At 61.5% G+C, this 57,671-nt stretch carries 42 protein-coding genes and 1 pseudogene (1 of these 43 running past the window's edge); 18 read left to right on the top strand and 25 right to left on the bottom strand.

Annotation, left to right across the window (positions count from 1 at the left end; translation table 11 throughout):
* Positions 1–102: 102 nt before the first annotated feature.
* Positions 103–546: pseudogene (locus DBR46_RS28585) on the bottom strand (GNAT family N-acetyltransferase); the annotation flags it as partial.
* A 94-nt stretch (positions 547–640) separates the two neighbouring features.
* On the opposite strand from DBR46_RS28585, the gene DBR46_RS28590 reads away from it, so the two are divergent.
* On the top strand, positions 641–2,227 hold the full coding sequence (locus DBR46_RS28590; RefSeq protein WP_124529538.1) for a RimK family protein: 1,587 nt from the start codon (positions 641–643) through the stop codon (positions 2,225–2,227).
* Between the two features lie 165 nt (positions 2,228–2,392).
* Here DBR46_RS28590 and map read toward each other — a convergent pair whose 3' ends face one another.
* Together map and DBR46_RS28605 are read right to left on the bottom strand one after the other, a co-directional pair.
* Entirely contained in the window at positions 2,393–3,148 is a 756-nt protein-coding gene (gene map, locus DBR46_RS28600) for a type I methionyl aminopeptidase (RefSeq protein ID WP_124529540.1), read from the bottom strand.
* On the bottom strand, positions 3,148–3,348 hold the full coding sequence (locus tag DBR46_RS28605) for a ParD-like family protein (protein ID WP_025855286.1): 201 nt from the start codon (positions 3,346–3,348) through the stop codon (positions 3,148–3,150). Before DBR46_RS28605 ends, map begins: the two co-directional genes overlap by 1 nt.
* A gap of 255 nt (positions 3,349–3,603) precedes the next feature.
* Between DBR46_RS28605 and ilvA the strand changes: the two genes are divergently transcribed.
* Together ilvA and DBR46_RS28615 are read left to right on the top strand one after the other, a co-directional pair.
* Positions 3,604–4,626, top strand: a complete 1,023-nt coding sequence (gene ilvA, locus DBR46_RS28610; RefSeq protein ID WP_124529542.1) for a threonine ammonia-lyase, biosynthetic — start codon at positions 3,604–3,606, stop codon at positions 4,624–4,626.
* A gap of 233 nt (positions 4,627–4,859) precedes the next feature.
* The gene (locus DBR46_RS28615) at positions 4,860–5,126 is read left to right on the top strand and encodes a DUF1652 domain-containing protein (RefSeq protein ID WP_124529544.1); all 267 of its coding nucleotides are present in this window, start codon (positions 4,860–4,862) and stop codon (positions 5,124–5,126) included.
* Here the strand turns inward: DBR46_RS28615 and DBR46_RS28620 are convergent, their stop codons facing one another.
* From DBR46_RS28620 to DBR46_RS28670, 11 genes are all read right to left on the bottom strand, one after another.
* Positions 5,127–5,525 carry a hypothetical protein gene (locus DBR46_RS28620; RefSeq protein WP_124529546.1) on the bottom strand — a complete coding sequence of 133 codons (399 nt, stop codon included), beginning with the start codon at positions 5,523–5,525 and terminating at the stop codon, positions 5,127–5,129. It abuts the gene before it with no gap.
* Between the two features lie 81 nt (positions 5,526–5,606).
* Positions 5,607–5,861, bottom strand: coding sequence for a DUF2790 domain-containing protein (locus DBR46_RS28625; protein WP_124529548.1), 255 nt, complete (start codon positions 5,859–5,861; stop codon positions 5,607–5,609).
* 170 nt (positions 5,862–6,031) lie between these two features.
* The gene (locus DBR46_RS28630) at positions 6,032–6,970 is read right to left on the bottom strand and encodes a carbohydrate kinase (RefSeq protein ID WP_124529550.1); all 939 of its coding nucleotides are present in this window, start codon (positions 6,968–6,970) and stop codon (positions 6,032–6,034) included.
* 12 nt (positions 6,971–6,982) lie between these two features.
* Complete coding sequence (gene xylB, locus DBR46_RS28635) at positions 6,983–8,464, bottom strand: xylulokinase (protein ID WP_124529552.1); 1,482 nt, start codon at positions 8,462–8,464, stop codon at positions 6,983–6,985.
* A 143-nt stretch (positions 8,465–8,607) separates the two neighbouring features.
* A complete protein-coding gene (locus tag DBR46_RS28640; RefSeq protein ID WP_124529554.1) occupies positions 8,608–10,083 on the bottom strand; it encodes a mannitol dehydrogenase family protein in 1,476 nt (491 codons plus the stop codon).
* Between the two features lie 16 nt (positions 10,084–10,099).
* Entirely contained in the window at positions 10,100–11,203 is a 1,104-nt protein-coding gene (locus DBR46_RS28645) for an ABC transporter ATP-binding protein (protein WP_124529556.1), read from the bottom strand.
* A 22-nt stretch (positions 11,204–11,225) separates the two neighbouring features.
* Positions 11,226–12,056, bottom strand: coding sequence for a carbohydrate ABC transporter permease (locus DBR46_RS28650; protein ID WP_017734518.1), 831 nt, complete (start codon positions 12,054–12,056; stop codon positions 11,226–11,228).
* 10 nt (positions 12,057–12,066) lie between these two features.
* Positions 12,067–12,957, bottom strand: a complete 891-nt coding sequence (locus tag DBR46_RS28655; RefSeq protein ID WP_017734519.1) for a carbohydrate ABC transporter permease — start codon at positions 12,955–12,957, stop codon at positions 12,067–12,069.
* Positions 12,958–13,109: 152 nt separating this feature from the next.
* On the bottom strand, positions 13,110–14,420 hold the full coding sequence (locus DBR46_RS28660) for a sugar ABC transporter substrate-binding protein (RefSeq protein WP_124529558.1): 1,311 nt from the start codon (positions 14,418–14,420) through the stop codon (positions 13,110–13,112).
* A 160-nt stretch (positions 14,421–14,580) separates the two neighbouring features.
* A complete protein-coding gene (locus DBR46_RS28665) occupies positions 14,581–15,486 on the bottom strand; it encodes an AraC family transcriptional regulator (RefSeq protein WP_124529560.1) in 906 nt (301 codons plus the stop codon).
* A 72-nt stretch (positions 15,487–15,558) separates the two neighbouring features.
* Positions 15,559–16,848, bottom strand: coding sequence for a glycosyltransferase (locus DBR46_RS28670; protein WP_124529562.1), 1,290 nt, complete (start codon positions 16,846–16,848; stop codon positions 15,559–15,561).
* Positions 16,849–17,006: 158 nt separating this feature from the next.
* Here DBR46_RS28670 and tpx point away from each other — a divergent pair, with 158 nt between their 5' ends.
* From tpx to DBR46_RS28705, 7 genes are all read left to right on the top strand, one after another.
* The gene (gene tpx / locus DBR46_RS28675; protein WP_124529564.1) at positions 17,007–17,507 is read left to right on the top strand and encodes a thiol peroxidase; all 501 of its coding nucleotides are present in this window, start codon (positions 17,007–17,009) and stop codon (positions 17,505–17,507) included.
* A gap of 232 nt (positions 17,508–17,739) precedes the next feature.
* Complete coding sequence (locus DBR46_RS28680; protein WP_124529566.1) at positions 17,740–19,044, top strand: MdtA/MuxA family multidrug efflux RND transporter periplasmic adaptor subunit; 1,305 nt, start codon at positions 17,740–17,742, stop codon at positions 19,042–19,044.
* Positions 19,041–22,142, top strand: a complete 3,102-nt coding sequence (locus DBR46_RS28685) for an MdtB/MuxB family multidrug efflux RND transporter permease subunit (protein ID WP_124529568.1) — start codon at positions 19,041–19,043, stop codon at positions 22,140–22,142. Before DBR46_RS28680 ends, DBR46_RS28685 begins: the two co-directional genes overlap by 4 nt.
* On the top strand, positions 22,139–25,246 hold the full coding sequence (locus DBR46_RS28690; protein WP_124529570.1) for an efflux RND transporter permease subunit: 3,108 nt from the start codon (positions 22,139–22,141) through the stop codon (positions 25,244–25,246). The genes DBR46_RS28685 and DBR46_RS28690 overlap by 4 nt, the downstream gene beginning before the upstream one ends.
* Entirely contained in the window at positions 25,243–26,694 is a 1,452-nt protein-coding gene (locus DBR46_RS28695; RefSeq protein WP_124529572.1) for an efflux transporter outer membrane subunit, read from the top strand. The genes DBR46_RS28690 and DBR46_RS28695 overlap by 4 nt, the downstream gene beginning before the upstream one ends.
* Before the next feature lie 313 nt (positions 26,695–27,007).
* Complete coding sequence (locus tag DBR46_RS28700) at positions 27,008–29,104, top strand: bifunctional diguanylate cyclase/phosphodiesterase (protein ID WP_124529574.1); 2,097 nt, start codon at positions 27,008–27,010, stop codon at positions 29,102–29,104.
* 54 nt (positions 29,105–29,158) lie between these two features.
* Complete coding sequence (locus DBR46_RS28705; protein WP_124529576.1) at positions 29,159–29,905, top strand: SDR family oxidoreductase; 747 nt, start codon at positions 29,159–29,161, stop codon at positions 29,903–29,905.
* A gap of 122 nt (positions 29,906–30,027) precedes the next feature.
* On the opposite strand, the gene mapR is transcribed toward DBR46_RS28705, so the two are convergent.
* From mapR to DBR46_RS28720, 3 genes are all read right to left on the bottom strand, one after another.
* A complete protein-coding gene (gene mapR, locus DBR46_RS28710) occupies positions 30,028–31,437 on the bottom strand; it encodes a GntR family transcriptional regulator MpaR (RefSeq protein WP_124529578.1) in 1,410 nt (469 codons plus the stop codon).
* A gap of 175 nt (positions 31,438–31,612) precedes the next feature.
* A complete protein-coding gene (ccoG, locus tag DBR46_RS28715; RefSeq protein ID WP_124529580.1) occupies positions 31,613–33,028 on the bottom strand; it encodes a cytochrome c oxidase accessory protein CcoG in 1,416 nt (471 codons plus the stop codon).
* Positions 33,029–33,212: 184 nt separating this feature from the next.
* Positions 33,213–33,452: a DUF3203 family protein gene (locus DBR46_RS28720; RefSeq protein WP_124529582.1), complete on the bottom strand. Its 240-nt coding sequence runs from the start codon at positions 33,450–33,452 to the stop codon at positions 33,213–33,215.
* Between the two features lie 121 nt (positions 33,453–33,573).
* On the opposite strand from DBR46_RS28720, the gene DBR46_RS28725 reads away from it, so the two are divergent.
* Positions 33,574–34,065 carry an MgtC/SapB family protein gene (locus DBR46_RS28725; RefSeq protein ID WP_124529584.1) on the top strand — a complete coding sequence of 164 codons (492 nt, stop codon included), beginning with the start codon at positions 33,574–33,576 and terminating at the stop codon, positions 34,063–34,065.
* Here DBR46_RS28725 and DBR46_RS30395 read toward each other — a convergent pair.
* Positions 34,043–34,219 (bottom strand): hypothetical protein, encoded by a 177-nt coding sequence (locus DBR46_RS30395; protein WP_177414138.1) that lies wholly within the window; start codon positions 34,217–34,219, stop codon positions 34,043–34,045. The genes DBR46_RS28725 and DBR46_RS30395 overlap by 23 nt on opposite strands.
* Positions 34,220–34,423: 204 nt before the next feature.
* Here DBR46_RS30395 and DBR46_RS28730 point away from each other — a divergent pair, with 204 nt between their 5' ends.
* The 5 genes from DBR46_RS28730 (at position 34,424) to DBR46_RS28750 (ending at position 47,840) form a co-directional block, all read left to right on the top strand.
* A complete protein-coding gene (locus tag DBR46_RS28730) occupies positions 34,424–36,412 on the top strand; it encodes an alpha-1,4-glucan--maltose-1-phosphate maltosyltransferase (protein ID WP_124529586.1) in 1,989 nt (662 codons plus the stop codon).
* Positions 36,413–36,585: 173 nt separating this feature from the next.
* Positions 36,586–39,933 (top strand): maltose alpha-D-glucosyltransferase, encoded by a 3,348-nt coding sequence (gene treS, locus DBR46_RS28735; protein WP_124529588.1) that lies wholly within the window; start codon positions 36,586–36,588, stop codon positions 39,931–39,933.
* Positions 39,930–42,161 carry a 1,4-alpha-glucan branching protein GlgB gene (gene glgB, locus DBR46_RS28740; protein WP_124529591.1) on the top strand — a complete coding sequence of 744 codons (2,232 nt, stop codon included), beginning with the start codon at positions 39,930–39,932 and terminating at the stop codon, positions 42,159–42,161. Before treS ends, glgB begins: the two co-directional genes overlap by 4 nt.
* A 217-nt stretch (positions 42,162–42,378) precedes the next feature.
* The gene (locus DBR46_RS28745) at positions 42,379–46,554 is read left to right on the top strand and encodes a hypothetical protein (protein ID WP_124529593.1); all 4,176 of its coding nucleotides are present in this window, start codon (positions 42,379–42,381) and stop codon (positions 46,552–46,554) included.
* Positions 46,555–46,673: 119 nt separating this feature from the next.
* Entirely contained in the window at positions 46,674–47,840 is a 1,167-nt protein-coding gene (locus DBR46_RS28750; protein WP_124529595.1) for a diguanylate cyclase, read from the top strand.
* Between the two features lie 4 nt (positions 47,841–47,844).
* On the opposite strand, the gene DBR46_RS28755 is transcribed toward DBR46_RS28750, so the two are convergent.
* The 6 genes from DBR46_RS28755 to DBR46_RS28780 form a co-directional block, all read right to left on the bottom strand.
* Positions 47,845–50,031 (bottom strand): GAF domain-containing protein, encoded by a 2,187-nt coding sequence (locus DBR46_RS28755; RefSeq protein WP_124529597.1) that lies wholly within the window; start codon positions 50,029–50,031, stop codon positions 47,845–47,847.
* A 139-nt stretch (positions 50,032–50,170) separates the two neighbouring features.
* Entirely contained in the window at positions 50,171–51,022 is an 852-nt protein-coding gene (locus DBR46_RS28760; RefSeq protein WP_124529599.1) for a CAP domain-containing protein, read from the bottom strand.
* A gap of 82 nt (positions 51,023–51,104) precedes the next feature.
* Positions 51,105–52,430 carry an MFS transporter gene (locus DBR46_RS28765; protein WP_017734577.1) on the bottom strand — a complete coding sequence of 442 codons (1,326 nt, stop codon included), beginning with the start codon at positions 52,428–52,430 and terminating at the stop codon, positions 51,105–51,107.
* 58 nt (positions 52,431–52,488) lie between these two features.
* The gene (gene lhgO, locus DBR46_RS28770; RefSeq protein WP_124529600.1) at positions 52,489–53,682 is read right to left on the bottom strand and encodes an L-2-hydroxyglutarate oxidase; all 1,194 of its coding nucleotides are present in this window, start codon (positions 53,680–53,682) and stop codon (positions 52,489–52,491) included.
* Between the two features lie 103 nt (positions 53,683–53,785).
* Entirely contained in the window at positions 53,786–54,496 is a 711-nt protein-coding gene (locus tag DBR46_RS28775; RefSeq protein ID WP_124529602.1) for a FadR/GntR family transcriptional regulator, read from the bottom strand.
* A 54-nt stretch (positions 54,497–54,550) separates the two neighbouring features.
* On the bottom strand, positions 54,551–55,723 hold the full coding sequence (locus DBR46_RS28780; RefSeq protein ID WP_124529604.1) for an MFS transporter: 1,173 nt from the start codon (positions 55,721–55,723) through the stop codon (positions 54,551–54,553).
* A 113-nt stretch (positions 55,724–55,836) separates the two neighbouring features.
* On the opposite strand from DBR46_RS28780, the gene DBR46_RS28785 reads away from it, so the two are divergent.
* Together DBR46_RS28785 and DBR46_RS28790 are read left to right on the top strand one after the other, a co-directional pair.
* Entirely contained in the window at positions 55,837–56,745 is a 909-nt protein-coding gene (locus tag DBR46_RS28785; protein WP_124529606.1) for a LysR family transcriptional regulator, read from the top strand.
* A gap of 21 nt (positions 56,746–56,766) precedes the next feature.
* Positions 56,767–57,444: an N-acetyltransferase gene (locus DBR46_RS28790; protein ID WP_124529608.1), complete on the top strand. Its 678-nt coding sequence runs from the start codon at positions 56,767–56,769 to the stop codon at positions 57,442–57,444.
* A 122-nt stretch (positions 57,445–57,566) separates the two neighbouring features.
* On the opposite strand, the gene DBR46_RS28795 is transcribed toward DBR46_RS28790, so the two are convergent.
* Positions 57,567–57,671, bottom strand: the 3' end of a protein-coding gene (locus DBR46_RS28795; RefSeq protein ID WP_124529610.1) for a TetR/AcrR family transcriptional regulator. 492 nt of this gene lie beyond the right edge of the window; the window shows 105 of its 597 coding nt (coding positions 493–597); its start codon lies beyond the right edge, outside the window — the gene reads right to left on this strand; it ends in the stop codon at positions 57,567–57,569.

Here is a 57,671-nt window from a genome sequence, read left to right on the forward strand (position 1 = left end):
TAGCGGCCCCAACATCTTGGGAGCGCTGCGCACTCCAGCGGGAGCAAGCTCCCTCGCCACAACAAGCTCCCCTGTCACAGGTTACTGGCGGCTCTTTTCATTGAGGGTTTTTTCCAGGCGCAGGGCGCTGGTGTGGTCTGCGTAGTAGTCGTCGACCTGGGCAAAGCGCCGGTAGCCGTTGCGCTCGTACAAGCCAAGGGCACCGGGGTTGTCGGTGCGCACTTCCAGGCGCAGGTGGGTGCAGCGCTGCGCCACGGCGCAGGCTTCGATGCGGGCCAGCAGTTGCTGGCCCAGGCCCATGCCGCGCGCCTGCCCGGCGACGGCGATGGAGTACAACCGCGCCCGCGTACTCCTGCGGCGTAACAGCAGCAGGGCATAGCCGAGCAGTTGCCCGTCACGCGCCACCACCAGCAATTGGCCGTGGGCGCGGCTGACCATCCAGCGCACACTGCGCGGCGAGAGCCGATCACTGATAAAGCATTGCTGCTCTAGAGCGATTAACGCGGGTATATCCGTGGTGCATGCAACGCGAAAGGAAAGTGCCATATAGCCGCCGTAAAAGTTGCGTAACGAAACGGGACTTCTCTAAAAGATCGTGCTTAATAGAAAAGGTCGAGTTCTCTAAAGCGGATCAAATACTATGTCAGCGGTACAAGGTCATTGGCGTGAAGTATCCGAGCAAAGTGTGGTGGCGACAATAACTTCCAACGGTTATTTTTCCACGACTTCCAAACCGTCCAGTCAAGTAGTGATCATCGTCGAGCGTAAGGAAGATTGGGCCTCCTATTTTCCCAGTGAAGACATCGTCACCGCCCAGGAATACCTGGAGCAAACCCGCGACAGCGACGCCGGCAAGCGCGTGCAGGTGATCAATCTGTGCCGCAGCTACAAGTACCTGGGCCACGGCTACTACTGTTCGCTGCTGGCCGAGGCGCGTGGGCACAAGGTGATTCCCTCGGTGCGCACCATCAGTGAACTGACAAAAAAGTCGTTATATGGGCTGGCCCTGGATAACTTGGACAAGACCCTGGATAAAGCCCTCAGTCATCACCTATACAGCAATACTGAAGGTTTTACCCTGACCCTTTATTTTGGCCGGACCACCATAGAACCATTGCAGGATCTGGCCCGTGAGTTGTTTGAAACCTTTGCCTGCCCGATTCTATTAGTTGAATTCAAGAAACATAACGGCTGGCATATCGAAGGCGTCAAGTGCGGCGCGTTGCATAAGTTGCGCGATGACCAGGAAGACCAATTCGCCCACGCCCTCGACAACTTCAGCCGCAAGATCTGGCGCCAGCCGCGCTCACGCCGGGTGGCGCGTTATGACCTGGCGATCCTCCACGATCCCCTGGAGCAATTGCCGCCGTCCAACCCCAAGGCCCTGGAGCATTTCATTCGCGTGGGCAAGGGCCTGGGCATTGATGTGCAGTTGATCGAGCGCAAGGACTACGCGCGCCTGGCCGAATACGACGCCTTGCTGATCCGCGAGACCACCAGCGTAGACAACCACACCTACCGCTTCGCCAAGAAAGCCGAAAGCGAAGGCCTGGTGGTGATGGACGACCCGGCGTCGATCCTGCGGTGTACCAACAAGGTCTACCTCGCCGACCTGCTCAACAGCCATCAACTCGGCATGCCCGCCACCGAGATCCTCTACAAGGAACGACCGGAAGACTTCGAACGGGTCGGCGAGCGCCTCGGGTTTCCGTTGGTGCTGAAGATCCCTGACGGCTGTTTTTCCAAGGGGGTGATCAAGGTGGAAAGCCAGGAGGCCTTGCTCAAGGCCACCGCCGAGTTGTTCGAGCATTCGGTGCTGTTGCTGGCCCAGGAGTTCTTCTACACCGAGTACGACTGGCGCATCGGCGTGCTTAACCGCAAGCCGATCTTTGCCTGCCAGTACTTCATGTCCAAGGGCCATTGGCAGATCTACAACCACAAGGCCATCGGCCAGGCCATCAACGGTGAGTGCCGCACCCTGGCGGTCCATGAAGCGCCGAAGGCCGTGGTGGAGCTGGCGGTGAAGACCGCCAACCTGATCGGTGACGGCCTCTATGGCGTCGACCTCAAGCAGTCCGGCGACAAGGTGGTGCTGATCGAGGTGAACGACAACCCGAATATGGACGCGGGTATCGAGGATGCGTATTTGCAGGACGACCTGTATGGCCTGGTGTTGGAGGAGTTTGTGCGGCGTTTGGAACTCAAGCGCCAGGGCCAGGGTTGGTAAGACTCTGGAAGTACAACTGTCGGAATGGGCTTGTGTGGGAGCGGGCTTGCTCGCGAATGCGGTGGATCAGCCAATGAGTCTGTTGACTGACACACCGCATTCGCGAGCAAGCCCGCTCCCACACAAGCCTTCTCCCACACAAAAATCCAGTTCCAACAGGGGGATTCAGGGTATGGCTTGCAGCGTCAGCACCTCAAACCCATCCGCCGTCACCGCCACCGTATGCTCCCACTGCGCCGACAAACTGTTGTCCTTGGTCACCACCGTCCAGCCATCCTTGAGGCTGCGCACTTTGGCGCCGCCCTGGTTAAGCATCGGCTCGACGGTAAACACCATTCCTTCACGCAGTTCCAGCCCGGTGCCGGGGCGGCCGAAGTGCAGAATCTGCGGTTCTTCATGCATCTGCCGGCCAATGCCATGGCCGCAGTACTCGCGCACCACGCTGTAGCCGTTGGCCTGGGCGTGGCTCTGGATGGCATGGCCGATGTCGCCCAGGCGGGCGCCGGGCTTGACCTGGCGGATGCCGGCCCACATCGCTTCGAACGTCTGCTCCACCAGGCGCCGGGCCTTGGGCGCCACGCTGCCAATCATGTACATCTTGCTGGAGTCGGCGATGTAGCCGCCTTTTTCCAGGGTGATGTCGATGTTGATGATGTCACCGTCCTGCAATACGTCCTTGGCATTGGGCATGCCATGGCACACCACTTCGTTGATCGAGGTGTTGATCGAGAAGGGGTAGTCGTATTGGCCAAGGCTGGCGGGGCGGGCCTGCAAGTCGTTGCGGATAAACGCTTCGACGGCGCTGTCCAGTTCCAGGGTGGAGCGGCCGGCGGCGACAAAACCGTCGAGCATGGTGAACACCTGGGCCAGCAGGCGCCCGGATTCGCGCATCACGGCCAGTTGGGCGGCGGTCTTGATCATCAGCTGCGCCCCCGGATCAAGTCGGGTTTGTCCAGCAACAGTTTGTTGATCAGCTCGTTGTAGGGCAGGTTCGGATTGAGTTCGGCGAGCAGGCCGATCTTGATCCAGAACTCGGCCTGGGCGTTGATGGAACGGTCCATCGCGGCGCTGGCCAGGCGCAGTTGTTCGTGCAGTTGGTCGGTGATCTTGACGATGCCCATGGGGTTCACTGTGCTGAATGGATATACAAAGCGTATATGCTTCGTATATCGCACGTAAACCTTTTGTTGACTCATCCCGCCGTGCGCGGTTAATTTCAGGGCATGACCTATCCAACGTTCCGTACCCAGCCAAGCATGATTATTACCGCCATTCCTCATTTGGCGGGATAGCGCACGGCTGTACCCAAACCCGCCCTAGAGGCGGGTTTTGTTTTTCCGTCTCCAGTGCCCTTGATACCACGCCAGGAGACACCCATGAGCACCTGCACCGCGCCCCACACCGCCGACCCGGGGCTGCTTGAGCATTACGTGAAAAAAATCCTCGCCGCCCCGGTGTACGACCTGGCGGTGCGCACGCCCTTGCAAGCGGCGCCGGCGTTGTCGGCCTTGCTGGGCAATACCCTGCTGCTTAAGCGTGAAGACCTGCAACCAACGTTTTCCTTCAAGATCCGCGGCGCCTACAACAAGCTGGTGCAACTCAGTGATGCGCAAAAGGCCCGGGGCGTGGTGACGGCCTCGGCGGGCAACCATGCGCAAGGCGTGGCGCTGGCCGCCCTGGAATTGGGGATCAAGGCGCGTATCGTCATGCCCGCCACCACCCCGGAACTGAAGGTGCTGGGCGTGCGCTCGCGGGGTGCCGAAGCGGTGCTGCACGGGGCGAGCTTTCCGTTTGCCCTGGCCCATGCATTGCAACTGGCCGAGGCCTCGGGTTGCACCTTTGTCTCGCCCTTCGATGACCCGGAGGTGATCGCCGGCCAAGGCACCGTGGCCATGGAAATCCTGCGTCAGCAACAAGGCCCGCTGGACGCGATCTTCGTACCGGTGGGCGGCGGCGGGTTGATCGCCGGGATTGCCGCGTACGTCAAATACCTGCGGCCCGAGGTGCGCATCGTCGGCGTCGAGCCCGAAGGTTCCAGTTGCCTGTTGGCGGCCCTGCGTGCCGGTGAACGGGTGGTGTTGCCCAGCGTCGATGGGTTTGCCGATGGCACGGCGGTGGCGCAGGTCGGCGCGTTTGGTTTTGAAATCTGCCGCGACTGGGTGGACGAAGTCATCACCGTCAGCAACGACGAACTGTGCAGCGCGATCAAGCTGATCTACGACGACACCCGTTCTATCACTGAACCTTCCGGGGCCTTGGCGGTGGCAGGCATTCGCAAGTACGTCGCGCGCAACGGTGTCTGTGGGCAGACCCTGGTGGCCATCAATTCCGGGGCGAATATCAACTTCGATAGTTTGCGACATGTTGCCGAAAGAGTGGCTGCGCAAGGTGCCGCTTGACGCGAACTGGCGGGTTAAACGTTTAATCGCCGCGGTTCGGCGATGATTTCAGGGGCGCTGTTGCAGATATATAACGCTGTACGTCGCTTATGAGGAAAGGTTACAACGCCAACGGATTTTGCCGGGTAGGCTGTTGATTGCAAGCGTCTTCCAGGGTTGGCAAGACGTGGCAGGCCAGTGCCTGCCGGATCCATAACAATCGATTGGCAGTCTCAGGAAAGGAGAGGTTGACCATGCTTTCGGAACTGGAATTACGCAGCATTATTGAAACAAGTTTCCTGCCCAAACGGTGCGAATGCACCAAAGCCGAAGACGCTTCGCTGACGATCAAGGTCTTTGACGACCGCGACCGTGACCGGGTGGATTTGGAGGTCAAAGGCATCAACGCCGATAAACTCGACAGCAGCCGCGCCATTTGCAACCTGATCACCGGGTTGCGCGAAGACCTCAAGCACACCCATGTACCCGTCCTGCAAAGAGCGGGCGGGCGTGCCCATTGATCAGGCAGCCGCTTGAGGGGTCAGTACCGAAGTCCTATGGGCCTGGATAAACGCCAGGCCCAGCACGGTTTCCGTGGCCACCGCCAGCAGGATACCGGGGCCGGCGTTGCCACTGATCCACTCGCTCAAACCCAGCGCGGCCAAGGCAAAACACCCGGTGATAAACCCGGTGGTGATGGCGCGGCGTGTGTCCGAGGGCGGTGCATGGCGGGCGCGGTAGAACATGATGCCGAGGGCCAGGAACAGCGCGGCGTTACGCCGGGCCACCAAGCCCGTGGCGCTTGAATATTCCACGCTCCATAGCCACAGCAGCCAGTCGGGTCGCAGGCCCCACGTCAGCGCGAGGGCGAAGCAGAGCAGGGCGGTAAACAGGGCGAGCGTATGAAAGCGCAACGGCATGACGAGTCCTTTCGGCCGGGTGAACAGCGCGCAAGGATAGCCGGTTGTGGGCAATTACGCCGCCCCTTGTCAGCACAGCCTTCAATTCTGCAACGTGCAGGCGTCAGACAACTTCTTGTAGCTCACGTACTGCTCGACGCCGGCCTTGTCGAGGAACTTGATATCGGCCTTGACCACCTTGCATTCAGTGGTCATCGGTTCGTTCATCGAGATGACCTTCTGCACATCCATAGGCATGCCATAGCGATAGGGCACGGGTTGTGAATCGGCTTGGGCCACGCCCGATACGGCGGCGAGTGCCAAGGTAAGACTGATCAGCAGGGCTTTCGTGTTCATGAGGGTTCTCCAACAGAGGTTCGCTGGCCCATCGAGGTGATGGGCGGACGCGCTCACTGTTGTCCCCAGGGATTAACCATTGATTAATTTTGGGCTTCCTGACAGAACCTTCATGTTCAAAAGCGATTACCTACATAATCGCCGAATTTGTCCTACATCTTCACGCAGATTTAATCCAGTTGGTCGCGGTAAGGCAGGTCGGGTCCGGTCTTGCCGCAGGTCATGGCTGCTGCGCGAATGGCAAAGCCCAGCATGCTGTCGATCTGCTCGCGGGACAGCTGTTGCAGACCCTCTACCGAGTCCAGCGCGTGCTCGGTCAGCCAGGCAATCAACGCCGCCTGGAAGGTATCCCCGGCGCCGACCGTATCGGCCATCACCACCTTGACCGCAGGTTGCGACCAGTGGCCATGTTGGCGGCTGAACACGCTGGCGCCGTCGCCACCGCGGGTGAGAAACACCAACTGGCAACGGTGTTGCAGCCAGCCTTGCAAGACGCTTTCCGGGGACTGTTCGGGGTAGAGCAGGTGCAGGTCTTCGTCACTGACCTTGATCATATCGGCATGCTGGACCAGTTCGGCGATGCGTGCACGCCACCGCTGGATATCCGGTTGCGGGTTGAGGCGCACGTTGGGATCGAGACTGATCAGGCGCTTGCCGCTTTCACGCTGGACCAGGCGCAGCAGGGTATCGCCAACCGGCTGCACCACCAGGGAGAACGAGCCGATATGCAGGCCGCGAATCTCATCGCCGAGGGTCGGCAGGTGGCTGATCTCCAGCAGGCGATCCGCGCAGCCTTCACCGCGAAAGTTGTACTGCGGCGAACCATCGCTGCCCACCGCGACCATCGACAGGGTGGTTGGTGCGGCAAATTCCACCAGGAACCGTTCGCTTACGCCTTCATCCCTGAGCACCTGCAACAAACGTCGGCCGAGGAAATCCGTGGACATGCCACCGAATAGCCCCGCCTCGATGCCCAGGCGGCGCAAGCCCACGGCCACGTTGAACGGCGAGCCCCCGGCAATCGCCTTGTAGTTGACCTTGGACGCCTGCCCGCTGGCATCCTCCTCGCTGAAAAAATCAAACAGCGCTTCACCACACACCAGATACATAGTCGTTCGCTCTTAAAGGGTGGCCACGTGCTGTTGATAGCGTTCGTAGGCCTGTTGATAGGCGCTGACACTGGCCGCCACCGGCACGGTGCGGCTGGCCAGGTCGAGGCTCACGCACTTGGTGCACAGGCTGGCCAGGGATTCGCCGGATTGGCTCCACGCGGCCTGGATCGCGGCGCCCAGTGCGGCGGCTTCCGGTTGTTCGGTACAGATCACTTCGGTGTTCATGATGTCGGCGACCATTTGCCGCCACACCGGGCTTTTCGAGCCGCCGCCAATCAAGCGGATGCTCTGGCTTTGCAGGCCGGTCTGGCGCAGCAGGTCAAGGCCATGGCGCAGGCCGAAGGTGGTGCCCTCGACCACGGCACGGCAGAGGTTGGCGCGGGTCAGGTTGGTCATGGTCAGGCCATGCAGGCTGCCGCTGGCGTGGGGCAGGGCGGGCACGCGCTCGCCGTTGAGGAACGGCAGCATGCTTACGCCCTCGGCGCCAATCGGCGCCTCGGCGACCAGGGCGTTGAACGCGGTGAGGTCCAGGTCGAACAGCTCGCGGATCACCCCGGTGGCGTTGGTCAGGTTCATGGTGCAGATCAACGGCAGCCAGCCGCCGCTGGATGAGCAGAATGTCGCCACCGAGGCTTGCGGGCTGACGTTGGCTTGCTCGGCAAACGCATACACGGTGCCCGATGAACCGAGGCTCATGGTGATCACGCCGGGGGCGATATTGCCGGTGCCGATGGCGCCCATCATATTGTCGCCGCCGCCGCTGGCGACGATCGCGTTGGGGTTGATGCCCAGGCGTTCGGCGATGGCCGGCAGGATCGTGCCAACGGCTTGATCAGCCTCGATCAGCTGTGGCAACGCCGCTTCCAGGCGCCCACTGGGTTCGATGTGCTTGAGCAGGTCCACATCCCACGTGCGGCTGCGCACGTTGAAGTAGCCGGTGCCCGACGCATCGCCGTACTCAGCGACGGCACGCCCGGTGAGCCAATAGTTGAGGTAGTCGTGGGGCAGCAGGATATGGGCGATGTGCGCGAACACATCCGGGTGCTGCTCGCGGGTCCACAGCAGCTTGGACACGGTGTAGCCCGGTGCGATCGCCACGCCTAGCCGCTCCAGCGAGCCACTTTCGCCGCCCAGGTGCTGCAGCAGGCGCTCGTTTTCGGCGGTGGTTTCGGTGTCGCACCACAGCTTGGCCGGGCGCAGGACCTGGCCGTTTTCATCGAGCAGCACCAAGCCGTGCTGCTGGCCGGAAACGCCGATGCCGAGGATGTCCTGGCCGTCCACGTCGGCCTGTTGCAAGGCACGGTGAGTGGCTGCGGTGAAGGCGTCGAGCCATTCCTGGGGGTCTTGCTCGCGGCGCCCATTGGCGCCGCTGATTAACGTATGGGCGGCGGCCCCCAGGCCCAGCACCTTGCCGCTGGCGGCGTCGAGGACGATGGCCTTGGTGCCTTGGGTGCCGCAGTCGATGCCGAGGAACAGGTTTTGCTGGGTCATGGTGGGGTGCTCAGCAGTACTATTTTTATGGATTGGTAACCCGATCAAAATGTGGGAGCGGGCTTGCTCGCGAATGCGGTGCATCAGTCACCGATGTATTAACTGGAAGACCGCATTCGCGAGCAAGCCCGCTCCCACATTTTTTAAGCCGGTTTCTTCAGGAGGTTTTGCAGGGTTGTGGTGACGCCATGGTCGCGCAAGCTCACGTAGCACCGCTCGAACGCTGCCACAAACTCAGGCGAGTTGGGAATAGCCTTACCGAAAATCTCCTCCACCCCCAACAGCCGCTGGCTGATCAAGCCATCATCACTCACCAACCCCTGGCAGAACTCTGCACGCGGGTCCGGGATCGTGTAACTCACGCCATTCTCATCCACGCCCTTCAGATACAACGCCCACGCTGCCACCACCAGCGCCGCACGCTCAGTCTCGCGACCATCGGCAATCAAGCGGTTGATGGTCGGCACGGTGAACTTGGGAAACTTCGACGAACCATCGGAACACACGCGCTCCAACTGGTCGGCAATCGCCTGGTTGGAGAAGCGATCCACCAAGGTCTGCTTGTACTGCGCAAGGTCGATGCCGGGCACCGGCGCCAGGTTGGGCGTGACGTCCAGGTCCATGTAGGCGCGCATATAGGCGACGAACACCGGGTCATTCATGGTCTCGTGGACAAACCGATAGCCCTTGAGAAAACCCAGGTACGTGAGGGCCAGGTGGCTGCCATTGAGCAAGCCGATCTTCATCTCCTCGTAGGGCGTGACGTCATTGGTGAACTGCACGCCGACCGTTTCCCAGGCCGGGCGGCCGTTGACGAACTTGTCTTCCAGTACCCACTGCACAAAGGGTTCGCACACCACCGGCCAGGCATCGTCGATGCCGTGATCGTCATGCAATTGCAGGCGGTGGGCGGTGCTGGTCATGGGCGTGATGCGATCGACCATGGCATTCGGGAAGCTCACATTCGCGGCGATCCAGTCATGCAGGTCGGCATTGTGCAGGGCGGCGAACGCAAGCAGTGCCTTGCGCGTGACAGCGCCGTTGTGCGGCAGGTTATCGCAGGACATCACGGTAAACGCCGGGGTGCCGGCGGCGCGGCGTTGGCCCAGGGCCGCGCAGAGAAAGCCGAACACGGTTTTCGGCGCCTTCGGGTGCGCCAGGTCATGTTGGATTTGCGGCAGGTGGGCCATGAACTCGCCGTTGCTGTCGTCGATGCAGTAGCCGCCCTCGGTGATGGTCAGCGAGACGATGCGGATAGCCGGGCTGGCGAGTTTGTCGATCAAGGCCTGGGCGCTGTCTTCGGCCAGCAGCATGTCGCTGATGGAGGCGATCACGCGCACTTCGGTGTCGTCGGTGTCGCCCAGTTCATACAGGGTGAACAGATAGTCCTGACCGGCCAGGTCGTCGCGGGCCTTGCGGTCCTCGCTGCGCAGGCCGACGCCGCAGATGCTCCAGTCCAGGCCCGCGCCGGTGTTCATCAGTGCATCGGTGTAATACGCCTGATGGGCGCGATGGAAACCACCGACGCCGATATGGGCGATGCCCTGCGAGGTCGGCGTGTAAGTCGGTAGCTGTACTTCTGGCGCCAAGCGGGTGAGGTTCTGTTTATTCAGTTTCATCACAACTCTCGCAAAATCAGGCGGCAGCGCGCAGTGGGCGGGCCACGGCGACGCCGTCGGTGTCGAACAGATGGCAGTGCGCCGGGTCGAGGTGCAGGTGCAGGGTTTCGCCGTATTGGCTGGCCATGTCGCCACGGATGCGCATGGTCAGTGGCTCGCCGTTGGCGGTGATGACGTGGCAGAAGGTGTCACTGCCCAGGCGCTCGCCGACGTCGGCGGTGACGGTCAGGGTGGTCTGCCCTGCAGTGGCGATTTCCAGGTGTTCCGGGCGGATGCCCAGGGTTACCGCGCTGCCCACGCTCAGGGTCGCGCCGCTCAACGGCAGGCTGACGGCGGTGCCAGCGTCCAGTTGCACGTCGCAGCCTTGGCTGTCGACACGGGTGACTTTGCCCTTGAGGAAGCCCATCTTCGGCGTGCCGAGAAACCCCGCCACAAACAGATTGGCCGGCTGGTGGTACAGCTCCAGCGGCGAGCCAACCTGTTCGATGCGGCCGCTGTTGAGCACCACCACTTTGTCGGCCAGGGTCATGGCTTCAACCTGATCGTGGGTCACGTAGATCATCGTCGCTTGCAGCTCTTTATGCAGGCGTGCCAGCTCCAGGCGCATCTGCACGCGCAGCGCGGCGTCGAGGTTGGAGAGTGGTTCGTCGAACAGGAAGATCTTCGGGTTGCGCACGATGGCGCGGCCGATTGCGACGCGCTGGCGCTGGCCGCCCGACAGCTGCTTGGGCTTGCGCTCCAGCAACGGGCCCAGCTCCAGGATGCGCGCGGCTTCGCTGACCTTGCTCTCCACCAGCTTCTTGTCCACGCCCGCCAGATCCAGCGCAAACGACATGTTCTTGCGCACGCTCATGTGCGGGTACAAGGCGTAGGTCTGGAACACCATCGCCAGGTCGCGCTTGGCCGGGGTTACTTCGGTGATGTCGCGGCCATCCAGTTCGATGGTGCCTTCGCTGACTTCTTCAAGGCCGGCGATCAAGCGCAGCAGGGTGGATTTACCGCAGCCCGACGGGCCGACAAAGACCACGAATTCCTTGTCATTCACTTCAAGGTCGATGCCCTTGATGATGGAGAAACCTTCGAAGCCTTTTTGCAGATTCTTGATTTTCAGGTTGGCCATGATGGGCCTCCGCTTGGAATTATTATTTAACAGCGCCGAAGGACAAACCGCGCACCAGCTGTTTCTGGCTGACCCAGCCAAAGATCAGGATCGGCGCACAGGCCAGGGTCGATACGGCGGACAATTTGGCCCAGAACAAACCTTCGGGGCTGGAGTAGGAGGCGATCAGCGCGGTCAACGGCGCGGCATTCGATGACGTCAGGTTCAGCGACCAGAACGCCTCGTTCCAGCACAGGATCAGCGACAGCAACACCGTGGATGCCAGGCCACCCTTGGCAATCGGCAGCAGCACGCGGACCATCTCTTGCCACAGGGTGGCGCCATCGAGGCGGGCCGCTTCAAGGATGTCCTTGGGGATGTCCTTGAAGTAGGTGTAAACCATCCACACCACAATCGGCAGGTTGATCAGGGTGTAGATGATGATCAGCGCGATGCGCGTGTCCAGCAGGCCAAAGCTCTTGGCCAACAGGTAGATTGGCATCAATACGCCCACCGGTGGCAGCATCTTGGTCGACAGCATCCACAGGAGCGTGCCCTTGGTGCGCTGGGTTTCGTAGAACGCCATGGAGTAGGCTGCCGGCACCGAGATCAGCAGGCACAGGGCCGTGGCGCTGAAGGAAATCACCACCGAGTTCCAGGCGTAGGCGAAGTAATTGCTGCGCTCGTTGATGTGCAGGTAATTCTCCAGCGTCGGCGTGAAGATGAACTGCGGCGGCGTGGCGAACGCGTCGATTTCAGTCTTGAAGCTGGTCAGCACCATCCAGAAGATCGGGAAGAAGATCAGGATCGCGATGGCCCAGGCCAAGGTGCCAAGCAACAGGCTTTGCAGGCGGCGGGATTGTTGAAGCGTCATGGCGCGGCCCTCAAGGCTTGTCAGTCAGGTTTTTGCCGATCATCCGCACCAGGATGATCGCCGCGATATTGGCGATGACCACGGCAATCAAACCGCCGGCCGAGGCCATGCCCACGTCGAACTGCACCAGCGCCTGGTTGTAGATCAGGTAGGCGAGGTTGGTGGACGCGTAGCCCGGGCCACCGTTGGTGGTGGTGAAGATTTCGGCGAACACCGAGAGCAGGAAGATCGTTTCGATCATCACCACCACGGCAATCGGGCGGGCCAGGTGCGGCAGGGTCAGGTGCCAGAAAATCGCGATGGCGCCGGCACCGTCCAGGCGCGCGGCTTCTTTTTGCTCCTGGTCGAGGGACTGCATGGCGGTCATCAGCAGCAGGATGGCGAACGGCAGCCATTGCCACGAGACAATGATGATGATCGACAGCAACGGGTAGTGCGCGAGCCAGTCCACCGGCTCGGCGCCGAAGAACTTCCACACGGCGGCAAGAATCCCCGACACCGGGTGGAAAATCAGGTTCTTCCAGATCAGCGCACCGACGGTGGGCATGATGAAGAACGGCGAGATCAACAACACCCGCACCAGGCCGCGACCGAAGAACTCACTGGCTTCGAGCAGGGCGCTGATCAACACACCCAGCACCACGCTGATCAGCAGCACGCTGCCCACCAGCAACAGGGTGTTGGTGGCGCCGGGCAAGAAGCCCGAATCGGTGATGAAGTAGGTGAAGTTTTCCAGCCCGACGAATTGGTTTTCACCGGGGTAGAGCAGGTTGTAGCGGATCAGCGAAAAGTACAGGGTCATGCCCAGCGGCACGATCATCCACAGCAGCAGCAGGGCCACCGAGGGGCTGACAAGGAACCAGCCGGGGTTGGCCAGGCGGTTTTTGGCGGGTGTATTCATGGTATTCAAGGCCAGTGCAGAGCAAGAATCGGAGTGCAGTCCCTGTGGGAGCGGGCTTGCTCGCGAATGCGATCTTCCAGTTGATAAAACTGTGACTGATGCACCGCATTCGCGAGCAAGCCCGCTCCCACATTTACAGTGGAAGGCTTACCTTATTTGGGGTAGCCGGCCCGCTTCATTTCCCGCTCGGTAGTGGTCTGCGCGGCGGTCAGTGCAGCGTCCACCGTCTGCTGACCAGTCAGCGCCCCCGAGAAGAACTTGCCGACCTGGGTGCCAATCGCCTGGAACTCAGGAATGGTCACCAACTGGATACCGATATACGGCACCGGCTTGAGCGTCGGCTTGGTCGGGTCCGCAACTTTCAGCGATTCCAGGGTCACCTTGGCAAACGGCGCGGCCTTCATGTACTCATCGCTGTAGGTCGAGGTCCGGGTGCCCGGTGGGACGTTGGCTACGCCATCGGTCTTGGCCACCAAGGCGCCGTATTCCTTGGAAGTCGCCCAGCTGGCGAATACCTTGGCGGCGTCCTTGGCCTTGGAGCTGGTGGGGATCGCCAGGCTCCAGGAGTACAGCCACGAGGTGCCTTTGTCGGTCTTCTCGTGTGGGGCGAAGGTAAAGCCGACGTGGTCCGCCACCTTGCTTTGGGTTTTGTCGGTGACGAACGAGCCGGCCACGCTGGCATCGACCCAGATCGCGCATTTGCCGCTGTTGAACAGCGCGAGGTTTTCGTTGAAGCCGTTGCTGGAGGCGCCCGGCGGGCCGGATTTCTTCATGTTGTCGACGTAGAAGTTCAGCGCGTCTTTCCACTCTGGCCCATTGAATTCCGGCTGCCATTTCTCATCGAACCAGCGCGCACCGTAGCCGTTGGCCAGGGTGGTGATCAGCGCCATGTTCTCGCCCCAACCGGCTTTGCCGCGCAGGCACAGGCCGTATTGCTCTTTGGTCTTGTCGGTGAGTTTGCTGGCGAATTCGCCGATCTGCGTCCAGGTCGGGTGCTCGGGCATGGTCAGCCCGGCGTCCTTGAACAAGTCGGTGCGGTAATAGGTGATCGAGCTTTCGGCGTAGAACGGCAGGGCGTACAGCGAACCTTTGACGGACAAGCCGTCACGTACTGAAGGGAATACGTCGTCGAGATCGTAGGAGGCTGGCAGATCTTTCATCGGCTCCAGCCAGCCCTTGGCGCCCCACAGTGCGGCTTCGTACATGCCGATGGTCAGCACGTCGAACTGCCCGCCCTGGGTGGCGATGTCGGTGGTCAGGCGTTGGCGCAGTACGTTTTCTTCAAGCACCACCCAATTCAGCTTGATCTCCGGATGCTCGGCCTCGAAGGTTTTCGAGAGCTTTTGCATGCGGATCATGTCGCTGTTGTTGACGGTGGCAATGGTCAGGGTTTGCGCGCCAAGGCTGACGGCGCTGAGGGTCATGCAGGTGCAGGCAAGCAGAGCTTTTGCTGTGAACTTCATCGCGCACTCCATTTCCGCGCCCAGGGGGCTACAGAAGGACAGTTATTGTTGTTGTGTCTTCCTACAGGGAGTCAGGAAGAGTGTGCGGTTGATTACAGCCTTGAAATGGGGTTGTGACAAATCCTTGGGAACACTTGGACTGATACTTTTTTGCACTCGGTCAGGCGAGGTTCTGCTCGGTCAACCGCTGCACCGCCAGGCGGCGGTAGTGGGAAGGGGTCATGCCTTTAAGCTGCTGGAAGCGCCGGTTGAAGTTGGAGATGTTGTTGAACCCCGATTCGAAGCACACATCCGTCACCGCCTTGTCGCCGTCCGCGAGCAATTCGCAGGACTTGCTGATGCGCAAGCGATTGACGAACTCGATAAACGTGCGCCCGGTGGCCTGTTTAAACACACGCGAGAAATACGTCGGCTTCATTCCCAGGTATTCCGCCACTTCCTCCAACGGCAATTCCCGCGCGTAGTGGGCAAAAATGTAGTCCACCGCGCGGTTGGTGCGGTCGATGCTGTGCTCGTCGGCTAGCTGAGGCGTAGTCGCTCCCGACAGCAACTGGTAGTCCTCGCAGCTACTGAGCACTTCCAGCAGGATAAAAAAGTGCCCCAGGCGCGCCATGCCCTGGGCATCCTCGATGCGTTGCATCAAGGTCATGGCCTGGGCAATGGTGTGCTTGCAGCGAAATTCGATGCCGTACTGCGCGCGCTCCAGCAGCGGCCCCAGGCTTTTCAGTTCGGCGAAGATATGGCTGCCGCTTTCCAACAGGTCATCGGTGAAGTTCACCAGCATGTCGCGCTTGGGCACCACTTCGTCTTCTTCGACCTGGCTGATCCAGTTGTGGGGCAGGTTGGGGCCGGTGAGGAACAGGCTTTGCGGGTAGAAGTTGCCGATGTAGTCGCCGATAAACACCTTGCCGGAGCTGGCGACGATCAGGTGCAGCTCGTATTCCTTGTGAAAATGCCAGCGCACCAGCGGGCAGGGGAAGCCGTGTTGGCGATAGATGATGGACAGACCGTTGTGATCGTCCATCAACTCGTAGGAAGGGTCGGTGATGCGCGTTGCTCGGGTCATGCTGCCGTCGCTTTATTGTTGGTTGCGACCCGAATAATGCCCCTATGTGTGTAAGGCTGCCAGCGCCGATGTTTATACGACGCGGTTTTTTGCTTCGATCCACTGCGACATGTATTGCGTACTTTTATGGGCATGGTGACGCAGCATGCTGCCGGTAAAGTTGTCCCGGCGATGGGCGGCCAGGTTGTTCCGGCATTGCTCAAGGCATGCCACCAGCGCCGGGGCGTGGCGGGTGACGTCGTAACGCCGCGCGAGTAACTGGCGGCCCTGTTCCTGGGCCGCGGTCCAGCGCTCGCGGTCCTGATACAGCGCCACGGCGGCCGTGGCCAGTGCCGCCGCGCTCTGCTCGATGGCGCCCGGCCACGGTTGCTCATCGCCCATGGCTTCGGCCCCGATCGGCGTGGTGACATTTGGCGTGCCGCAAAGCATGCCATCCGCCAGCTTGCCCTTGATCCCGGCACCAAAACGCAATGGCGCCAGGCAGATACGCGCGGCGCCCATGACCTGCAACGCATCCTCGGCCCAATTCATCACATGAAACCCCTGCGCCGGATTGTGCAGCGCAGTGGCCTTGGGCGGCGTGTAGGAACCGTAGATGTGCAACTGGGCGCCCGGCAGTTGCTGGCGAATCAGCGGCCACAGGCTGTTCTTCATCCACAGCACCGCATCCCAGTTGGGGGCGTGACGGAAGTTGCCGATGCTGAGGAAGTGCGCGCGGTCTTCAAACGGTGTAAAGGGCGCAGTGGGCACCTCCAGCATCAGCGGGCACCAGTGGAGCAGGGCGGCGGGCACCTTGAACTGCTCGGTGAGCAGGCGGGCTTCGACGTCGGAGATCATCAGGCTGATGTCGCAGCGGTAAATCGCCGCGATTTCGCGCTTGGCGATGTCGGTGTCGGCCATCAGCTCGAACTCTTCCTTCAGGGCCGGGGCAAAGAGGGCGCTGAAGTCGTCGCTGTCGGGGTGGGCCTTGAGGTGCTGCTTCAGGCGCTGCTGGCGCGCGTCGCGCAGGCTTTGCAGGTCGCAGGTTTCCAGGACCCGCAGGGCATCGGGGCAGTGTTTTTCGACGCGCCAGCCGAACTGTTCTTCCATCATGAAACGGTCGAACAGCACGATATCCGGGGCCAGTTCGCGGATAAAGTCATCGAAGCTGCTGTTATTGAGTTCGATGGCGCATTCGGCGATGCCCAGCACCGAGAGATCAGCCTTGTGCTCGCCCAGTGCGGCGGGGCTGCTGAAGGTAATGTCCCAACCTTGCGTAAGAAAGGTTTCGAGTATTTGCATCATATGCCCGCCCGCGGCCGAGGAACGGGGTTCCGGCCAGACATAACCAATGACCAGGACTTTGGTGGCAGGCTGATTCATCAACAACGGTTTCCTTGAAGGAGGGGCGAAAAGCGCGCAATTAAACCACAACCACGTCGCATGACAATTTGTGTCTGGCGGTAGGTAGTCATCGCGCTTTGTGGTTAACTTCCGCCTCTCGAATTCGTTTAACCCAACACAGCAAAAGGATTCCGTTCATGGCTCAAGTCACTCTCCGTGGTAACCCGGTGCAAGTTGAAGGCGAACTGCCACAAGTCGGCACCCAAGCCGCTGACTTCACCCTGACTGCCGGCGATCTGTCGGACGCCACCCTGGCCACTTTCGCCGGCAAGCGCAAAATTCTCAACATCTTCCCAAGCGTCGATACCCCGACCTGCGCCACCTCGGTGCGCAAGTTCAACGCCCAGGCCAATGACGTGGCCAACACCGTTGTACTGTGCATCTCCTCGGATCTGCCATTTGCCCAAGCGCGTTTCTGCGGTTCCGAAGGCCTGGAAAACGTGAAGAACCTGTCGGACTTCCGCAGTGCCGCGTTCTCCGAAGACTACGGCGTGAATATCGTTGATGGCCCGCTGCGCAGTCTGACCGCCCGTGCTGTCGTCGTACTGGACGAAAACGATAAAGTCCTGCACAGCGAACTGGTCGCCGAAATCGGCCAAGAGCCAAACTACGAAGCAGCCCTGGCTGTTTTGAAGTAACTGTATCTGCGTATGACTGTCGTCTGGCAGTAACACGCGTGCTACATGATTGCGGCCTGGCCTAGTCCAGGCCGTTTTCATTTAAGGGTCAAACGCTTAGCTGAATTAGCCAATGGACTAAAGTCAGAAGTTAAAAGTTGTAAGCCCAAGGTAAATAGCCGGTAAAGGCGCTTCTCTAAACGCGCTCCAGTGCTTATCTTTCAGCCTCCCAAAGAAGAAGCTCTCGCGCCCAATGGTTGATCAATCCATGCAATCGTCCCCCCGTAAGTCCCGCCGCTGGCTGTTTGGCCTGCTTGTGCTGCTGGTTATCGCCGGCCTGTGCTGGAAATTCTGGCCCGCCAGCCACAAGGACGCCGCCGCCCAGGCGCCGGCCGGGCGTGCCGGCAAGTCGGGGATGATGCGCCCGGGCTTCGGTGGTGCTGCCGGCCCGGTGCCGGTGCGTGTGGCCCCTGCGGTGCTCGGCGAGTTCCCGGTGTACTACAAGGCTTTGGGCACTGTTACGGCGCTCAATACCATCAATGTGCGCAGCCGGGTGGGCGGTGAGTTGGTGAAGATCGCCTTTGAAGAAGGGCAGATGGTCAAGGCTGGCGACCTGCTGGCCGAGATCGACCCGCGCAGCTACCAGAACGCCTTGCTCCAGGCCCAGGGCACGCTGTTGCAGAACCAGGCGCAGTTGAAAAACGCCCAGGTGGATGTCGAGCGTTATCGCGGCCTGTATGCCCAGGACAGTATTGCCAAGCAGACCCTGGACACCGCCGAAGCGCTGGTCCTGCAATACCAGGGCACGGTCAAGACCAACCAGGGCGCGGTGGATGACGCCAAGCTCAACCTGGAATTCACCAAGATCCGCGCGCCCATCGGAGGCCGTGTCGGCTTGCGCCAGGTGGACGTGGGCAACCTGGTGGCGGCGAACGACACCACATTTATCGCTGTGATTACCCAGACCCAACCGATCAACGTGGTCTTCACCCTGCCGGAAAACACTCTGGACACTGTGCTCACCCGCTACCACGCCGGCAACAAGCTGCCCGTGGAAGCCTGGGACCGTGGCGACGTGAAACAACAGGCCGTGGGTGTGCTGCAAAGCCTCGACAACCAGATCGACGTGACCACCGGTACCCTGAAATTCAAAGGGCGCTTCGATAACAAGGACCAGGCGCTGTTCCCCAACCAGTTCGTCAACGTGCATTTGCTCGCCGACACCCTGCACAACGTGGTGCTGGCGCCGTCTGCGGCGATCCAGTTCGGCAATAGCGGCACGTTTGTCTACAAGCTCGATGGCGACAAGAAGGTCAAGATCCAGCCGCTGGTCATCGGTGACACCGATGGCGACAACACCGTGATCAAAGAAGGCCTGGTGGCCGGCGATCGCGTGGTGTTGGAAGGCACCGACCGCCTGAAGGACGGCACGGAGATCGAAGTGGTCAACGACAGCACCGAAGTGCTGACCACCCCGACCGAACACCTGCAAGGCAAGCCGGCGGCGAAAGGGGAGACCGGCACCACCGCCGGCAAGGCGCAAAAGGTCGGTTCATGAACCTGTCGCGGCTGTTTATTCTTCGCCCGGTCGCCACCACGCTGAGCATGCTCGCCATTGTGTTGGCCGGCATCATCTCGTATCGCTTGTTGCCGGTGTCGGCGTTGCCCCAGGTGGATTACCCGACCATCCGCGTGATGACCCTGTACCCCGGCGCCAGCCCGGACGTGATGACCAGCGCCGTCACCGCGCCGCTGGAGCGCCAGTTCGGGCAAATGCCCGGTCTTACGCAGATGGCGTCCACCAGCTCCGGTGGCGCGTCGGTGCTGACCCTGCGCTTCAACCTCGACGTCAACATGGACGTCGCCGAGCAACAGGTGCAGGCCGCGATCAACGCCGCCACCAACCTGTTGCCCAAGGACCTGCCGGCGCCGCCGGTGTACAACAAGGTCAACCCGGCGGATACCCCGGTGCTGACCCTGGCCGTCACCTCCAAGACCATGTTGCTGCCCAAGCTCAATGACCTGGTCGATACGCGCATGGCGCAAAAGATCGCGCAGATCAGCGGCGTCGGCATGGTTAGCATCGCCGGCGGCCAGCGCCAGGCGGTGCGTATCAAGGTCAACCCCGAGGCCCTGGCGGCCAACGGCCTGAATCTGGCGGATGTGCGCACCCTGATCGCCGCGTCCAACGTCAACCAGCCCAAGGGCAATTTTGACGGCCCGACTCGCGTGTCGATGCTCGATGCCAACGATCAACTGGTCTCGCCCCAGCAATATGCCGAACTGATCCTGGCCTATAACAATGGCGCGCCACTGCGTCTGAGAGACGTGGCGCAGATCGTCGACGGTGCCGAAAACGAGCGCCTCGCCGCCTGGGCCAATGAAAACCAGGCCGTGCTCCTGAATATCCAGCGCCAGCCGGGCGCCAACGTGATCGAGGTGGTGGACCGCATCAAGGCGTTGCTGCCGAGCATCACCGACAACCTGCCGGCCGGCCTCGACGTGCTGGTGCTCACCGACCGCACCCAGACCATCCGCGCCTCGGTCACCGACGTGCAACACGAATTGCTCATCGCCATTGCCCTGGTGGTGATGGTGACCTTCCTGTTCCTGCGCCGGGTCAGCGCGACGATCATTCCCTCCATCGCGGTGCCGCTGTCGCTGGTGGGCACCTTTGGCGTGATGTACCTGGCCGGTTTCTCCATCAACAACCTGACGCTGATGGCCCTGACCATCGCCACCGGGTTTGTGGTGGACGATGCCATCGTGATGCTGGAGAACATCTCCCGCTATATCGAAGAAGGCGAAACGCCGCTGGCCGCAGCGCTCAAGGGCGCCAAGCAGATTGGCTTTACCTTGATCTCCCTGACCCTGTCGCTGATCGCCGTATTGATCCCGCTGCTGTTCATGGCCGACGTAGTGGGGCGCCTGTTCCGCGAATTTGCCATCACACTGGCGGTGGCGATCCTGATTTCCCTGGTGGTGTCCCTGACCCTGACGCCGATGATGTGCGCGCGCCTGCTCAAGCGTGAACCCAAGGAAGAGGAACAAAGCCGTTTCTACAAGGCCAGCGGCGCCTGGATCGACTGGATGATCGAAGCCTACGGGCGCAAGTTGCAGTGGGTACTCAAGCACCAGCCGCTGACCCTGCTGGTGGCCATCGCCACCCTCGGCCTGACGGTGGTGTTGTACCTGGTGGTGCCCAAGGGCTTCTTCCCGGTGCAGGACACTGGCGTGATCCAGGGCATTTCCGAAGCGCCGCAGTCGATTTCCTTTGCGGCCATGAGCCAGCGCCAGCAGGAGCTGGCCAAGATCATCCTGGCCGACCCGGCGGTGCAAAGCCTGTCGTCCTATATCGGTGTGGATGGCGACAACGCCACGCTCAACAGCGGCCGTTTGCTGATCAACCTCAAGCCCCACGGTCAGCGTGACTTGAGCGCAGCCGAGGTGATTACCCGCCTGCAACCGGAACTCGACAAGCTGGTGGGCATCCGCCTGTTTATGCAGCCGGTGCAGGATTTGACCATCGAAGACCGCGTGAGCCGCACCCAGTACCAGTTCAGCATGTCGTCACCGGACGCCGACCTCTTGGCGTTGTGGAGCGACAAGCTGGTGCACGCCTTGAGCCAGTTGCCGGAACTCACCGACGTCGCCAGCGACCTGCAAGACAAGGGTCTGCAGGTGTTCCTGGTGATCGACCGGGATGCCGCCTCACGCCTGGGCGTTACGGTGTCGACCATCACCGACGCGCTGTACGACGCCTTCGGCCAGCGGCAGATTTCCACGATCTACACCCAGGCCAGTCAGTACCGCGTGGTGTTGCAGGCGCAATCCGGCGAAACCCTCGGCCCGGATGCGCTGAACCAGATCCACGTGAAAACCACCGATGGCGGCCAGGTGCGCCTGTCCAGCCTGGCCCGGGTCGAACAGCGCCAGGCGCAGTTGGCTATTGCCCATATCGGCCAGTTCCCGGCGGTGATGATGTCGTTCAACCTGGCCCCCGGTGTCGCGCTGGGCAAAGGCGTGGAGCTGATCAACCAGACCCAGAAGGACATCGGCATGCCGGTGGGCGTGCAGACCCAGTTCCAGGGCGCGGCCCAGGCGTTCGAAGCCTCGCTGTCGAGCACCTTGCTGCTGATCCTGGCGGCGGTGGTGACCATGTACATCGTGCTCGGCGTGCTCTACGAGAGCTACATACACCCGATCACCATTCTGTCGACCTTGCCGTCGGCGGCGGTGGGTGCCTTGTTGGCGCTGCTGCTCAGCGGCAATGACCTGGGCATGATCGCGATCATCGGCATCATTCTGCTGATCGGTATCGTGAAAAAGAACGCGATCATGATGATCGACTTCGCCCTCGATGCTGAGCGCAACCAGGGCCTGGACCCGCAAACAGCGATCTATCAGGCGGCATTGTTGCGCTTCCGGCCGATCCTGATGACCACGCTGGCCGCGCTGTTTGGCGCGGTGCCGTTGATGCTGGCCACCGGTTCGGGCGCGGAATTGCGCCAACCCCTGGGCCTGGTAATGGTCGGCGGTTTGCTGGTAAGCCAGGTGCTGACCCTGTTCACCACGCCGGTGATCTACCTGTACTTCGACCGCCTCGGTCGGCGCTGGCGCAAAGAGCCGCAAAGCCTGGAGCCGGTTGAGTCATGAACCTGTCCGGACCTTTCATCCGCCGGCCGGTAGCCACCATGCTGCTCAGCCTGGCGATCATGCTGCTGGGCGGGGTGAGCTTCAACCTGCTGCCGGTGTCACCGTTGCCGCAGATCGACTTTCCGGTGATCGTGGTCTCGGCGAGCTTGCCCGGAGCCAGTCCCGAGGTGATGGCGTCTACCGTGGCGACGCCGTTGGAGCGCTCGTTTGGGGCGATCGCCGGCATCACCACCATGAGCAGCAACTCCAGCCAGGGCTCGACGCGGGTGATCCTCGCGTTCGACTCCGACCGCGATATCAACGGCGCCGCGCGGGAAGTGCAGGCGGCCATCAATGCCTCGCGCAACCTGCTGCCCAGCGGTATGCGCAGCATGCCGACTTACAAGAAGATCAACCCGTCCCAGGCACCGATCATGGTGCTGTCGCTGACCTCGGACGTATTGCAGAAGGGCCAGTTGTACGATTTGGCCTCGACGATCCTTTCGCAAAGCCTGTCCCAGGTGCCCGGCGTGGGCGAAGTGCAGATCGGCGGCAGCTCCTTGCCCGCCGTGCGCATCGAACTCGAACCCAAGGCCCTCGACCAGTACGGCGTGGCCCTCGACGATGTGCGCAACACCATCGCCAATGCCAACCAGCGCCGGCCCAAGGGTTCCCTGGAAGACAGCGAGCGCAACTGGCAGATCCAGGCCAATGACCAGCTGGAAAAAGCCAAGGACTACGAACCGCTGCTGATCCGCTACCAGAACGGCGCGGCCCTGCGCCTGGGCGATGTGGCGAAGATCAGCGACGGCGTGGAAGACCGCTACAACAGTGGTTTCTTCAACAACGAACCGGCCGTTCTGCTGGTGATCAACCGCCAGTCCGGCGCCAACATCATCGAGACCGTCCGCCAGATCAAGGCCCAGCTCCCGGCGTTGCAGGCGGTGCTGCCGTCCAGCGTCAAGCTCAACCTGGCCATGGACCGCTCGCCGGTGATCACCGCAACCCTGCATGAAGCCGAGATGACCTTGCTGATTGCCGTGGCCCTGGTGATCCTGGTGGTGTACCTGTTCCTCGGTAACTTCCGCGCCTCGCTGATTCCGACGCTGGCGGTGCCGGTGTCGCTGGTGGGTACCTTTGCGGTGATGTACCTGTTCGGTTTTTCGCTGAACAACTTCTCGCTGATGGCGCTGATCCTCGCCACCGGGCTGGTGGTGGACGATGCCATCGTGGTGCTGGAGAACATTTCCCGGCATATCGACGACGGCGTGCCGCCGATGAAAGCGGCGTACCTGGGGGCCCAGGAAGTCGGCTTTACCTTGCTGTCGATGAACGTGTCGCTGGTGGCGGTGTTCCTGTCCATTCTGTTTATGGGCGGGATTGTCACCAACCTGTTCCGCGAGTTTTCCATCACCTTGTCGGCGGCGATCATTGTCTCGCTGATCGTCTCGCTGACCTTGACCCCGATGCTCTGCGCCCGTTGGCTCAAGCCCCATGTCAAAGGCCAGATGACCGGCTTGCAGCGCTGGAGCCAGAAGGTCAACGATCGCATGGTCGCCAGCTACGCCACCAGCCTCGACTGGGTGCTGCGTCACCGCCGCCTGACCCTGCTCAGCCTGTTGATCACCGTGGGCGTGAACATCGCGCTGTACGTGGTGGTGCCCAAGACGTTCATGCCGCAGCAGGACACCGGTCAGTTGATCGGCTTCGTGCGCGGCGATGACGGCCTGTCGTTCAATGTGATGCAGCCGAAGATGGAGACCTTCCGCATCGCCGTGCTCAAGGACCCGGCGGTGCAGAGCGTGGCCGGCTTTATCGGTGGCAGCAACGGCACCAACAACGCGGTGATGCTGGTGCGCCTCAAGCCCATCAGCGAGCGCAAGGTCTCGGCCCAGGCGGTGATCGAGCGCCTGCGCAAGGACGTTCCGTTGGTGCCGGGCGGGCGCTTGTTCCTGATGGCCGACCAGGACCTGCAGTTCGGTGGCAGTCGCGACCAGAGCAGTGCGCAGTATTCCTACATCCTGCAGAGCGGTGATCTGGCCGCGTTGCGCCTGTGGTACCCGAAAGTGGTCAGCGCCCTGCGCGAGCTGCCGGAACTGACCGCTATCGACGCCCGCGAAGGCCGTGGTGCGGCGCAGGTCACCCTGATTGTCGACCGCGACCAGGCCAAGCGCCTGGGCATCGACATGGCGATGGTCACGGCGGTGCTGAACAACGCCTACAGCCAGCGGCAGATTTCCACCATCTACGACAGCCTCAACCAGTACCAGGTGGTGATGGAGGTCAACCCGAAGTACGCCCAGGACCCGATCACCCTGAACCAGATGCAGGTGATTACCTCCACCGGCGCGCGGGTGCCGTTGTCGACCATCGCCCATTACGAGAACAGCCTGGCGGACGACCGCGTGAGCCACGAGGGCCAGTTCGCCTCGGAGAACATTGCCTTCGACATGGCGCCCGGGGTCACGGTGGAGCAGGGCACGGCTGCCATCGAGCGCGCAATTGCCAAGGTCGGCTTGCCGGAAGACGTGATCGCGAAGATGGCCGGCACCGCCGATGCCTTCGCCGCGACGCAAAAGGGCCAGCCGTTCATGATCCTCGGTGCCTTGGTGGCGGTGTACCTGGTGCTGGGCATTCTGTATGAAAGCTACATTCACCCGCTCACTATCCTCTCGACCCTGCCGTCGGCCGGTGTGGGCGCGTTGCTGTCGATCTACCTGCTGGGCGGCGAGTTCAGCCTGATCTCCCTGTTGGGCTTGTTCCTGCTGATTGGCGTGGTGAAGAAAAATGCCATCTTGATGATTGACCTCGCCCTGCAACTGGAGCGCCATGACGGCATGAGCCCGCTGGAGTCGATCCGCAGCGCCTGCCTGCTGCGCTTGCGGCCGATCCTGATGACCACCCTGGCGGCAATCCTCGGCGCGCTGCCGCTGTTGCTCGGCACCGCCGAAGGCGCAGAAATGCGCCAGCCCCTGGGCCTGACCATTATCGGCGGCCTGGTGTTCAGCCAGATCCTGACCCTTTACACCACCCCGGTGGTTTACCTCTATCTCGACCGCGCGCGCCATCGCTTCAACGCCTGGCGTGGTGTGCGTACCGATGCTGCCCTGGACACTGCGCTATGACCGATTTTCCTAAGACAAGCCAGAAACTGTTGGTGACGGTGCTGTGTGGCCTGTTGCTCAGCGCCTGCGCCATCGGCCCGGATTACAAGCGCCCGGACGTCGTTGAGCCGGTGCAATTCAAGGAAGCCCAGGGCTGGCGCCAGGCCACGCCAAGCGACGCCCTGGCCCGTGGCGCGTGGTGGGAGTTGTACGGCGACCGTCAGCTCAACGACTTGGTGGTGCGTCTGAATACATCGAACCAGACCGTGGCCCAGGCCGAGGCGCGTTTTCGCCAGGCCCAGGCCCAGGTGCGCAGCGCCCGTGGTGCGTTTTACCCCACGGTTGACCTGAGCGCCGGGAAAACCCGTGCCAGCCAGGGCACCGGCAGCAGTAACGCCAGTCTCAGCAGTTCCAGCAGCGGCATCCGCGATACCCTCAACGCGCAATTGGGGGTGAGTTGGGAAGCGGACGTCTGGGGCAAGTTGCGCCGGGGCCTGGAAGCCAACGACGCCACGGCCCAGGCCAGTTCCGCGGACTTGGCGGCGATGCGCCTGAGCCAGCAGTCGGAGTTGGTGCAAAACTACCTGCAACTGCGGGTGATGGATGAACAGACCCGCTTGCTGCAAGCCACGCTGGACACCTACCAGCGCTCGCTGCAAATGACCGAAAACCAATACCGCGCCGGTGTCTCTGGCAAGGATGCGGTGGCCCAGGCGCAAACCCAGCTCAAGTCCACCCAGGCCAGCCTGATCGACCTGATCTGGCAGCGCGCCCAGCTGGAAAACGCGATTGCCGTGTTGATCGGCGAGGCACCGGCCAACTTCAAGCTGGCGGTGAGCAACGACATCCCGGCGTTGCCGCAGATCCCCGTGAGCCTGCCCTCGCAACTGCTTGAACGCCGCCCGGACATCGCCTCGGCCGAACGCTCGGTGATCGCTGCCAACGCCAATATCGGCGTGGCAAAAGCTGCCTACTACCCGGACCTGAGCCTGAGCCTGGCTGGTGGTTATTCCAGCAGCACCTACGCCGACTGGATCAGCCTGCCGAACCGCTTCTGGTCGGTGGGCCCGAAACTCGCCATGACCCTGTTCGACGGCGGCCAGCGCTCGGCCGAAGTCGATCGCACCGTGGCCAGCTATGACGAGACCGTGGCCAAGTACCGCCAGACCGTGCTGGACGGTTTCCGCGAAGTGGAAAACTACATGGTCCAGCTCAAGGTGCTGGAAGACGAAGCCGTGGTCAGCAATGAAGCGCTGGACGCCGCCCGTGAATCGTTGCGCCTGACCCAGAACCAGTACAAGGCGGGGCTGATTGCTTATCTGGATGTGGTGCAGGTGCAGGCGACGGCGTTGAGTAATGAGCGCACGGTGTTGACCTTGTTGCAGACGCGCCTGGTGGCGAGTGTGCAGCTGATTGCTGCGTTGGGCGGTGGCTGGGATGGCAAGACCACAGTCGACGCAAAGGACTGACAGCTAACACCGACTAAATGTTGGAGTGGGCTTGTGTGGGAGCGGGCTTGCTCGCGAAGGCGGTGGGTCAGCTACTCATCTGGTGACTGACACTCCGTATTCGCGAGCAAGCCCGCTCCCACACAAGCCAGCTCCCACATTTGGACTCAAACAGGTCCGAGATCCGAGGGGTTTTTTAGTCAGCCGATTGGCGTCAAAAAGACCATGATGGCTATGCGCTAATATTTCAACTGTACAAGAATCTTTATCGCTACAATCGCCCGCTTTGCCACCTGGCACGGGCTTTTCAGGCCCGTCAGTCTTGAGAAGTCCCATGCTTATCGGTAGCTATTCTCCCTCACTGGTCGTGATCTCCCTGTTCGTCGCGATCCTCGCGTCCTACACCGCGCTGGACCTGGCCGGCCGCATTGCGACGGCCAAGGGCCGAGCCGTATGGTATTGGATGAGCGGTGGGGCCTTGGCCATGGGCGTGGGTGTGTGGTCCATGCACTTTATCGGCATGCTCGCGCTGCGCTTGCCGTTTGCCCTGGGCTTTGACGTCGGCATTACCGCGTTGTCGTTGCTGATCGCGGTGCTGTCCTGCGGTTTTGCGTTATGGCTGGTCAACCAGCCGCGCTTGCCGGCCTGGCAGTTGGCGTTTGGCGCGCTGGTCATGGGCGCCGGCATCAGCAGCATGCATTACACCGGCATGGCCGCGATGCGCATGACCCCCGGCATCGATTACGACCCTACGCTGTTCAGCGCGTCATTGTTGATTGCGGTAGTCGCCTCCGGCGCGGCGTTGTGGATCGCATTCAACCTGCGGCGCAACACCCCTTATGTGCGCCTGATGCGCGGCGGTGCTGCGGTGGTGATGGGACTGGCGATCGTCGGCATGCACTACACCGGCATGGCGGCCGCGCAATTTGCCGACGAGAGTTACTGCGGTGCGGCGCTGTCGGGTTTGAGTGGCAAGGGCCTGGACAATCTGGTGGTGGTCACCAGCCTGGCGGTTTTGGTGATTGCCTTGCTGACCTCGGTGCTGGACGCCCGCCTAGAGGCGCGCACCTCGGTGCTGGCGGATTCCCTGAGCCTGGCCAATCAGGAACTGACCCACCTGGCCCTGCACGACACCCTGACCGGGCTGCCCAACCGTACTTTGCTCGCCGACCGGATCCAGCAGGCCATTCAAGCCGTCAACGAGAAGGGCGGCTGTTTTGCCCTGATGTTTATCGACCTCGACGGGTTCAAGCCGGTCAACGATGCCTTCGGCCACCACATGGGGGACCAGTTGCTGCGTGAAGTTGGCCTGCGCCTGCGTGAAGACCTGCGCAGCCAGGACACCCTGGCGCGCATCGGCGGCGATGAGTTTGTGTTGCTGGTGCGCCTGAGCCAGCCCGACGACGCGCTGCGTCTCGCCGAGCGCCAGGTGGGCCTGGTCAACCGCGCGTTCAAGGTGGCCGAACATGAGCTGAAAATCTCCGCCAGCGTGGGCATTGCGATCTACCCTGGCAACGGCGGCAACCCCCAGGAACTGCTGATGAACGCCGACGCCGCGATGTACCACGCCAAGGGCATGGGCAAGAACGGCTACAGCTTCTTCGATGTGTCGATGAACACCAACGCGCGCAAACAACTGCAACTGTTGCAGGACTTGCGCAACGCCGTCGAGCAACAGCAGTTTTGCCTGCATTACCAACCCAAGTTCGACGCGGTCAGCGGTATCCCGGTGGGTGCCGAAGCGCTGTTGCGCTGGCAGCATCCGCAACAAGGCTTGCTGTTGCCGGCAACGTTTATCGAGCTGGCGGAAAAGACCGGGCTGATCATTCCGATCGGCGAGTGGGTGCTCAACGAAGCCTGTCGCCAGATGCGCCTGTGGTATGCCCAGGGCTATGAAGACTGGCGCATCGCCGTGAACCTGTCGGCGTTGCAGTTCTGTCACGCCGGGCTGGTCAAGAGCGTGGCCACGGCCCTGGACCGTCACCAATTGCCGGCCAACAGCCTGACCCTGGAAATCACCGAAACCACGGCCATGAGCGATGCCGATGCGAGCATGACGGTGTTGCAGCAGCTGTCGGACATGGGCGTCGATCTGTCCATCGATGACTTCGGCACCGGTTATTCCAGCCTGATGTACCTCAAGCGCCTGCCGGCCAATGAGTTGAAGATCGACCGTGGTTTCGTGCGTGACCTGGAACACGACGGCGATGACGCGGCCATCGTCTCGGCCATCGTCGCCCTGGGCCACGCTCTGGGCTTGCGTATCGTTGCCGAAGGGGTGGAGACCGATGTGCAGCAGAATTTCCTCACACGCCTGGGCTGCAATTCCCTACAGGGCTACTTGCTCGGCCACCCGCTGCCGGCGGAGCGTTTCATGGCCGACATCCAGCGCGCCGAAGAACTCGCGGCGCCTGACAAAAGCCTGGGCTGACGGGTATTCTTGGATCCAACCCTAAACACCCGGTTGGATCAGGAGACCCCACCCATGGACAAAGTCGTCATCATCACCGGAGGCAGCCGCGGGATCGGCGCCGAGACGGCCTTGCTGGCTGCGCGCCAGGGCTATCGTATCTGCATCAACTTCCAGTCCGACGAGGCCGCTGCCCACCGTGTGCTGGAGCAGGTCCGCGCGCTGGGCGCGCAGGCCATCGCAGTGCGGGCCGATGTCAGCATCGAAGATGAAGTGATCGCGCTGTTCAATCGTGTCGATGCCGAGTTGGGGCGGGTCACGGCGCTGGTCAACAACGCCGGCACCGTGGGGCACAAGTCGCGGGTTGATGAGATGTCCGAGTTCCGTATTCTCAAGATCATGAAAACCAATGTATTGGGGCCGATCCTGTGCGCCAAGCACGCGGTGCTGCGCATGTCGCCCAAACATGGCGGGCAGGGCGGCAGCATCGTCAACGTGTCGTCGGTGGCGGCGCGCCTGGGTTCGCCGGGTGAGTACGTGGATTACGCAGCATCCAAGGGTGCGCTGGACACCTTCACCATTGGCCTGTCCAAGGAAGTGGCGGGTGAAGGTATTCGCGTGAACGCGGTGCGCCCTGGTTATATCTTTACGGACTTCCACGCCCTGAGCGGCGACCCGGACCGGGTGAGTAAATTGGAATCGGGTATACCGATGGCCCGTGGTGGGCGCCCGGATGAGGTGGCGGAGGCGATTATCTGGTTGTTGTCGGATAAGGCTTCCTACACCACCGGGACGTTCTTGGATTTGGGGGGCGGTCGCTGATTTTGTATTGACTGCGCTGACGCCTTCGCGAGCAAGCCCGCTCCCACATTTTGAACTGTGAATACCTTCAAATGTGGGAGCGGGCTTGCTCGCGAAGGGGCCAGAGGGGGCGAACCAGTTATTCAGAACGACCGCACAATCCGCCCCAACGTCTCCATCGCCTTCTCCGACGCTTCTGTCCACGGGCTGCCATAGTTCAAGCGAATGCAGTTCCTGAAACGCTGGGTGGCCGAGAAGATCGGCCCCGGCGCGATGCTGATGCCTTGGGCCAGGGCCATCTGGAACAGCTTCAACGAATCGGTCTGCTCTGGCAGTTCCAGCCACAGGAAGTAGCCGCCAGCGGGCTGGCTGACCCGTGTCTGTGCCGGGAAGTAGCGGGCAATGGCGGCGAGCATGGCGCTTTGTTGTTCTTCCAGTGCGTAACGCAGCTTACGCAGGTGGCGGTCGTAACCACCGTGTTGCAGGTAATCGGCAATCGCCGCCTGGGCGGGCATTGACGGGCACAGTGAGGTCATCAACTTCAAGCGTTCGACCTTCTGCGCATAGCGCCCGGCCGCCACCCAGCCCACGCGGTAACCCGGCGCGAGGCTTTTGGCGAAGGAGCCGCAATGCAGCACCAGGCCCTCGGTGTCGAAGGCCTTGGCGGGTTTGGGTGGGTGTTGGCCGTAATACAACTCGGCGTACACGTCGTCCTCGATCAGGGGCACCTGATGGCTGCGCAACAGTTCCACCAACGCCTGTTTCTTGGCTTCCGGCAGGGTGGCGCCCATGGGGTTCTGGAAACTGGTCATGGTCCAGCAGGCCTTGATCGGGTAACGCTCCAGGCTTTGCGCAAGGGCGCCCAGGTCGATGCCGTCGCGTGGGTGTACGGGGATTTCCACGGCCTTGAGCTTCAAGCGCTCCAGCACTTGCAGGCAGGCATAGAACGCCGGAGCCTCGATGGCCACCAGGTCGCCCGGCTCGGTGACGGCTTGCAGGCACAGGTTCAGCGCTTCGAGGGCACCGTTGGTGATCAGCAGCTCCTCCATGGGCAGCATCAGGCCGCCGACCATGTAACGCAGGGCAATTTGCCGGCGCAGTTGCGGGTTGCCCGGCGACATGTCGGTGACCACCAGGCGCGGGTCCATCTCGCGACTGGCGCTGGCCAGGGAGCGGGCCAGGCGGGGCAGCGGGAACAGCATCGGGCTGGGGAATGCCGAGCCGAAAGGCACGGTGTTGGGGTCTTTGATTGAGTCGAGGACGGAGAACACCAACTCGCTGACATCGACTTCGGTGGACTCGTGCACCTGTTCGCTCACTACCGGTTCGGAAAACGGGCTGGGCGCATGGGTGTTGACGAAGTAGCCCGAGCGCGGCCGCGCACGGATCAGGCCGCGGCGCTCCAGCAGGTAGTAGGCCTGGAATACCGTGGACGGGCTGACGCCGTAGGTCTGGCTGGCATAACGCACCGACGGCACGCGCTGGCCGGGGCCCAGGACACCGGAGCGGATCAGTTCTGCAATGTCGTCGGCGAATTTTTCGTAGCGTTTCATGTGGGCCTTAAACAAATTCTTCAAAATGTACACAGAACACATTGTGGGAGCGGGCTTGTGTGGGAGCGGGCTTGCTCGCGAATGCGGTAGGTCAGCCAACTCATCCGGTACTGACCTACCGCCTTCGCGAGCAAGCCCGCTCCCACATTTGGATCTCCACCTATTCAGATAGGTATCAGCGGTTCATTGGCGCCACGAAGCGGCTGTCTGCGGCACTGTAAACCCACGGTTCATCCACATCGGTAACCTTGAAACGCAAGGTCTGCGAGCTGCTGGCCGGTTTATCCGCCAGCAACGCCACTGACACCGGCACATCACTGATTTCTCCCGGCGCCAGGCTGATCTCGGTCTTGCCTTGCAGCTGGAAACCCTCGGCGTCCACCAGTTCGACGCGGTAGTCCTGGCGCTGCTGGGTCTTGTTGATGACCTTGAGGCTATAGATGTTTTCGATCAAGCCCTGGGCGTTCTCGCGGAACATGCCGCGGTCCTTGGTCACATCCAGCGACACCATCGGCCGCTGCACCAAGGCCACCACCAGTGCTGCAATCATCACCAGCAGCACGGCACTGTAGCCGATCAGGCGTGGCCGTAGCAGATGGGTCTTGCCACCTTGCAGTTGATGTTCGCTGGTATAGCTGACCAGGCCACGGGCGTAGCCCATCTTGTCCATGATCGAGTCGCAGGCGTCGATACACGCTGCGCAGCCGATGCACTCCATTTGCAGGCCATCGCGGATGTCGATGCCGGTAGGGCAGACCTGCACGCACAGGTGGCAGTCGATGCAGTCGCCCAGGCCGACGTCGGTGGGTTTAACCTCCCGTTTGCGGGGGCCGCGGTGTTCGCCACGGGCGGCGTCGTAGGAAATGGTCAGGGTGTCCTTGTCGAACATCACGCTCTGGAACCGTGCATACGGGCACATGTGCATGCACACCGCTTCACGCAGCCAGCCGGCATTGATGTAGGTGGCACCGGTGAAAAACAGCACCCAGAACAGGCTCACACCGCCCATTTGCCAGGTCAGCAACTCGGCGGCCAGCGGGCGGATCGGCGTGAAATAGCCAACAAATGTCAGGCCCGTCAGTACGCTGATGCCCAGCCATAACGTGTGCTTGGCCGCGCGCCGCGCCAGTTTGTTCGGGCTCCACGGCGCGGCTTGTAGCTTGATGCGCTGGTTGCGCTCGCCTTCGGTGACTTTTTCGCACCACATGAACAGCCAGGTGAACGAGCTCTGTGGGCAGGTGTAGCCACACCACACGCGGCCGGCAAAGACGGTGATCGCAAACAGGCCGAAGGCGCAGATGATCAGCAGCGCGGAGAGCAGGATGAAATCCTGCGGCCAGAACGTCGCACCAAAGATATGGAATTTACTTTCCGCCAAGTCCCACAGCACGGCTTGGCGACCGCCCCAGTTCAGCCACACAGTGCCGAAAAAGGCCAGGAACAGAAAACCTGCACCGCTCAAGCGCAAGGTGCGGAATAGGCCGGTGAAACTACGGGTGTGTATCAGGTTGTCGCTGGATTTGGCCTTCACCTTCTTTGGGGGGATCGGCTCAAAGGTTTCCACGGTTCGGACGGGGATTCTTTCGCTCATGGTCGTTCGCTCATCAGCCTCCATCAGGCCAATGAACTATGCGCGTGAGACTGTTTGCAGAACAGACTCAGGTATTGCGATAAAAAGCGGATCAGATGCGCTATATACGCGAGCCTGCGTCAATCTGCTGCACCCCGTGGGGCCTGGGGTGCAGCTTGGTTGATGGCGTGCTGATACAGATCAATCAAATGGCCGAACCAGGCTCGGTGACCTTCTTGTGCTGACGGCCATCGGTTGCGCCGGCAACGGTCAAGGCGTCGGCTTCCTGCTCGGTGATGTACACCCGGCCCGCCTCCAGTTCCACGTAGGACATGGCCTTGGGGATGTCCGTACTGACTGTCACGGCGCTGGCAAGCAGGCCTTGTTCCTGGCCGTCATCATTGAGCGTGAAATAGCACGTCTGGTTTTCAATACGCACTGGCATGGCGATCTCCTTCTCAAAGGCTGGTGAACGTTAGGGTTCAGCGCATCACCAAGCGTTCCAGGCAACTGACTGGCGGTCGCTGCTGTCCATCCTTTACCAACCCCCATAAAGGAAAGGTTCCATGGACGCCTGGTGGCATCAAGTGTGGCAAACCTTGCAAGCGGAGTTCGCCGATATCGGGGATGCGAAGCAACTGACCCAGATCACCGTGCGCCTGCTGATCGCCGCCGTGCTCGGTGGCATTCTCGGTTTCGAACGCGAAAGCAAGGGCAAGGCCGCCGGGATGCGCACCCATATGCTGGTGGCGCTGGGTGCGGCTTTGTTTGTGATGGTGCCGCAGATGTCCGGCGATCAGGCGGACGCCATGAGCCGGGTGGTGCAGGGCGTTATCGCAGGGGTCGGCTTTCTCGGCGCCGGCACGATTATCAAGGGCAAGGATGATGAAGAGGGTCACGTCAGGGGACTGACTACGGCTGCTGGCCTGTGGATGACCGCTGCGATTGGCGTCTCGGCCGGTTTGGGCCGGGAATCGACAGCGGTGCTGAGTACGCTGTTGGCGTTGGCAGTGTTCAGCGTGATGCCGAAAATCGTCAAGCGTTTCGAGAAGGGCTAGCAATAACCGGCGGCATCGTGCTCGGCGGCTCTTCCATCGGTGGCGGCTGATTTTCCGGTGGTTCTTTCTCTGGGATCGGCTCCGGCGCGCTGGGCGGCAAGGTCGGGTTGTCGATATTCGGGTCCGGGGTTTCAGCCGGGATCGGGATATTCATCGGTGTGGCCTCCTTTGTGCTTTGCTCTATCGGTGGACAGCGGCCTGGGTGGATTGATTCCCTGCCCGGCGGCGGCACATCCACATGAACTTTTCGCGCAGGCACAGGCTCGGACCTATGACGGTTGCGCTCAGGGAGAGCGCTGGCGTCGCAGAACCCGGATCAAGCAAAGAGCGTCCACTGGGCGTAAGGGGAAGATGCTCGATGACTGCTGAAACACTGGTTCCCAATGCAACTGCATTAGCGCTGTCCCAGGCACTGTTACTGCCCAGGATCGCAATCGAAAGCACCATGCCGGTGATCGACGGCGGCGAATTTGCCGTCAAGGCCGTGGTTGGCCAACGGGTCAACGTCACCAGCAAGGTGTTCGCTGACGGCCATGACCAGCTCGCGGTGCTGATCCGCTGGCGGTCGCTGCAGGACGAAAGCTGGCACAGCGTGGTGATGAGCGATGTGGGCAACAATGGCTGGGAGGGCACGTTTACCGTCACCAGCGAAGGCCCCCATGAATATTGCATTGAGGCCTGGATTGATACGTTTGCCAGCTTCTGCTACGAATTGCGCAAGAAACACGAAGCCGGCGTGCCGGTCAGCCTTGAATTGCAGGAAGGCCGCAGCCTGGTGCTGCAAGCCGCCGAGCGCAGCGACAACGAACTGCGCGACCGCCTGATGTTGCTGCACCACGAACTCTCCGGCCTGCTGGAAACCGAGCAGGTCGCGCGGTTCCTGCACGAAGACAGTGCGCACCAGATGACCCAGGCCGATCACCGTGCTTATTTGAGCATCAGCACCGTGTACCCGATCGATGTCGAGCGCCAGGCCGCGCAATTTGCCAGCTGGTACGAACTGTTTCCCCGTTCGATCACCGACGATCCGGCGCGCCACGGTACGTTCAATGACGTGCATTCGCGGCTGTCGATGATCCATGACATGGGCTTCGACGTGCTGTACTTCCCGCCGATCCATCCCATCGGCCGCAGCCATCGCAAGGGGCGCAACAACGCCCTGACCGCCGGCCCCGATGATCCGGGCAGCCCCTACGCCATCGGCAGCGAGGAGGGCGGGCACGAGGCGATCCATCCGCAATTGGGCAGCCGCGATGACTTCCGTCGCCTGGTCAAGGCCGCCGCCGAGCACGGCCTGGAAATCGCCCTGGACTTCGCCATCCAGTGCTCCCAGGACCATCCGTGGCTCAAGCAGCACCCCGGCTGGTTCAACTGGCGCCCGGACGGCACGATCAAGTACGCGGAAAACCCGCCGAAAAAATACCAGGACATCGTCAACGTTGATTTCTATGCGGCGGATGCCATTCCCAGCCTGTGGATCGAGTTGCGCGACATCGTGCTGGGCTGGGTCGACGAGGGCGTGAAGACCTTTCGTGTCGACAACCCCCACACCAAGCCGCTGCCGTTCTGGCAGTGGTTGATCAGCGATGTGCGGGCCCAGCACCCGGAGGTGATCTTCCTCGCCGAAGCCTTTACTACGCCGGCGATGATGGCGCGCCTGGGCAAGGTCGGTTACACCCAGAGCTACACCTATTTCACCTGGCGCAACACCAAGGCCGAGCTGAGCGAGTACTTCACCCAACTGAATGAATCGCCGTGGCGCGAATGTTTCCGGCCAAACTTTTTCGTCAACACGCCGGATATCAATCCGGGGTTCCTGCACCAATCCGGCCGTCCGGGCTTTTTGATCCGCGCCGCGCTGGCCACCATGGGCTCGGGCCTGTGGGGTATGTATTCGGGTTATGAGCTGTGCGAAGCCGCGCCGGTGCCGGGCAAAGAGGAATACCTGGATTCAGAGAAGTACGAGATCCGTGTCAGAGACTTCACCGCGCCGGGCAACATCATCGCCGAGATTGCCCAACTCAACCGCATCCGCCGGCAAAACCCGGCGCTGCAGACGCACTTGGGCTTGAAGCTGTACAACGCCTGGAACGACAACATCCTCTATTTCGGCAAGCGCAGTGAGGACGGCAGCAACTTTATCCTGATCGCGGTGAACCTCGACCCCTACAACGCCCAGGAAGCGAATTTTGAATTGCCGTTGTGGGAATTGGGCTTGCCGGACGATGCGCAGACCCAGGGTGAAGACTTGATGAATGGCCATCGCTGGACCTGGTATGGCAAGACCCAGTGGATGCGGCTGGAGCCGCAGATGCCGTTCGGGATCTGGCGTATCACCCTCTCTTAAACCCTGTGGAGATCAAAAAATGTGGGAGCTGGCTTGTCGGGCCGCCGCATCGCTGCGATAGCGGTTTATCAGTGCCAACTGTATTGGCTGATGGACCGCTATCGCAGGCAAGCCAGCTCCCACATGGACCGAGTTTCTTCAGGTGGTTTTGAACGTATTTCCAGGAGTTTCCAATGGCGAAGAAACCCACCCCATCCCCCTTCACCCAGGACCCGCTCTGGTACAAGGACGCGGTGATCTACCAGGTTCACGTCAAATCCTTTTTCGATGCCAACAACGACGGTATCGGCGACTTTCCCGGGCTGATCGCCAAGCTCGACTACATCGCCGACCTCGGTGTAAACACCCTGTGGCTGTTGCCGTTCTACCCCTCGCCACGGCGCGATGATGGCTACGACATTGCCGAATACCGCGGCGTCCACAGCGACTACGGGACCCTGGCCGACGCCAAGCGCTTTATTGCCGAGGCCCACAAGCGCGGGCTGCGGGTCATCACCGAACTGGTGATCAACCATACCAGCGACCAGCACCCGTGGTTCCAGCGTGCCCGCAAGGCCAAGCCCGGTTCGGCGGCGCGGGACTTCTACGTGTGGTCCGATGACGACCAGAAGTACGCCGGCACCCGCATCATTTTCCTCGACACCGAGAAGTCCAACTGGACCTGGGACCCGGTGGCCGGCCAGTACTTCTGGCATCGCTTCTATTCCCACCAGCCAGACCTCAACTTCGACAACCCGCAAGTGATGAAGGCCGTGCTGTCGGTGATGCGCTATTGGCTCGACATGGGCATCGACGGCCTGCGCCTGGATGCCATCCCGTACCTGATCGAACGCGACGGCACGAACAACGAAAACCTGCCGCAAACCCACGACGTGCTTAAACAGATCCGCGCCGAAATCGATGCCCACTATCCCGACCGTATGTTGCTGGCGGAGGCCAACCAATGGCCCGAAGACACGCAACTCTACTTCGGCGACGCAAAGGGTGATGACGGCGACGAATGCCACATGGCCTTCCACTTCCCGCTGATGCCGCGCATGTACATGGCGCTGGCCCAGGAAGATCGTTTCCCCATCACTGACATTCTGCGCCAGACCCCGGAGATCCCGGCCAATTGCCAATGGGCGATCTTCCTGCGCAACCACGATGAATTGACCCTGGAAATGGTCACCGACAAAGAGCGCGACTACCTGTGGAACTACTATGCCGCCGACCGCCGCGCACGCATCAACCTCGGCATTCGCCGCCGCCTCGCGCCCCTGATGGAGCGTGACCGCCGGCGCATCGAACTGCTCAACAGCCTGCTGCTGTCGATGCCCGGTACGCCAACCCTGTATTACGGCGATGAAATCGGCATGGGCGACAACATCTACCTCGGTGACCGCGACGGCGTGCGCACGCCGATGCAGTGGTCCATCGACCGCAACGGCGGCTTCTCCCGCGCCGACCCGGCGAGCCTGGTGCTGCCGCCGATCATGGACCCGCAGTACGGCTATCAGTCGGTGAACGTCGAGACCCAGGCCCAGGACCCCCATTCCTTGCTGAACTGGACCCGGCGCATGCTGGCGGTGCGCAAACAATCCAAAGCGTTTGGCCGGGGGCGCTTGAATATGCTCTCGCCGGCCAACCGCCGCATCCTGGCCTACACCCGTGAATTCACTGGCGAGGACGGCCGCACGGAAATCATTCTGTGTGTGGCCAACGTGTCGCGCAGCGCCCAGGCGGCCGAGCTGGACCTGTCGGCGTACGCGGGGATGGTGCCCGTGGAGATGCTGGGTGGTAACGCCTTTCCGCCCATCGGCCAGTTGCATTTCCTGCTGACCCTGGCGCCCTACGGGTTCTACTGGTTTGTGCTGGCGGCGGAAAACCAGATGCCCAGCTGGCATGTCGAACCGGCGCAGAGCATCCCGGATTTCACCACCCTGGTGCTGAAAAAACGCCTGGAAGAACTGCTCGAGCAACCCTGCCGCGCGACGCTGGAAAAGGCCGCGCTGCCTGCCTGGCTGCCCAAACGGCGCTGGTTCGCGGCCAAGGATGTCGCCATCGACAGCGTGCATATCGCCTACGGTGTGCGCTTCGGTGACCCGCAGCACCCGGTATTGCTCAGCGAAATCGATGTGACCAGCGCCGGCCAGGTCAGCCGTTACCAGCTGCCGTTCGGCTTCCTCGCGGAAGACCAGCTCACCAGCGCCTTGCCCCAGCAACTGGCCCTGGCCCGTGTGCGGCGCGCGCACCAGGTGGGGCTGGTGACCGATGCATTCAGCCTTGAGCCTTTTATTCGCGCAGTGATCCAGGGCTTGCAGGCCGGCACGCGGCTGCCTTCCAGCGAAGGCGAGCTGCGGTTTGACGCCACGCCCCACCTGGCCAAGTTGCAACTGACGGACGACGCGCCGGTGCGCTACCTGTCGGCCGAGCAGTCCAACAGCTCGGTGGTGGTGGGCGAAAGCCTGGTGCTCAAGCTGATCCGCAAGGTCGCCAGTGGGGTGCATCCGGAACTGGAAATGAGCGCCTACCTGACCGCCGCCGGTTACCCGAATATTTCGCCGCTGTTGGGTGCCGTGATTCGTCGGGACGGGGCAGGGCAGGACAACCTGCTGATGATCGCCCAGGGTTACCTGAGCAATCAGGGCGACGCGTGGGCATGGACCCAGAACAGCCTGGAACGGGCGATCCGTGATGAACTGGCCGGGGCCATCTCCGAGCAGGAACAGCACTACAACGCCCTCGGCGAGCTGAAGGATTTCGCCGGGTTGCTGGGCCAGCGCCTGGGCGAAATGCATGGGGTATTGGGCGCGGACACGGCTGATCCTGACTTCAAGCCTGAAGTCACTCGGGTCAAAGACACCCAGGCGTGGGCCAAGGATATCGGCGCGCAGATCGACCGCGCCCTGCAATTGCTCAGTCATCACCAAACCCAGTTGAACCCTGCGGACCAGCTGCGGGTCACTGAGATGCTGGCGCAGGAAAAAGCCATCGCCAGGCATGTACAGGCCCTGGCGAAAGCCACGGTCGGCGGGCTGCGCATACGCGTCCACGGTGATTTGCATTTGGGCCAGGTCTTGGTGGTGAAGGGCGATGCCTACTTGATCGACTTTGAAGGCGAACCGGCGCGGCCGCTGAATGAACGACGCGGCAAGCACAGCCCGTATAAAGATGTGAGTGGCGTGCTGCGCTCGTTTGATTACGCGGCGGCGCTGGCCTTGAATGGGCAAGGGCTGGACCATTCGCCCGAAGCCGAGCTGGCGCGCCAGCGCGTGACTGATCGTTACCTGAATGACGCACGTCAGGCATTTATCCAGGCTTATCAGGCAGCTACGTCTACACTGGCGCATGACTGGCAGGAAGCCAATGGCCAGGACGCCGCGCTGACGTTGTTCAGTCTGGAGAAGGCCGCGTACGAAGTGGCCTACGAAGCGGAAAACCGTCCCAGCTGGCTACCGGTGCCCCTGCAAGGGCTGCACCGTTTGTTGAGCGGGCTTGAACCAATATCGAAAACTGCACGCGGTGGGGAGACGTCATGAGCTTTACACATAAAGAACCGCTGCAGCCCAAGTTGACTGCATTGCCGGCGTCCAACGACATCGAATTGCTGGTGCGCGCCGAGCACCCGGACCCGTTCTCGATTCTCGGGCCCCACGATGACGAACAGGGCGGCCAGTTTATCCGCGCCTTCTTGCCGGAGGCACTGAGTGTCCAGGTGCTGGCACGCGACAACGGCGAGCCGCTCGGCAGCCTGGACGCGACCCAGGTGCCGGGCTTGTTTGTCGGGCACTTCACCACGCGCCAGGCGTATCTGCTGAAGATCCAGTGGGCCGGTGGCGAGCAGATCACCGAAGATCCCTACAGCTTCAGCCAATTGTTGCTGGGGGAAATGGACCTGTACCTGTTTGCCGAAGGCAACCACCGTGACCTCAGCAGTTGCCTCGGCGCGCAAGTCACCACGGTGGATGGTGTGCAAGGCGTGCGCTTTGCCGTGTGGGCGCCGAATGCGCGGCGGGTGTCGGTGGTGGGGGACTTCAATATCTGGGACGGCCGGCGTCATCCGATGCGCCTGCGGCATCCGTCCGGCGTGTGGGAGATCTTTATCCCACGCTTGCAACCGGGCGCGGCCTACAAGTACGAGATTCTTGGCGCCAATGGCATCTTGCCGCTTAAGGCTGACCCCTGTGCGCTGGCTACGCAGCTGCCGCCCGACACCGCGTCGAAAGTCGCCGCGCCGTTGCAGGTGGACTGGCAAGACCACGACTGGATGCAATCACGCCTCGACAAGCACAAGACCACGGCGCCACTGTCGATCTACGAGCTGCACGTGGGCTCCTGGCAGTGCGAGCTGGACGAGGCCGGCGAAGTCGCCCGCCAGTACGGCTGGCGCGAGCTGGCCGAGCGCTTGATCCCCTATGTGCAGCAACTGGGCTTCACCCATATCGAACTGATGCCGATCATGGAACACCCGTTCGGTGGCTCGTGGGGCTACCAGGCGCTGTCACAATTTGCGCCGACGGCGCGCTTCGGTTCGCCCGAAGATTTCGCCTACTTCGTCAACGCCCTGCATCAGGCCGATATCGGTGTGATCCTCGACTGGGTGCCGGCGCATTTTCCTACCGATACCCATGGCTTGGCGCAATTTGACGGCACCGCGCTGTATGAATACGCCAACCCGCTGGAAGGCTTTCACCAGGATTGGGACACGCTGATCTACAACCTCGGCCGCACCGAAGTGCATGGTTTTATGCTGGCTTCGGCGTTGCACTGGCTGAAGCACTTCCACGTGGACGGCCTGCGGGTGGATGCCGTGGCGTCGATGCTGTACCGCGATTATTCGCGCAAGGCGGGCGAGTGGGTGCCCAATCGCCATGGTGGTCGTGAAAACCTCGAAGCCATCGACTTTTTGCGGCACTTGAACGATGTCGTCGCGCAGGAAGCGCCCGGCGCGCTGGTGATCGCCGAAGAATCCACGGCCTGGCCCGGCGTGAGCCAACCGACCGAACAGGGCGGCCTGGGTTTCAACTACAAATGGAACATGGGCTGGATGCATGATTCGTTGCATTACATCCAGCAAGACCCGGTGTACCGCGCCCACCATCACAACGAACTGAGTTTTGGCCTGGTGTATGCCTGGTCCGAGCGTTTTATCCTGCCGATCTCCCACGACGAAGTGGTGCACGGCAAACACTCGCTGATCGACAAGATGCCCGGCGACCGTTGGCAGAAGTTCGCCAACCTGCGCGCCTACCTGGCATTCATGTGGATGCACCCCGGCAAGAAATTGCTGTTTATGGGCTGCGAATTCGGTCAATGGCGCGAGTGGAACCACGACCAGCAACTGGACTGGTACCTGCTGCAATACGCCGAACACAAGGGCGTGCAGAAACTGGTGGGCGACTTGAACCGCCTGTACCGCGAGGAGCCGGCGCTGCACGAACAGGATGACGCGCCCCAGGGCTTCCAGTGGCTGATCGGCGACGATGCAATCAACAGCGTCTACGCCTGGCTACGCTGGAGCAAGGACGGCCGACCGGTGCTGGTGGTGGCCAACTTCACCCCGGTGCCCCGTGAAGCGTACGCGGTGGGTGTGCCATTTGCCGGGCGTTGGAGCGAGGTGATCAACACGGATGCCGACACTTATGCCGGTTCGAACTATGGCAATGGGGGTGAAGTGTTCACTCAGGATGAGCCGCGCCATGGGCAACCGGTGTCGTTGACGCTGAATCTGCCACCGCTTGGCGTGCTGATCCTGCGTCCTGAATAACGGCCATCTCCAAGAAGGGCTGATGTTTCTAAAAACCTGCGGGCGTGCAGTGGCGACACGCCCGTGGGAGCTTGACGCAAATTGTCATGTATAGCGTTGGAACAATTTCCTACGGGGTGTCCACACATGGACGTCAGCGATTGGGCGTAGGTCTTTCAACACACCTCGTTTCGTCGCTCGGTCTGTGTATAGCACTCCCGGAGATGAAACCTCTGCCATGACGCCATTCCCAACGAATAACGTGCGTGCTCCTGTGACAGCACTCAGCGCGCCACGCTCCAATCTTGCAACCAACCCCGTCGCCAAATTGGCCCCTGCGCCAGCGACGGGTCCCGCTCGTACCCCCGACTCCCCAGCTACCCAGGTGCAGGGAAAGCTGCTTGACCTGGATGAAATGTTGAACGCTTTACGCGAGCTTCAGGCTCAGGCAGAAGCCCCAGATGCCCAGAAGAAAAGCTTGTTCCTCAACAAGGATTCACCGCTTATTCCGCAAAACGGCTCGACTCAGCCGGGCACCAACCGGCTCGACAATATGCTCAAGTACTACGGCATTGTCCCGGCCAACCCCAGCACGCCAACGCAAGTACAAGCGGCGATTGACGCGCTGGAAAATACCCGCAGCGAAATTGTCCTGGGCATAGGGAATGAGTCAAGCAAGGCTGATGCGTTGTTGCGGGACAGCAACGACGATTCAATATCTGCATTAGTGGGTGAGGTACAAGACAAGTACAAAAAGCCTTTGCTGAGTTATTTGACGGAGGGTATTTCCGCGTCCGCGCTCGAAAAGGCCCAGCGCTCGCCGGCTACTTTATTGGAGCTGATTGCAAAATCACCCAAGGCTGAAGAACTGGTTAAAGCGCTGCTGAAAAAACTCGGCGGTGGTGCCTTTTCTTTGGAGGGGCTGATCTCCTCTGCAGTGAAAGTCCAGTTATTGATCAAAGCGATAACCTTGAGCCTTGACCCAGTGCAATCGCGCAAACCCGGATATGTTGCAGGGTTTCATCTGGCTTCCAGCGAGCATGGAAACAAGAGCTACGCAGAAATTGATGCACAGTTCAGGCAACACCTGATCGCCGCGAATAACATCTCTTCCGCCGACGCGAGCCTGGCCATTTATCTTTTCCGCCCACAGTTCCCGGCAGATTTTTCCGTGCGCGATATCCCGGCGGAGTTGCACTATCAAGGATCCGCTGTGTGGGTCAATTTCAAGCATGGTGTGGCGTTGGCGGAGGCGATTGAAGCCGGCTCGTCACAAAACATGAGCTTTCAAGAGTTGGTGGACTTGCCCGGCAAGCTCAGCGAACAGGCGACGACAAACGAGCAGTGGGCGTTTATCGCGGCGACCCGTATTCCGGCGACGCTGGAGTGGGCTGCTTTGCAGGGCGTGATTGAACAAAAAGAGGCGTATTCGCAGGCAGAAGTCACCAAGGCAGTGGCGGCTTTTGATGAGCATGTCAACGGTATCGTAGAGGCGACGGCGCAACTTGCAGTCGATGTGCCCATGCGTAAGGATTACTTTGAGAAAATGGAAAAGGGCACTTCCCGGACTGAATTCTTGTCGTTGATAAGCCCGTTCTTTGCGTTGTACCGGCACCTCAATGGCGAAAAAATCAGGCCCTCCGATCTTATCTATCAATACCCTGTTTATGACGAAGATAGTTTCAAGTCTGCGTTTGATCAGTATTTGGCGAAGGCCAAGTCGGGTTATGAAAAAGTACTGCGCAGCCTGTTATCGCAGTTGCCGACCCAGGACCGTGTAGCGATTGAACAGGGTGCAACCACGGTCTATGCACTGCGGGTCAAGCCCGATACAAAAAATGAAACAGATGAGCAGAAAAAGGCCGCCAAGACCCGCCCGGGGTTCATTCTCAAGGCGGAACACGAAGGGCAGACAAGCTACTATGAAATCAACCCGGTCAAGGGCATAGCCCGGCGACGCGACGACTTGAAACCAGTCCTCGAGACCTACGATCCGGCTGAAAAAAGTTATGACAAAGACTTTGTTTCCATTGAACACAGCCATGATGGCGTACCTTCCGAAGAGCTGGTTGTTCGCAATAGCCGCACCGGCAGGGCGGCGTACAAGAAACAGTGGGACGAATACAAGGCTGGCAGAGGCCTGCGGCCCAAGAGCTTTTCGATAGTTGTTCCGCAACAGCTCGATCATTTTTCCGCCACTGGCCGCGTCGGTAACGCTGCAGTGCCAAACACCCTGGAATCAGAACGCTCGGGAGCCATTGCCAAGTCCATTACCGAAAAATTGTTTTATGTCGATGAGGAAAAATTGCGCGAGTGGGCAGAGTCGGACCCTGACAGGGAGAGCTCAGCGCAGAAAAATGACGAGAATTTCTGGGAGCGTATGAAAAGCGTGGCCCAGTTCTTTATCCCTTTCTGGAGTGGGATCGAGGACCTCGTCAACGGCCGTACCAAAGATGGCATTGTCGGTCTTGTCATCGACGGTCTTTTTACATTCGCAGGGCCGGCCGGCAAGCTGGCCGCTGGCTCGGTGCGAGTGTTGGCCAATCTTGGCAAGCTCAGCATGCGCGCGCTGCTGCCTAAATTCTTGCCGTTGATGAAGCAATTTGGTGTTTCTGTTGTACAAAACCTGAACCCGCTTGAACCGGTAATGGCGGGCTTCAACTTCAAGGGAGGGAAAGGCCTGAAGTTCCTGAAAGGGGATATCCACAATATCCAGGCAGGCATTGCGCAGTTCAGGCAGTCATCGCCCTTCAAACAACTGCCTGGAAAAGGGCGTTATGACGTCACCCCGAAAATACCCTTGACCTCCAGAAACCTACCGGAAGGCGCAAGCTTACGAGTGCCCGAGGGCATCTCCAGAGATGAGGTACGGGTGTTGAACAGGAAGAATCACACCGATGTGGTCGTTGGTGATGATGTCTTTCGGTTTGACCCTGGCAAACCGGACAGCCTGAGCAAACTGGGCGGCCCTGATCATGGCGGTCCGTTGGAAGGGTTTGCAACGACGTGTGGCAGCGGGGGACGCAGGTCCAAGCGTGACCTCAATGACCTCTGTTACACCAAAGAGATCGAGCCCGGTGGAACCCCCATCTTCCAGGACGCCCAAGCCCTCGACCACCGTCGGCTGATTCCTGGCCCTGCGCAGGCTAACAGGCCGCGCACGGTGGTACACGAGCATCGTTTATACCGAGTCAATGAAGCGGGTCAGCAAGAGCTGTTGCCGATTGCGACTTCGCGGCCTGTGACCTACAAGCCACAAACATCGGGCACAGTGATCAAGGAGCCAGATTTCGGTTTTGATGATTTCGGCGTACCTCGCTCGCTCAACAACGACACGGTAGTGGTGAAAGTGGATGCGATCAGCGACTTGAGCAATGATCAACGAATCGTCAGAGGCCAAAAAGTCGACCACAATGGCCGGCAATACGTGGTGGTCGAGGGCGATACCGGCGTTCATTACTGCGCGGAGCTCAACACCACAGGCAAGCTCGACTTTTACCGCTTGGATAGCAGGAACCCCGTCAGCCGGCATTTTATTGAAACTCATGATCAATACAGGGACTTTCACGGTTTTGCTGCGCAGAAAAGTCCAAACAATCAGTTGATTGTCCTGCCTAACATGGAAAGCCTGGTCAAGAAAATTGTGGCCGAGAATCCTCTATCCCACGCGGAAATCGAACACCTTGCCAAGGTATTGAAAGGTCTTACTCCCGAGAAACAGCGCGAAGTACTGATGAGCGTTTACGCGTCTGGAGCCAACCCAGGAAAGGTGGTGGTGGCGGCAAAACCGATTCGACTCGAACCCATCAAGAAGCCGGCAGATTTTTCCCAACTGCAGCCAGCGGATCAAAACCGGCTCTATGTTGAAGGGGGGAGGAAGGCCGTTGACGATCAGTTCCAGGCCACGGGTATCAGGTCCGCCAATCAACAAGTGCCCGGTCAACCCGGTGAGAAGATTCGCGCAGACTCTGCCGCCGAGACGGTAGGTTGGCTCTACACGCGCACAGGTGCGCCAAACTATTCCGAAATCGTGCTGAAGACCGGGGCCGGGAACTGCGACCAGATGGCCAAGGTTGCCGTTGATACCATCAACGCCAGTGGTGGCAATGCGCGTATCGCGCAAGTCAAAGGGCACACGTTCGGCATTGTCGGCGGCCCCCCTGGCTATTCCAAGAGCAAGGGCTTTACCGGGCCGGAATGGGCCGATGCCTGGGTTGTTGACCCTTGGGCTGGTATCACCTGCAAGGCCTCGGACTATCCCGCCCAATTCAAGGCGCGCATGCAGGAGTGGAGCCAGCAAGGCCGGCTGATCCTGATCAGCGATGGCAATACACCGCCGACCTCGGTTTGGAGTGACCCCATGGAGCCGCGCTGGATAGATGCAACCGTTAACGGGGAGGCCCAGGTTTTTTGACGGCGGGCCGATAATCACAGCCAATGATTTGGCGTCGATGGATATCGCATGCGTTTAGGGCCTAACAACGGCTCTATCTGGCTGGATTCAGTTGTTCAGATTGGTGGCAGGGTGCCACAATGGCGCCTTTGTCGTGGCAGTCGAAGCAGGCGGATTTCATGAATGGCCTTGAGCGTGGGCAGGACCAGGATTGCGTTATTGAGGAGCAGGTGCGGACCGACCGTTTGCACCAGCTGTTTCGACAATCATTTGCCGCCATTTTCGGCAGTTTCCTCGGCGCGGTCATGCTGTGTTGGTTGTGCTGGGACCGTTTTTCCCACCAGGTCATCCTGATCTGGCTGGTGGCGTTGGGGGCGTCGTCGCTGCTGCGCATTCATCTGTTCATGGGCTGGTTCCGCTGCCCCCATGCTGAACGTACACCGGACCGCTGGGAGCGTCGCTACTGGCTGACACTGATGTTGTCTGCGGGGATCTGGGGGGCGGGCGCATTGGCCGTGATGCCTACCGACGACCGCGTGTCACAGGTGCTGGTGATGTTGTTCACCGTGGGCATGTCGGTCAGTGCGGTGTCGTGTTATTCGGCGTATCGCTACATGACGCTGATGTCCATGGCCCTGGTGTTGTTGCCGTGCACGGTGTGGCTGCTGTTCCAGCCGTCTTCCATGCAAGTCGGCGTGGCCGTGGCGGTGCTGGTGTTTTCGACGTTTGTGGTCAGCGCCACGCGCAAACTGTCCGATGCCCTGGAAAAAGCCTTTCGCCTGACCCGGCAAATGGAACGCGCCCACAGTATTTCCACGCGCGCCGCCCAGACCGACGAACTCACCGGCTTGATGAATCGCCGCGCGTTCTTCGAACATGCCCACTTGTTGTACGCACAGTGCCGTCACAACAGCCAGCCCCTGTGTGCGCTGATGTTGGACATGGACCATTTCAAGGAAATCAACGACACCTACGGCCATCAGGCGGGCGATCAGGTGTTGCGCCAGATCGGCGGGGTGATCAGCGCCTCGTTTCGTCAGACGGATGTGTACGGCCGGCTGGGCGGCGAAGAGTTTGCCGTGCTGTTGCCCAATACCTCCCTGGAAACGGCGCGCAGTATCGCCGAACAGTTGATCCGCGCGATTTCCGGGCTGGCCGCCGAGCCGGTGCACGGTTTGACCGCCAGCCTCGGCGTGGCGTCGATCCGCAGTGTTGACCAGGACCTGCACAGCCTGATGAATACCGCCGACAAGGCGCTGTACCGCGCCAAGGCTCAGGGTCGCAACCAGGTTGCCGTGGCCGAGTAGACGCTCAGTCGCGCTGCATGGATTTGGCCAGCACCCGTGCCACCTGGTCGGCGGAGTAGGGCTTGGCCAGGAATTCAAAACCCTCATAGCCGCTGTCGGCCAGCTCTTCGCTGTAGCCGGAAGTGAGCACCACCGGCAGGTCCGGGCGGCGCTGGCGCAGCAGTTTGGCCATGGCCACGCCGGTCATGCCGGGCATCACCACATCCGAGAAAATACCGTCGAAGGCCATGGCGTCGGGGCCCGCCAGCGCGAGCGCCTGTTCGGCATGGGTGGCCCAGGTGGTCCGGTAGCCGAGGTCTTGCAGGATCTGGTTGGCAAAACGCCCGACTTCCAGGTTGTCTTCGACGATCAGGATATGCCGCTGCGCGGTGTCGAGGTGCAAGCCAGGCTCATGGGACGGGCCTGGCTGTTGTTGCGCTTGCGCGGCCACGGCGGGCAAGTACAGGGTAAACCGCGTGCCCTGGCCCAGCGTGCTGCTCACGTCAACGTTGCCGCCCGATTGCTTGGCGAACCCGAACACTTGCGACAAGCCCAGCCCGGTGCCTTTGCCCACGGCCTTGGTGGTGAAGAAGGGCTCGAAAATGCGCTCGAAGGTGCCCCCGGGAATACCCTCGCCCGTATCGCTCAGCGACACCGCGACGAACGACTGCTGTGCTTCGGCTTCACCCCGGATGCGCGGCAGCGTCGAGACATGGGCCACCCGCAGGGTCAAAGTGCCTTGGCCGTCCATGGCATCGCGGGCGTTGAGGGCAATGTTGATCAGCGCCGTTTCAAACTGGCTGGAATCGACACACACATGGCACGGGTGTGCCGGCAACTCGACCTGGACGTGGATGCGTGCACCGGTGAGGCTCTCAAGCATCTCGCCGATGTTGGTCACGCGCTGGCACACGTCGAAGACTTCCGGGTTCAACGGCTGGCGGCGGGCGAAGGCGAGTAGTTGGCTGGTGAGCTTGCTGGCGCGTTCGACGGTGTCGGAGACGGCGCCCAGGTAGCGTTGCCGGCGTTCTTCGGACAACCCTGGCTGGCGCAGGAAATCCACCGAGGAACGAATGATGGTCAGCAGGTTGTTGAAGTCGTGGGCCACGCCGCCGGTCAATTGGCCGATGGCTTCGAGCTTTTGCGATTGATGCAGTGCGGCTTCGGCCTGGGTAAGGGCGGTGGTGCGCTCCTCCACCCGCTGCTCCAGGGTTGCGTTCAATTCGCTGAAGGCCGCCAGCCCTTCGCGCACGGCGGCGTCGGCGCGCACGCGCTCGATGTGGGCCCAGGAACGTTCGGTGACTTCGCCCAGCAGCGCCAGGTCATAGGGCGACCAGACCCGCGCCGATTTATGGTGCGCGGCCATCAGGGCGGTTAGCCGGCCTTCCTTGATGAGCGGGAAACACACCGTCGCCGTGGCCCCGAGGGCCTGGTAGCTGGCGGACTCGTCGGGGGGAAATTCCATCCGATTGTCGCGGATCACCAAGGGCTCGCCAGCACGCAGGCGCTGCACCGCCAAGGCGCCGAACGACGCCAGGCTGTAGCGCCCGACGATGCTCGGCGAGCCCGGCGCCGCCCAGTTGCCGCGAATGGTGAAACCGTCTTCATCGGCGTCCATGTCGGCATACGCGCAATTGGACACCTGCAGGTGCTGCGCCAGCAGGCGGGTGGTGCTGGTCATGATGGCTTCGGCGTCGGTGGCGTTGGCCACCGCATTGCCGATGGCGTCCAGCATCGCCAGGCGGCGCGCGAGGAACACGGTGGCGGTGGTTTCGGTGACGGTGTCGAGCATGCCGACCACGCTGCCGTGGGGGTCGCGGATCGGGCTGTAGCAAAAGGTGAAATAGGCCTGCTCGGTACCGGCGCCGCGCTCGATCAGCAGCGGGTAGTTCTCGATATACGTCGCGTGCCCTTCAAACGCGGCCTTGGCGATCGGGCTGATGTCATTCCAGGCTTCGCTCCACACCTCGCTGAACGGGCGCCCCAACGCGTAGGGCTTGTCACCGAGGATCGGAATAAACGCATCGTTGTAGAGCATGGTCAGGGAAGACCCCCAAACGATGGCCTGGGGGAAGCTTGAGGCAAAGCACAGCGCGACGGTTGTCTTGAGCACGTCCGGCCACTGCTCCAACGGGCCCAGCGGGGTGCTGGCCCAATCATGCAGGCGCACCCGTTCGGCCATGTCGCTGCTGCTTTGCAGCCAATTCATCATTGGGAGAACACCTTGTTTGCCGCCGCATTTTCTTTGCCTGAATTGTCAGGGCAACACGCTACAGACCGGAATGGCCGTTGGCAGTTCAACGCAATTATCGCGGAGATGGCATTTTGATGCTCTATCCATTTGAATGGGTCTATTGGGTGCCGAACAACCCTGTCCAGTAAATGCCTGCATCGCTCTTCGGGTCCATGGCGTACGCCGCGCCCAACTCGCGAAACTGCGGGTTCATCAGGTTGGCGCAATGCCCGGGGCTGGCGAGCCAGCCGTCCACCACCTTGCGCGGGGTGTCGAGGCCGGCGGCGATGTTTTCGCCGATGTTTTTTGCGATATACCCGGCCAGTTCCGCACGGTCGCCCGGCGTGCGGCCATCGTGATCCAGGTGATCGAAAAAATTGCCGTTGGCCATGTTGCGCGTGTGGCTGTTGGCGGCGCCGGCCAGGTCGTCGTTCCAGCTCAACGGGGTGGTGGCGTTGAAGGCCTGGGTGCCACATTGGCGCGCTTGTTCGCGGGCGGCGTTGACCAGGTTGAGCAGCTGCTTGCCTTCGGTCTGCCAGTCGCCAAGGCCGCTGGACAGCAGCGGGCGGGCGAGCACGATGCGCCAGTCCTGGCCGCTGTTGCTCACGCCGATATCGACAAATTGCGGGTCCAGCACCACGCGGCAGAAGCTTTCGCGCACGGCCTTCATGGCTGATGCAGCATCCTTGGGCCCGGACAGGCTGATGGCCTGCACGTTGACCATCGGGTACGCCGCCCGCGCCAGTGCCTGTTGCAGGTCGCCGACATTATTGGCCGGCAGCACCAGCCGCGTATCGCTGGTCAGCGGTGGCAGTTCCTGGGAACCCTGGTCGCCGCAGCGCTGTAGCTGGCTGCGGTATTGGTTGATCTGTTGTACCAACTGACTTTCTTCATTCGCCATCGCGCTGGCGCAGAACACCGTAGTGGCGGCCAGCGTCGTCAGACCCATCATCAATGACAGCACGCGCATGGACATTACCCTTGAGCTTGTAAAGTGCCCATGATGCGCGATGTAGGTGCGTCCATGCACCCGTTGGTCTGATCTTTTTCCTTCAGTTCTTGAAGGCCGAGTGTTTGCGGCCCTGGTCGCACAGGGCGAACACCACCACCAGCAGGGCCGAAATGCCCAGGATAATCACCACGCCATCGGTGGAGTGCGTCGCAGACGCTGCCACCATCGACAGTGCGCCCAGCGGCGCCAGGCCGCCAGCGATGGCCGTGCCGATTTCACGCCCGGTACCAAAGCCGGAGGAGCGGGTCTGGGTCGGGAACTGCCGGCTGAGGAACGAGCCTTGGGGCGCAAACATCATCGGCGCGAGGATGCCCGTGCCGACGCCGATGGCGATGTAGATCATCAGGCTTTCGCCGGTGTTGAGCAGGGCCAGGAACGGGTAGGCGAACAGCAGCGAGCACACACCGCCGAGCATCAGCACGGTCTTGCTGCTCCATTTGTCGCACAGCCAGCCAAAGCACGGCACGGCGACGATGGCGATCAGGCTGGCGATGGTCACCGACAGCGAGGTGACGTGCACATCCACGCCTTTGAACTGGGTCAGGTACGCCAGGGAGAAGGTCTTGAAGATGTAGCTCAGGGCGTTGTAGCCAATGGCCACGAAGAACACCACGGCCAGGCCTTTCATATCATTCTTGAACAGGGTTTTCAGCGGCGAGGCCTTGGCCTTGGCGGCTTCTTTGCTCAGCTCGTTGAACTGTGGGGTTTCCGGGATGCTGTTGCGCACCCACAGGCCCACGCCCACCAGCACGATGCTGCACACGAACGGGATGCGCCAGCCGCCGGCCAGCAGGAACTCGTTGCCGTTGATGGTCAGCACATACACGGTGAGCGACGACAGCAACAGGCCCAGGTTCAAACCCAGTGCGGGCCATGCGCCTTGACTGCCGCGCTTGCCTTCCGACGCGTGCTCGTAGGACGTCACCGCCGCCCCCGACAGCTCGGCGCCCGCGCCCAGGCCCTGGATGATGCGAATAAACACCAGCAGGATCGGCGCCCAGATGCCAATCGAGGCGTAGCTGGGGATCAGGCCGATCAGCGTGGTGCACACGCCCATCAGGCAGAAGGTCAGCACCAGCACTTGCTTGCGGCCGAACTTGTCGCCGAGGTAGCCGAACAGGATGCCGCCGAACGGGCGGGCGATAAAGCCGATGGCAAAGGTGGAAAAGGCCATCAGGGTGGCGGTTTTCGGGTCGCTGTTATCGAAGAAGATCTTCGAGAACACAATGGCCGCCATGGTGGCGTACAGGTAAAAGTCGTACCACTCCAGCATCGAGCCGAAGATGGTCGCGGCGGCGACTTTGCGCAGGCGCTTGCGGGTTTGTTCGGGTGTTTCGGTGGACGGAATGGAGGCAGGTGCCGACATGCTGGACTTCCTTCTGGGTCTTTATAGTTATTGTCAAATGGACGCGTATTGCGGGGTGTTACTCGGGCTGGAACAGGCGGTCGGCGATCATCGCGCCGATGGGCATGGCTGAGGTGGCGGCCGGCGAGGGCGCGTTGCACACGTGGAGCATTCGTGGGGTCTGGGCGAACAGGAAGTCGTGCACCAGGCTGCCGTCGCGCATCACCGCCTGGGCGCGGATGCCCGCTTCATAAGGCAGCAGGTCGTCGAGGGTCAGGGATGGGCAGTACTTGCGGCACTGCTCCAGGTAACCGGACTTGAACAGCGAGTTCTTCATCTCGGTGGTGCCGGAGCCGAGGTTTTGCCAAATGGTTTTCCAGAAGCCGGGGAAGCTCGCGTACTGCGCCACGTCGCGCCAGTTCACCGAGAACTTGCGGTAGTTCTCGCGGCCCAGGCCGAGTACGGCATTCGGGCCGACGGTGACGCTGCCGTCGATCATGCGCGTGAGGTGTACGCCGAGAAACGGCAGCTCTGGATCGGGAATCGGGTAGATCAGGTGGTTGACGATGTTGTTTTTCGCTGCGGGCAGGCGGAAATACTCACCGCGAAACGGGATGATCTGGTGGTCGATGGAAATGCCGGCAAGGGTCGCCAGGCGGTCCGACTGCAAACCGGCGCAGACCACCAGGTGCTTGGCTTGCCAGGTTTCGCCACGGGTGTTGACGGTGACTTTGTCGGTGTCTTCGTGGATCGCGGTGACGGTGCGCTCCAGGCAAATCTCGCCACCGCTGCGGCGGATCACCTGGGCCATGGTTTCGCAGACCTGGCGGTAATCGACGATACCGGTGGCGTCGAGAAACAAGCCGCCGAGGCCGACGATGTTCGGCTCACGTTGACGCAACTGCTCGGCGTCGAGGCGCTCGACTTTCATGCCATTGAGCTGGGAGCGTGCGTACAGGGCTTCCATGCGCTGCATTTCCAGGGGGCTGGAGGCCACCAGCAACTTGCCGCACACCTCGAACTTGATCCCGTGCTCCGTGCAGAACTGCTTGGTCTGCTCGGCGCCGCGCTTGCACAGGTCGGCCTTGAGGCTGCCCGGTGCGTAGTAGATGCCGGCGTGGATCACGCCGCTGTTGTGGCCGGTCTGGTGCTTGGCCAGCACCGCCTCTTTTTCCAGGATCACCAGCGAGGCGCCCGGCTGGCGCTTGAGCAGCTCCATCGCGGTGGCCAGGCCGACGATGCCGCCGCCGATAATGCAAAAGTCGTGAATCATTGCGTGGGGTACCTAAAGTTGCACATTTCGGTCTGCTTATCAGGTTGTCAGACTAATGTTTTTGTTAAAAAAATGGCGTGTCGAGGACACGCTACTTAAAGGATCAATGGGTGGCCGGAAGCTCCAGGCTCAGGCGCCGCGCCGCTGCACGCAAATGCGCCTCGGCGCTGGCGGCGGCGCGTTGGGCGTCGCCGTCGACGATGGCCTGGTAGAGCGCCTGGTGTTCCTGGGTCGCATCGGCGGAGCCAGTGGCAAAGCGTGACGCCGAGTTTTCCCAGGCGGTTTTGCGGGCGCTGGCCAATTGGCTGCGCAGGAAGTCGTGGAAGGCGACGAAGTAGTCATTCTTGCTGGCGTCCGCGATGGCGCGGTGGAATTCCACGTCGGCGAGGGCGGCGGCTTCGAAGTTGTCGCGGTTGTCCTGCATGGTCTGCAGGGCGCTTTTCATGCGCAGCAGGTCGGCCTCATCGCGGCGCTGGGCGGCAATCGAGGCGGCTTGGGTTTCGATCCACAGGCGCACTTCAAACATCTGCGCCAGGTCCGGGCTGCGGCCGTTGGGCTGGGGGAAACGGAACACCGTGCCCGCGGGCGTCTGCGAAATGAACGAGCCCAGACCCCGGCGGGCGGTGATCACGCCGTCCGCCTTGAGCTGGGCAATGGCTTCGCGCACCACGGAGCGGCTGACGTTGAGTTGCTCGGCCAGTTGCTGTTCGGTGGGCATGCGCGACTCCGGCGGCAATTGGCCGGAGTCGATTTCTGCGCGGATCGCACTGACAACCCGCACGACAAGCGAGTCGGGACGCTGGAGCTCAAGCATGGGACAACCTTGGTGATCAGGTTGTCAGACAATAGTCGCTGCGATTTTATCTTGTCAATGTTTGTGTCGCAGCGCGCCGGCCAACAGGATCAGGCCTACCGCCACCGCGAAGGTGGTATGCAGGCCAAAAGCCACGGATTGCGGGGTGGCGCGGATGATATCCGGCGTGGCCCAGGCGAACACCGCACCGAGGGCCGAGGCGCCGAAAATCAGGCCGATATTGCGCGACAGGTTCAACAGGCCCGACACCGTGCCCCGACGCGGGCCTTCGACATCACGCATCACCGCGGTGTTGTTGGCGGCCTGGAACAGGCTGTAACCCGACGTCAGCAAGACCAACGCGCCAAGGTAGGCCAACAGCCCGCCGGCCAGCGCCAGTGCCAACGCGCCTACGGCCATGATGGCCAGTCCGAGGAGGGTCATGGGCGGGCTGCCGAGACGGTCGGTGAGATGGCCGGCAGGCACGCCGGTGACGGCTGCAACACAAGGCCCGACCGCCATCACCAGGCCCATCCACGCAGGCGCGAGCCCCAGGCCACGGGACAAGTAGAACGGGCCGACCACAAACGTCGCCATCATCACCGCCGACACCAGCGCGCTCATCCCCAGGCCGGCGCGCAGCCCAGGGCTGGCCAGTGCCGACCAGAGCGGCACTGCCGCCCGTGCCCCGGGTTCATTCGGCAGGTAGCGGTAGGCGAGGGCGGCCGCCAGCAGCCCCAGCGGCGCGCCGAGCAGGAACAGCGCGCGCCAACTCCACAGGCTCAACAACACGCCACCGACGCTGGGCCCCATCGCGGTGCCGACGGCCGACAGCGTGCCGAGCAAGCCCATCACACGCCCGGTACGTTCCTTGCTGACCGTGTCGCCGACCATCCCCAGGGTCATCGCCATCATGATCGCCGCACCAAGCCCTTGCAGCACGCGCGCGGCGATCAGCCAGTGCAGTGACGGCGCCATGGCACACAGCCCGCAGGCCAGGGCGAACAGCAACAAGCCGGCGAGCAACAGTCGCCGCCGCCCCAGGCGATCGCCCAAGCGGCCCGCGCTGACAATCACGGCGGTGATTGCCAGCAAATACGCGAGTACAACCCACTGCACCGCCTGAAACGACGCGTCAAAGGCCAGTACCAGGCTGGGCAGGCCGACATTGGCAATGCTGGTGCCGAGGGAGGCCAGCAACATGGACAGCGACAGGCTGAAAAGGGCGCCGCGTGTGGACGTGTGCATCTGGAATTCCTTGAATGATCGCTACTGTCACAAATCTACGGGCTCGCCTAACATGGCGGAAGGCGCATGGATTGCAGTCAATACCTGCACAAGACGCCTGATAAGGAACGCTGATGCCCGACCTGAACCTGCTGATCACCCTGGATGCGTTGCTCGCCGAAGGCAGCGTCGCCGGTGCGGCCAAGCGTTTGCGCCTGAGCCCCTCGGCCATGAGCCGCGCCTTGGCGCGCTTGCGCGAAACCACCGGTGATCCGTTGCTGGTGCGTGCCGGCCGTGGCCTGGTGCCGACGCCACGGGCCTTGGCGCTGCGCGAACACGTCAGCCGCCTGGTGCTGGACGCCCATGCCGTGCTGCGCCCCGCGCAAACCCTGGATATGGCCCGGGTCGAGCGCACCTTCACCCTGCGCACCAGTGACGAGTTCGTCGAAAACTTCGGCCCGGCCTTGCTCGCACGCATCGCTGAGGACGCGCCTGGCGTGCGACTGCGCTTCGTCAACAAGACTGACAAGGACAGTGCCTGGCTACGGGACGGCAGCGTTGACCTGGAAACCGGCGTGGTCGACGCCAATGCCAGCCCCGAACTGCTGACCCAGGCGCTGTTTCGTGATCGCTTGATCGGCGTGGTGCGCAGCAGCCATCCCCTGAGCCAGGGTGACATCAGCGTGCAGCGCTATGCCGAGGGCCAGCACGTCTACGTGTCCCGACGCGGGCAAGACCGTGGGCAGATCGACGAAGCGCTGGACGCCCAGGGCCTCAGCCGCCAGATCGGCACGATTGTCACCGGATTCTCCACCGCCATCGCCCTGGCCCGCGCCACCGACTTGATCGCCAGCGTGCCCGAGCGCTACACCGCCCATCAACGCGAAGGCCTGCACAGCTTCGCGCTGCCCTTGGCGTTGCCCACCTTTACCGTGGCGATGCTCTGGCACCCGCGCCTGGACGCCGACCTGGGCCATCGCTGGCTGCGTGGATGTTTGCGTGAGGTCTGCAGGCCGCAGCAGGTACAATCCCCGCAGCCTTGACGCGAAACCCCAGGAATTTGCATGCTCATCCTTACCCGTTACACCACGCCGTGTCCCGCGGCCATCAGCGACCAGATCCTGCAGATGGTGGTGGACAACCTCACCGACATCAGCAGCGTTGCACTGCCGCCGAGCAATCTGCTGTACAGCATCTACCAGTACGCCACGGGCTTTGAGGTGCATCTGTACCTGGAAGCCTTGAATGGGGCGAAGGGGATTGCGGTCGAGTTGATTGTGGCCACCGCCACGCTGGACCCGGAGAAAGTCATCGGTTTTGTGCTGTGCCTGCCGGTGAAGGATGACCCCGAGGCCTGTGGTATCGCGTTTATGGCGGTGCAAGCCGGTTTCCGGCGCCAGGGCGTGGCGCGCGCCATGCTGGGTGATGTGCTTGAGCGCTATCCTCACGCTGAATTGAACTGCGCCGTGGAAAAAGTCCCGGCCTTCGAAGCCATGGGCTTCCAGGTGCGTGGTGCGCGGGATACCCAGGTGGTGATGAATACCCGCAGCTACGCCACCGACGGGCTGATGGGGGTGCTGGATGTGGCGGCGATCTATAGCTCGCTGGAAGTGCGGCAGATTCACACCTACCTGCTGCAAAAGCACGGCAAGCGCGCGATGGTGGATGCGGAGAAGCAGCGCGACCGGCACCTGGATCAACGGGTGCGCAAGGTGCAGTTGTTTGTGCAGGGGCGGGGCTGAGATTCAATTTTCTGTGGCAGATGTGGTGTCTGCCCTATTGCTATCGCAGGCAAGCCAGCTCCCACATTTTGACCGTGTGAACCCGATCAAGTGTGGGAGCTGGCTTGCCTGCGATGACGCCCTCACTGCCTACCCACCATCCCCAGAATCATCCCCAACAACTCCTGCTGCGCCTCCTCACGGCTGAGCTCACCGCTGGCCGCCGCCTGGGACAAGGCTTCCGCCGC

The sequence above is a fragment of the Pseudomonas sp. KBW05 genome, assembly GCF_003852405.1.
Classification (GTDB): Bacteria; Pseudomonadota; Gammaproteobacteria; order Pseudomonadales; family Pseudomonadaceae; genus Aquipseudomonas.

What these genes read in the sequence shown, in the direction of transcription:
- DBR46_RS28775 (WP_124529602.1), bottom strand. Translation starts at nt 54,496, where the DNA reads ATGCTTGAGCTCCAGCGTCCCGACTCGCTTGTCGTGCGGGTTGTCAGT.
- tpx (WP_124529564.1), top strand. Translation starts at nt 17,007, where the DNA reads ATGGCTCAAGTCACTCTCCGTGGTAACCCGGTGCAAGTTGAAGGCGAA.
- DBR46_RS28750 (WP_124529595.1), top strand. Translation starts at nt 46,674, where the DNA reads ATGGCGCCTTTGTCGTGGCAGTCGAAGCAGGCGGATTTCATGAATGGC.
- DBR46_RS28705 (WP_124529576.1), top strand. Translation starts at nt 29,159, where the DNA reads ATGGACAAAGTCGTCATCATCACCGGAGGCAGCCGCGGGATCGGCGCC.
- DBR46_RS28655 (WP_017734519.1), bottom strand. Translation starts at nt 12,957, where the DNA reads ATGAATACACCCGCCAAAAACCGCCTGGCCAACCCCGGCTGGTTCCTT.
- DBR46_RS28640 (WP_124529554.1), bottom strand. Translation starts at nt 10,083, where the DNA reads ATGAAACTGAATAAACAGAACCTCACCCGCTTGGCGCCAGAAGTACAG.
- xylB (WP_124529552.1), bottom strand. Translation starts at nt 8,464, where the DNA reads ATGACCCAGCAAAACCTGTTCCTCGGCATCGACTGCGGCACCCAAGGC.
- DBR46_RS28790 (WP_124529608.1), top strand. Translation starts at nt 56,767, where the DNA reads ATGCTCATCCTTACCCGTTACACCACGCCGTGTCCCGCGGCCATCAGC.
- DBR46_RS28605 (WP_025855286.1), bottom strand. Translation starts at nt 3,348, where the DNA reads ATGGGCATCGTCAAGATCACCGACCAACTGCACGAACAACTGCGCCTG.
- DBR46_RS28625 (WP_124529548.1), bottom strand. Translation starts at nt 5,861, where the DNA reads ATGAACACGAAAGCCCTGCTGATCAGTCTTACCTTGGCACTCGCCGCC.
- DBR46_RS28780 (WP_124529604.1), bottom strand. Translation starts at nt 55,723, where the DNA reads ATGCACACGTCCACACGCGGCGCCCTTTTCAGCCTGTCGCTGTCCATG.
- DBR46_RS28665 (WP_124529560.1), bottom strand. Translation starts at nt 15,486, where the DNA reads ATGACCCGAGCAACGCGCATCACCGACCCTTCCTACGAGTTGATGGAC.
- DBR46_RS28630 (WP_124529550.1), bottom strand. Translation starts at nt 6,970, where the DNA reads ATGTATCTGGTGTGTGGTGAAGCGCTGTTTGATTTTTTCAGCGAGGAG.
- DBR46_RS28785 (WP_124529606.1), top strand. Translation starts at nt 55,837, where the DNA reads ATGCCCGACCTGAACCTGCTGATCACCCTGGATGCGTTGCTCGCCGAA.
- DBR46_RS28650 (WP_017734518.1), bottom strand. Translation starts at nt 12,056, where the DNA reads ATGACGCTTCAACAATCCCGCCGCCTGCAAAGCCTGTTGCTTGGCACC.
- DBR46_RS28760 (WP_124529599.1), bottom strand. Translation starts at nt 51,022, where the DNA reads ATGCGCGTGCTGTCATTGATGATGGGTCTGACGACGCTGGCCGCCACT.
- DBR46_RS28720 (WP_124529582.1), bottom strand. Translation starts at nt 33,452, where the DNA reads ATGCCAGTGCGTATTGAAAACCAGACGTGCTATTTCACGCTCAATGAT.
- DBR46_RS28690 (WP_124529570.1), top strand. Translation starts at nt 22,139, where the DNA reads ATGAACCTGTCCGGACCTTTCATCCGCCGGCCGGTAGCCACCATGCTG.
- DBR46_RS28700 (WP_124529574.1), top strand. Translation starts at nt 27,008, where the DNA reads ATGCTTATCGGTAGCTATTCTCCCTCACTGGTCGTGATCTCCCTGTTC.
- glgB (WP_124529591.1), top strand. Translation starts at nt 39,930, where the DNA reads ATGAGCTTTACACATAAAGAACCGCTGCAGCCCAAGTTGACTGCATTG.
- map (WP_124529540.1), bottom strand. Translation starts at nt 3,148, where the DNA reads ATGATCAAGACCGCCGCCCAACTGGCCGTGATGCGCGAATCCGGGCGC.
- ccoG (WP_124529580.1), bottom strand. Translation starts at nt 33,028, where the DNA reads ATGAGCGAAAGAATCCCCGTCCGAACCGTGGAAACCTTTGAGCCGATC.
- DBR46_RS28755 (WP_124529597.1), bottom strand. Translation starts at nt 50,031, where the DNA reads ATGATGAATTGGCTGCAAAGCAGCAGCGACATGGCCGAACGGGTGCGC.
- DBR46_RS28765 (WP_017734577.1), bottom strand. Translation starts at nt 52,430, where the DNA reads ATGTCGGCACCTGCCTCCATTCCGTCCACCGAAACACCCGAACAAACC.
- DBR46_RS28695 (WP_124529572.1), top strand. Translation starts at nt 25,243, where the DNA reads ATGACCGATTTTCCTAAGACAAGCCAGAAACTGTTGGTGACGGTGCTG.
- DBR46_RS28620 (WP_124529546.1), bottom strand. Translation starts at nt 5,525, where the DNA reads ATGCCGTTGCGCTTTCATACGCTCGCCCTGTTTACCGCCCTGCTCTGC.
- ilvA (WP_124529542.1), top strand. Translation starts at nt 3,604, where the DNA reads ATGAGCACCTGCACCGCGCCCCACACCGCCGACCCGGGGCTGCTTGAG.
- DBR46_RS28645 (WP_124529556.1), bottom strand. Translation starts at nt 11,203, where the DNA reads ATGGCCAACCTGAAAATCAAGAATCTGCAAAAAGGCTTCGAAGGTTTC.
- DBR46_RS28725 (WP_124529584.1), top strand. Translation starts at nt 33,574, where the DNA reads ATGGACGCCTGGTGGCATCAAGTGTGGCAAACCTTGCAAGCGGAGTTC.
- DBR46_RS28615 (WP_124529544.1), top strand. Translation starts at nt 4,860, where the DNA reads ATGCTTTCGGAACTGGAATTACGCAGCATTATTGAAACAAGTTTCCTG.
- DBR46_RS28590 (WP_124529538.1), top strand. Translation starts at nt 641, where the DNA reads ATGTCAGCGGTACAAGGTCATTGGCGTGAAGTATCCGAGCAAAGTGTG.
- mapR (WP_124529578.1), bottom strand. Translation starts at nt 31,437, where the DNA reads ATGAAACGCTACGAAAAATTCGCCGACGACATTGCAGAACTGATCCGC.
- lhgO (WP_124529600.1), bottom strand. Translation starts at nt 53,682, where the DNA reads ATGATTCACGACTTTTGCATTATCGGCGGCGGCATCGTCGGCCTGGCC.
- treS (WP_124529588.1), top strand. Translation starts at nt 36,586, where the DNA reads ATGGCGAAGAAACCCACCCCATCCCCCTTCACCCAGGACCCGCTCTGG.
- DBR46_RS28680 (WP_124529566.1), top strand. Translation starts at nt 17,740, where the DNA reads ATGGTTGATCAATCCATGCAATCGTCCCCCCGTAAGTCCCGCCGCTGG.
- DBR46_RS28730 (WP_124529586.1), top strand. Translation starts at nt 34,424, where the DNA reads ATGACTGCTGAAACACTGGTTCCCAATGCAACTGCATTAGCGCTGTCC.
- DBR46_RS28670 (WP_124529562.1), bottom strand. Translation starts at nt 16,848, where the DNA reads ATGAATCAGCCTGCCACCAAAGTCCTGGTCATTGGTTATGTCTGGCCG.
- DBR46_RS28685 (WP_124529568.1), top strand. Translation starts at nt 19,041, where the DNA reads ATGAACCTGTCGCGGCTGTTTATTCTTCGCCCGGTCGCCACCACGCTG.
- DBR46_RS28660 (WP_124529558.1), bottom strand. Translation starts at nt 14,420, where the DNA reads ATGAAGTTCACAGCAAAAGCTCTGCTTGCCTGCACCTGCATGACCCTC.
- DBR46_RS30395 (WP_177414138.1), bottom strand. Translation starts at nt 34,219, where the DNA reads ATGAATATCCCGATCCCGGCTGAAACCCCGGACCCGAATATCGACAAC.
- DBR46_RS28745 (WP_124529593.1), top strand. Translation starts at nt 42,379, where the DNA reads ATGACGCCATTCCCAACGAATAACGTGCGTGCTCCTGTGACAGCACTC.